The organism is Bacteroides sp. 1001302B_160321_D4 (assembly GCF_015667765.1).
Lineage (GTDB): Bacteria > Bacteroidota > Bacteroidia > Bacteroidales > Bacteroidaceae > Bacteroides > Bacteroides xylanisolvens.
This window is the reverse complement of sequence record NZ_JADPLO010000038.1, coordinates 1-57,671: the sequence shown is the minus strand read 5'-3', so window position 1 is coordinate 57,671 and position 57,671 is coordinate 1. Positions and strand designations below refer to the sequence as shown.

Here is a 57,671-nt window from a genome sequence, read left to right as displayed (position 1 = left end):
GCGGAATGCGTCGTGTGTCCAGATGAATTTCACCGGTTGTTCCATCAAAGCAGCCATACGTACGGCAGGTTTCATGTAATCGGAGAATACGAAGAATGTACCGCAAGCAGCGATCACACCACCGTGGAGAGACATACCGATACAGATACAAGCCATTGACAATTCAGATACACCTGCCTGGAAGAATGCTCCGCTGAAATCACCTTTCTTGAAAGAATGAGTCTTTTTCAGGAAACCGTCAGTCTTGTCAGAGTTAGAAAGGTCGGCCGAAGCAACGATCATGTTTTCTACCTGTGTAGCAAGTGCGCCCAATACGGTTGCAGATGCAGCACGAGTAGCGCTACCTGCTTTCTGTTCGATAGCAGCCCAGTCCACTTTCGGAGCTTTGCCCGAGAAGAAGAGTTCCAGTTTTGCAGCCAGTTCCGGGTTTGCTTTCGCCCATGCAGCTTTCTTTGCATACTTTTCAGCAACGATCTTTTTCAGTTCTTCTGCTCTTTTTGCATACAATTCGGCTACTTCCGGGAATATAACGAACGGGTTAGTAGGATCACCACCCAGATTCTTGATTGTATTTACGTATGCGTCGCCACCGAGAGGAGCACCGTGTGTAGCGCAGTTAGCTTCATAGCTGCTGCCGTCTGCCTTGCGTGCACCTTTACCCATTACGGTTTTACCGATAATTAGTGTCGGACGTTCTTTTTCAGCCTGTGCTTCTTTGATTGCCGCACGGATTTCGTCAGGATCATTACCGTTGATATTAAGTACGTTCCATCCCCATGCTTCATATTTCATGGCAGTATCTTCAACGGTTACGTCTTTCGTTTCTGTAGAAAGCTGAATATCGTTGGAGTCATAGAACATAATCAGGTTGTCCAGTCCCAGTGCACCGGCAATACGTCCGGAACCTTGAGAGATTTCTTCCTGAATACCACCGTCAGAGATGTAAGCGTAAATGGTCTGATTCATCACCTCGTCGAAACGGGCTTTCAAGAATTTGGCAGCGATAGCAGCACCTACTGCAAAAGTGTGTCCCTGTCCCAGCGGACCGGAAGTATTTTCGATGCTACGCATGATATCCACTTCAGGGTGTCCCGGAGTAGGGCTTCCCCATTGACGGAATTCTTTCAGCTCGTCCAGCGTGAATTTTCCTGTCAATGCCAACGTAGAATAAAGCATCGGAGACATGTGGCCCGGGTCGAGGAAGAAGCGGTCACGTCCTTCCCAACGGGGATTTTCAGGATCGTATACTAGAAACTCAGAGAAGAGTACATTTACAAAATCAGCACCACCCATGGCGCCACCCGGGTGACCGGAATTGGCTTTCTCAACCATTGAAGCAGCAAGAATACGGATGTTATCCGCTGCACGATTCATAAGTTTGTTATCGTTCATATCATTAAAATTTAATTGATTTCTGTCAGATTGTTCGCAAAGATAACTCTTTATGTGGATTTAACAATCCAAAAGAGCTATCTTTTTTATCGACAATTTTACGGTCTTCTTGTTTATGATACAATAAGTAATTGCTCTAAAATTACTGTAACTCTAAAGTAACAATGGACTTAGCAGGAAGTTTTACCTTCATTGTACCTTTATTGATTTTTACCTCTTTGAAAGGTGCCGGTTTTACAATATTAGGTTTTTCAAAAGAATTGTAATCGGTCAGTTTGGAAGCGGTCAGAATCTCTCCGATAGCTTTCTTGGCTTTCGTATCACCCAGATTGATGGTGATTTCCTGCGCTTCATCAGCATCTACATTGGAAAGGGAAATATGGATCACCCCATCTTTATTTTTGGAAGCTGTGGCGCTCACCATCGGTACAGTGCGGTTATCACGTACATTTATCTTTTCGCAAGTCAGGTCGATAGGAAGATAAGTGGCATCCTGGTGTACTTTATACATCTTGAAGACATAATAAGTAGGCGTCAACACCATTTCTTTGTCTTTCGTCAGAATCATCGATTGAAGTACATTGACAATCTGTGCGATATTTGCCATCTTCAGGCGGTCTGTATATTTGTGGAATACATCAAGACTTAAAGAAGCCACGAAAGCATCACGCAATGTGTTCTGCTGATACAGATGTCCTTTGATGGTTCCCGGTTCTTCATCCCACCAGGTTCCCCATTCGTCCAGTAAGAGAGCGATTTTCTTGTCCTTGTCATATTTGTCCATGATGGTACAATGTTTCTTGAGTACATCTTCCACTTCCAGACATTTGCCCATCGTCCAGTAATAATCATCCTTGTTGAATTGAGTGGCTGATCCTTTGCTGCCACTCCATCCGGTTACGGTATAATAGTGTAGAGAAAGACCGTCCATCCGGTGCCCTACACGATTCATCAATACATCTGTCCATTTGTAATCATAGTCACTTGCGCCACTGGCAATCTTGAACAGACGGTTGCCGTCATAATTGCGGCAATAAGTAGAATAACGACGATATAAGTCTGCGTAATATTCCGGACGCATACTTCCACCGCATCCCCAGCTTTCATTTCCTACGCCGAGATATTTCAATTTCCATGCTTTGTCGCGACCATTCTTACGGCGAAGGTTGGCCATAGGCGAGTCTCCGTCAGAAGTCATATATTCCACCCATTTGGCAAGCTCTTCCACTGTGCCGCTACCTACATTTCCACTCACGTATGGTTCGCAACCCAGCATTTCGCAAAGATTCAAAAACTCGTGCGTTCCGAAACTGTTATCTTCAATGGTACCGCCCCAGTTGTTGTTCACCATCTTCGGACGGTTCTCTTTCGGACCAATGCCGTCCATCCAGTGGTATTCATCGGCAAAGCATCCGCCCGGCCAGCGAAGAACGGGAACAGACAAGTCTTTCAGTGCATTGAATACGTCTGTGCGATATCCCTTGATATTAGGAATATCCGAGTTTTCGCCTACCCAAAGACCGCCGTAGATACATGAACCCAGGTGTTCGGCAAACTGGCCGTAAATTTCCTTCGGTATGATTTCTTTGCCTTGGTCGGCATGTACGGTTATGGTAGCACTCTTTTGTGCAGAAAGAGATACAGATGCTGCCAGAAAAGCCGTGCTGACTAATAGTTTTGCTTTCATAAATGGTATTTGTTTAATGATTATTTTTTACCACAGATTACGCAGATTATCACAGATTGATTTTATTCTGACTGCTATCATGTTATAACCCATAAATAATCTGTGTTAATCTGTGTAATCTGTGGTGACTTCTATTTTAGTAAACGAACTTCATAAACGGCAGAGGTCCATTCCGTCCCGTCAGGGATAAAACGTATCGGACAACTACCCGTATTCAGTTTTTGAGGCAGAACGTATGAAAGGGTTATGAAACCGTCTTGGTCTGCTTCACTGACAGTCGGATGAACAGCCAACTTTTCGTTATTCAAAAGAATAACCACTTTATTGCGGTCATCTTTCCGTACCGTAATCAGGAGGCGGCTTGCTTCTTCTTTCACTTTCAACTGATAGCCGAACCAACCTTTAGCACGTCGGAAATGCCGGTCTTTATTCGTCCCTGTTTCTGCCTGCTCATACTGGATGCCATGGTCAGACTCCGGCTGCTGTTCGCCGGGGAAGATCAGGTCAATGGTTTGATTAGCCAACTCCGTTGCTTTTCGTTCAGCCGTTGCCATCTCTTCCTGAATCGCTTTAAACTGCTCTTCGCTTGCCTGCCGGAAATAAACGGCATAACGGGAATTATGCAGGCGGAAGAACGGGACGAGTTCCAATGCTTTGCCTTGTGCAGGATAAACCTCTCCGTTATAGCTGAAAGTAATCCGGCTATTCTGTTCTTTCTGAAGAGACTTGCAGATTGAATCTGGATTTCCTATCAGCATCGGAACTTCTTGCAGAGGAATTTGTTTGCCATGAGCGATATGTCCGCCACGGCTGTCATCGGCATATAAACCGTCAAGATGTTCTGTGCCTGTGGAAGCTGCAAGAACGATCGGACCATATAAGAAAGCATAATAATCTTTCTTGTCGGGAATCTGTTCCACACTGACTTTCATAGGCAAGTAGAAAGTAATGACATCCCCTTTTTTCCATTTGCGGGAGAGAGGAAGATACTGGTTACCTTTTGCCATAACGAACATTTTTCTTTTTCCATTGATGCTGACGCTATATCCTTTGGATTGGTTCGCCCATTCCGGAATACGTATCATTAAAGTACGTTTTTTCTTAGGCGCTTCATCTATTCGCAAAGTTACCTTGCCGTCATCGGGGAAACGGGTTTCCTGTGTCAAAATAATGCCTTGCTCTTTCCAGGTCAGTTGTGAAGGAATGAAGAGATTGACATAAAGAGTGTCTTTCCGATACGCATAGATAAATTCACCGTATTTGGTATGATTCTCCAAGCCTGAACCTACACAGCACCACATTGATGTTTCCGGTTGTGAGTACACGCGATAATGTCCCGGACGCATGGGAGTGAAGTAGACAAATCCACCTTTATCCGGCTCTTGTGACGCTAGAATATGATTGTAAAGCGCACGTTCGTAATAGTTTACGTAGTTGGGATCAGGTTCGTTTGTTTGATTCGGATTGTGAGAATTCTGATAAAGCATTTTAGTAAGCCGGAGCATGTTGTAAGTATTGCAGGTCTCCGGTCCTTGAACGTCGTTCAGCATGGACGTGAAGTTATCCGACGGATGGAAATGTTCGCGGACGCTATTTCCTCCGATGCAGACAGAACGGTGATTGACTACCGTGTTCCAGAAAAAACGGGCGGCATGATCCCATTCTGCAGCATGATTCCAAGTCTTGTCGTCTTGTGACACTTCGGCTATTCGCTTGTAGCCGATCACTTTTGGAATCTGTGTGTTGGCATGCATTCCCGTCAATTTGTCTTCCTCTTTGATAAGTGGGTCAAGGATAAGGTTGTGAGAGAAACGGCGTGCCAGTTCCAGATACTTCTTGTCGCCTGTGATTTCGGCCACGTCAGCGAACGTTTCGTTTAATCCGCCATGTTCGCTACGAAGCATATCCTGCATTTGTTCGTCGCTCAAGCCGGAAGTGATATCGATCATCCAGTCTGTAAAAGCGATAAGCATTTGGCGTGCAAGGTCGCTTCCTGCATAGAGATATGCATCCCGCAATCCGGCGTAAGTCTTATGTATGTTGTATAGAGGCACCCATTTGCCGTTAAGGTCGAAACCTCCGGCACGGATCTTTCCTGCTTTTATATCTTTCCAAAGTTGAAGGCTTCCCGGAGTTCCTCCGATGAATCCTGTGCCGACAGTTTGTTGTGCCCGGTTCAACTCATTCAGCATGTAGTTGAGGCGATTATAGACTGCGGTATCTCCGGTGGCGGCATACATCATGGAAAGTGCGGATAAATAATGTCCGCCGATATGTCCGTCCAATCCGGTATTTTCCCAATTGGTGTAGCTGGGGGCTTTAGGCTGTAACCCTGCTTCGCGGAGAAAAGGAGCGAGCAGACGGTCGGGGTCTAATGCAAGTATGTAATGTAAATCAGTCTGTTGAGCTTGCAGAAACGGACTATCCAATAGTTTCACATTCTGTAAAGGGAAGTAAGACACTTGTGGGGCGTTTTGAGCTTTGCCCAGTGAGGTGGACAGGACAAGTGCAAGTATGAACGAGGTGGTTTTCATGATAATAGTCTCCCCATCTCCCTCTCCAAAAGAGGAGAGGGGTGGAGATAATTAATGTTAATACTTAGTTAGAATTGACTCTTGATAAACAGCGATTTATCGGCAATCTTTGATGAACAACAATGGATTGCCGACTGTCAATTATTTAAATTTGACTGCTGCCTCTTCGATAGGCAATCCTGCCTTATAGTTTTCGATGTATGTATTGAAGCCGGCTACATCTTCGGGTGTAGGTGATACCTCGATACCCGCGTCACCGACAAATACGCTTTCATCCAGAAAATCGGCAAGAGATTGTTTCTTTTCATTGTTCACGAGGTAAGAACTTAACAGGGCAATACCCCAGGCACCACCTTCGCCGGCTGTTTCCATCACAGAAATAGGCGAGTTGATAGCTGCAGCAAGTATTCTTTGACCTACTCCTTTGGTTCTGAATAATCCTCCGTGACCAGTAATTCTGTCCACTTTGATTTTTTCTTCGTTGAACAGGATATCGTTGCCAATCTTGAGCACTCCTACTGAAGCATACAAGTGAGTCCGCATAAAGTTTGCCAGGTTGAACTTGTCATTTGCCGAACGTACAAACAACGGTCTTCCGTCAGCAAATCCAGTTACAGGTTCGCCTGAAATATAATTGTATGAAAGCAAACCTCCGCAATCGGTATCACCGGTGAGCGCAATATTGTAAAGTTTGCTATAGATTTTATCCATATTTACAGGTATGCCCAGAAGCTCCTGATATTCCTTGAACAGGTTAACCCATGCGTTGAGATCAGAAGTACAGTTGTTGCAATGCACCATGGCTACCAGACTTCCGTCAGGAGTGGTCACCATGTCAATCATTTCGTATGGCTTCGACAAATCTTTCTCCAATACAATCATAGAGAATGAAGAAGTACCTGCCGATACATTTCCGGTGCGTTGTTTGACTGCATTGGTTGCCACCATTCCGGTACCTGCGTCTCCTTCTGGCGGACAAACCGGTATTCCTGCCTTCAAATGACCCGATGCATCGAGCTTTTTACTTCCTTCCGAAGTGAGGACACCGGCATTTTCACCTGCCGACAATACTTTAGGCAGAATATCTTCCAGTTTCCAGCTATATTCTTTCGGAGCAATCAGTTTATCGAATTTAGCCACCATTTCAGCCGAATAGTTGTGGGTTGTCGGATCGATAGGGAGCATACCCGATGCGTCACCGATACCCAATACCTTTTCGCCAGTTATCTGCCAATGCACATAACCTGCCAGAGTAGTCAGGAAATCAATGTCATTCACATGCGCTTCATTGTCCAGGATAGCCTGGTACAAATGAGAAATGCTCCATCGCAGCGGAATGTTGTAGACAAACAGCTCTGATAAAACTGCTGCTGCCCGACCTGTATTCGTATTTCTCCAGGTGCGGAAAGGCACGAGGATTTCTTCTTTTTTGTTGAACGGCATATAACCATGCATCATGGCGCTGACACCGATAGCAGCCAGCGTCTCAATCTCTATGCCATATAAGTTCTTTACGTTAGCGCGAAGGTCAGCATAGCAATCTTGCAGTCCTGACCAGATAGCTTCAATATTATAAGTCCAAAGTCCGTCAACTAACTGGTTTTCCCAAGTGTGGCTACCTTGGGCAATCGGCTTGTTTTCTTGGTCAATCAACACAGCTTTAATTCGTGTTGACCCCAGTTCTATACCAAGAATGGCTTTGCCTGCTTCGATGGTTGATTTTGCATCTAATTTCATGTTGAAATCAATATTTTATTTAGCAAAGTGCTTTATTCAACATGTAATAAACTTCGTTCATGCGCAGTTCTTTTTTGAAGCAGCTGATCGTAGTATCCTTGTTGATATGTACCATTTCGATACCTGCGATTTCAGCATAATCTTCCCAATATTCTGCTGTCAGGTCGTAAGAGAAGCAAGAGTGGTGAGTTCCACCAGCCAGGATCCATGCACCTGCACCCACTTCGAGGTTAGGCATCGGAATCCAGAGAGCAGAAGCAACCGGCAATTTAGGCAGTGGTTTCGGTTCGATACATTCCACATCGTTCACAATCAGGCGGAAGCGGTTACCCATATCTACTACTGTAGCAGTGCATCCTGCGCCTGTCTTTGAAGTAAATACCAATCTTGCAGTCTGGCTCTTGCGGATACCTATACCGAGGAAGTGTACTTCCAGGCGCGGTTTGTTGGCTGCGATAAGCGGGCAGATTTCCAACATGTGTGACTGCAGGATAGAGCTGTTGGCACCGTCGAAGTTCAGCGTGTAGTCTTCCAGGAATGAACAACCTCTGGGAAGTCCCTGATTCATTACCCATACTGTACGGTAAAGAGCAGCCGATTTCCAGTCACCTTCAGCACCGAATCCGTAACCTTCCGCCATCAGACGTTGTGAAGCAAGACCCGGGATCTGATCGAAACCATTGTATTCGATGTCGCCCAAATCGTCGAAGTTGGTTGTAAATCCTTTAGCGCCTTTAGCTTTCAGGATAGCACGCATGGCAAGTTCTGCTTTAGCGGCATTCCATACTTTCTGATAAGCTTCAGTCGATTTGTCTTCCAAAGAAGCATCGTGGTCGTATTCTTTGAAGTAGGTAGCTACCAATGCATCTACATCTTCATTCTTGATTTCTTTATGATATTCCATCAATTCGCTTACCGGACAATAATCTACGTGGTAACCCATACGTTGTTCAGCTTCCACTTTATCACCGTCGGTTACAGCTACATTGTTCATCTGGTCGCCGAAACGGATAATCAGCATATCCTGTGAGTCTGCCCAACCGGCACAAACACGCATCCAGACAGCGATCTTGTGCAAAGTGTCTTCCTCTTTCCAGTAACCTACCACTACTTTACGACGGATGCGCATACGGGTACAGATATGTCCGAATTCGCGGTCACCGTGAGCTGACTGGTTCAGGTTCATGAAGTCCATGTCCATTGTATCCCAAGGAATTTCCTTGTTGAACTGTGTGTGCAGGTGCAACAACGGTTTCTTCAACTGTTGCAGGCCATGAATCCACATCTTAGCAGGAGAGAAAGTATGCATCCAAGTAATTACACCGATGCATTTTTCATCGTTATTGGCAGCTTTGAATACAGTTTCCACTTCTTTAGAAGAGTTGGCAGTACCTTTGTATACCACCTTGACAGGAAGTTTACCGGATTCATTCAGTCCGTTTACCATTTCATTAGAGTGTGCGTCTACTGCGATTACTGCGTCACCTCCGTACAGAAGCTGTGCTCCTGTTACGAACCATACTTCATATTGATCAAATACGTTATTCATAATGTTATTGCTTTAATTTTTAATATCTGTTTTTTTAATTGTTATTGTCCATAATAAGCATTCGGACCATGCTTGCGGCTGAAATGTTTTTCTACCAGCAATGGGTTCATTGTTAAATTCGGGTTTACCGCATAAGCGATACTTGCCATTTTGGCTACCTGTTCCATTACCACGGCGTTGTGTACAGCATCGTGCGCATCTTTTCCCCAAGAGAAAGGACCGTGATTCTTCACCAATACTCCCGGTGTATGTACAGGATTCAATCCTTCAAAACGTTTCACTATCACATTACCGGTTTCCAGTTCGTAAGCGCCTTTCACTTCCGCTTCCGTCATATCTGCCGTGCAGGGAATGGCGTCATGGAAATAATCCGCGTGAGTCGTTCCGATGTTCGGAATGTCGCATCCCGCCTGTGCCCAGGCAGTCGCATAAGTAGAGTGGGTGTGTACCACTCCGCCAATCTCCGGAAATGCTTTGTAAAGTACTACGTGAGTAGGAGTATCCGAGGATGGCTTCAGTCGTCCTTCAACGACCTTGCCATCCAAATCCACTACTACCATATCTTCGGCTTTCATATCATCATAACTTACACCACTGGGTTTGATTACTACCAATCCGCTTTCACGGTCGATAGCAGAGACATTGCCCCAGGTAAAGATGACTAATCCATGCTTTACCAATTCAAGATTGGCATGAAATACTTTTTCTTTTAGTTCTTCCAGCATAATGATTATATTTTAAATTTCGGGTCTTTGCGGTAAGCCTTGCCGTTGAACTTATACAAGGCAGCGCCCCGTTTGGAACCCAGTTTATCAATTTTATCAGTCTTTTCTATATAATCCATTTCAGCCACTCTTTTACGGAAGTTCCGTTTATCCATTGTTTCACCGTAAATGGCCTCATATAAACTTTGTAATTGGGATAATGTAAAGAGTTTCGGAAGCAGATTGAATCCGATAGGTTCTACGGATGCTTTCTGTTTCATCAGTTCCCGTGCTTTTTCTACCATTTCAGGATGGTCGAAGATAAGCGGGGGAAGTTCGTTCATATTCACCCAGTAAGCATTGTGCTTCTGAACCAGTTTTCGGTCATACTCATTGATGTTAATCAATGCATAGTAAGCCACGGAGATAACCCGTTCACCCGGATCGCGGTCGATTGCTCCGAAAGTTCCTACCTGTTCCATGTAAACGTTTTCCAGTCCGGTAAGCTCATGCAATACACGTTTGGCGGCATCATCCACACTTTCATTGTTTTGCACAAATCCTCCCATCAGTGACCATTCACCCATTGCCGGCTCGAAGTTTCTCTTCAACAATAGCAAGCTGATTTCCCCTTCGTTGAAACCAAAGATGATACAGTCGATGCCGACATAAAAGGTGGGATTCGAGCTATAATAAGCCTCCCCCCGGTTCTTTCCAAAAGAGAGGGAGTTTGAGCTTATCATTGACTCTTGTGAATTATCTTTATCCATTTAGATTGTGATTTTAGTTATAATAAACCAGTCTTTCCGTTGGCAAGACTATTTTTAGCTTCCTTCAACCTTTCCCAAAGAGAAGATTGAAGGAAGGGCTTATTTTTTACCAGAAATACCAGTAGAAAGCACCTGTAATAGCCAGGATAATTACAGTATGAATAATATCCCAGTGATTCCAGCTAGCACGTGTAGCAGCTTTTTGTTCTTTGGTAGCCGTACCGAATACCAGTCCCTGAATCTTTTCTGCAGTCGGAGCTTTGGTTGCCAGGCTGACTACGATTACTACAATAATGCAGAACAAGAACATCCATCCACAGAAGAATAACCAATTCATATCATAGAACAAATATTTGAATGTAGAATCTGCTACTTCACCTGCATTGCTATAATATACTTTTGCACCGAGGCGAGTTAAACCAATTACCATACCAGCAATCAATCCCCACATACCACCCTGGGCGGAAGTACGTTTCCAACAGATACCCAGTAAGAAAGCCGCAGCGATACCTGGTGCCAGTACGGATTGAACGTCCTGCAAATAAGTATAAAGTACATCGCCTACACTACGCATGATAGGAATCCAGAGAATACCTAAAATAACGATTACAACCGTTGCAACCTGACCGATACCTACCAGTTTCTTCTCCGGAGTTTCCGGTCTGAAACGTTTGTAGAAGTCGATAGTAAACAGCATGGCTGACGAGTTAAACAGAGATGCAAGAGAACTCATCAAGGCGGCAAGAATACCACATACTACCAAACCTTTCACACCGACAGGAAGTAATTTGGCTACTAATGTCGGGAAAGCGGCATCAGCATTTGCTGTTCCGTTGGCCAGCATCGGCAAGAAACCTTCGCCACCGGCACCGATATATTTTTGATGTAATGCAAATGCGATCATACCAGGAATCAAGAAAAGGAATACAGGCAACAATTTCAGATAAGCACCGAAAATAGTACCACGACGAGCTTCCATTTCATTTTTACCTGAAAGTACACGTTGAACGATGAACTGGTCGGTACACCAGTACCAGAAACCGATAATAGCCGAACCGATCAAAGCGCCCAACCAAGGGAAGTTTGCATCATCATTGCTACGGATCAGGTTAGTCATTGTATCACCGTAATCATTTACGGTAACAGCCCCACAGACTCTCATCATTTCGTCCCATCCACCTAATTCTTTGAAGCCGAGTACCAGAATTATTAATGATCCTAGCAGTAGGATAGGGGTTTGAAGAACAGAAGTGTAAAGAACTGATTTCATACCACCGAAGATCGTATAAAGTGCAGTTAACACTACCAGACCGATAGCTGCAATCCAGAAGAAATCAATTCCCCAAAGCTCTTTGATACCGAATACTTGTTGGAATACAAGACCACCGGCATATACAGTCACAGCTACTTTGGTTAACACATAACTTACCAAAGAGATGACCGACAGGATGGTACGTGATTGAGGATTATAGCGGCGTTCCAGAAATTCCGGCATTGTATATACCATGCTTCGTGTGTAGAAGGGTACAAACACCCATCCCAGAATCAAGATCATCCATCCCTGAATTTCCCAGTGTGCCATAGCCATACCACTGGATGCACCGGCTCCTGCCAGTCCGATCAAGTGTTCCGAACCGATGTTGGATGCGAAAATAGAGGCACCGATCGCAAGCCATGTTGCGTCGCGTCCGCCCAAGAAATAATCTGCCGAGTCATTTTGTTTTTGTCTGACTACCCAAACAATAATACCGATCAGAGCCAGAAAAAAGACTCCGATTACTAGCCAATCTAATGCTTCCACAATAAATATGATTTATGAGTTAATATTATTTCTCTACAGAAAATTTGAAAATACATTCACTATTATAAGTTTGTCCCGGTTCCAGTACAACAGAAGGCCAGTCTGCCTTGTTAGGACTGTCAGGATAATGTTGTGTCTCCAGACACACAGAAGCACGTTGGTTGTAAACGATGCCTTTCTTTCCGGTTACGGTTCCGTCGAGGAAGTTTCCTGTGTAAACCTGTACACCCGGTTCGTTGGTATATACTTCCAGAGTAATACCGCTTTCAGGTGAGGTGAGTTTTGCAGCAACTTGCGAAAGATCTCCCTTTGTGTTGAGTACCCAGTTGTGGTCATATCCTTTTCCGTTCTTCAGTTGAACGAAATCGTAGTTGTCGATCTCTTTGCCTACAGCTTTCGGAGTGGTGAAGTCCATCGGAGTGTCTTTCACCGGAGCGATTTCGCCTGTAGTCATAAAGGTGCTGTCTACTGGGGTATAGTAGTCTGCGTTCACATACAATATATTGTCGGTTGAAGCTTTTGACGGATCACCAGCCAGGTTGAAGTAAGAGTGGTTGGTCATATTGATGATCGTCTTTTTATCGGTAGTTGCGCTATATTTGATGTCGATAGCGTTGTCTTCAGTCAGTTTGTAAGTCACTTTAGCTGTCACATTACCCGGGAAGTTTTCGTCTCCGTCCGGTGAGACAAGTGTCAGTTCCAGCGTTGTCGGATCAATCAGATTAGCTTCATAAACTTTGTATTGCCAACCTTTCGGACCTCCGTGCAGGCAGTGGCCGAAATTGTTTTGCGGCAGTTGGATCGTGTCACCGTCCAATGCGAAACGTCCTTGGTTGATACGGTTTGCATAGCGTCCGATAGAAGCACCGAAGTCGCTGGGTACATTAATATAGTCAGCAATGCTGTCAAAACCTAAAACTACATCTTGCATCTTACCGTTCTTGTCGGGTACCATGACAGACACGATACGTCCTCCGAAGTTAGTGATGCATACTTCCATGCCTGCCTTGTTCTTTAAGGTGTAAAGAGCTGTTTTGGCATTGTTCACTTCTGTTTGAAATTTTACCGGATCAAGACCGGACAAGGTCAGCTCGGAAGCCGGCTTGTTATTGCACGCAACCAGCATCAGCGCGGCAAATCCTGCAAGTAGAAAATGTTTTTTCATGGCTTTATTTTTAATGTAAATGAGATATTTATCTTATTTTGGGTGTAAAAGTAACACTTTTGTTTGGTGTATCAAATACACTCTTGTATGTTATGCAGCATAAACGGTATATTTTATGATTTCCCATACACCTTATTATATATATAAATGTACGCTTTCCATCCGTTTATTTTTCATATAATAGAGCGGGTTAATAGGTATTTTTTGATCTGGTTTCGTATTATAAATATCAGATACGGATGGAAAATTGTGCAAATGAATGGAATTTGATCCTTTTTGACCGATATACACCTGTTAATGATAAAATCGGGTACGGGGAAAATAGAGAATCTGATTATCTTTGCATTTTAACTATATATAATTTTTTATTGAGAACCATGAGAAGATACGCAAATTTATTGGCAGTATTAGCCTTGTCTACTAACCTTGCGCTTCATGCGCAAACTAATGAGTTGGTGATACAGACGAAGAAGCTGGGTGCAGAAATCCAACCTACTATGTACGGACTCTTTTTTGAGGACATCAACTATGCTGCCGACGGCGGACTTTATGCCGAACTGGTGAAGAATCGTTCCTTTGAATTTCCACAACACCTGATGGGATGGAAAACGTATGGAAAAGTATCCTTAATGAATGATGGCCCTTTTGAACGCAATCCGCATTACGTGCGCCTTTCTAACCCCGGACATGCACATAAACATACCGGATTGGATAACGAAGGTTTCTTTGGTATCGGTGTCAAGAAGGGGGAGGAGTATCGCTTCTCCGTTTGGGCGCGTTTGCCGCAAGGAAGTACGAAAGAAACATTGAGAATCGAACTTGTAGATACCCAATCAATGGGCGAACGTCAGGCGCTTGTCGCAGGGAATCTTACGATTGATTCTAAGGACTGGAAAAAATACCAGATAATCTTGAAGCCCGGCAGTACTCATCCGAAATCCGTACTTCGTATTTTCCTTACTTCCAAAGGAACAGTAGATTTGGAGCACGTCTCTCTTTTCCCGGTTGATACTTGGAAGGGACACGAAAATGGTCTTCGTAAAGATTTGGCACAAGCATTGGCGGATATTCATCCCGGAGTCTTTCGCTTTCCCGGTGGTTGCATTGTAGAAGGTACCGACCTGGAGACTCGTTACGACTGGAAAAAATCAGTTGGCCCGGTAGAGAACCGTCCCTTAAATGAAAATCGTTGGCAGTATACTTTTACTCACCGATTCTTCCCTGATTATTATCAAAGCTATGGATTGGGATTCTACGAATATTTCCTGCTGTCTGAAGAAATGGGTGCGGCACCTCTGCCGATTCTGAATTGCGGACTTTCCTGCCAATATCAGAATAATGATCCGAAAGCTCACGTAGCCGTTTGTGATTTGGATAACTATATTCAGGATGCACTCGATCTGATTGAGTTTGCTAATGGAGACGTGAATACCAAATGGGGAAAGGTACGTGCCGATATGGGACATCCTGCACCGTTTAACCTGAAGTTTGTCGGTATCGGTAACGAACAATGGGGAAAAGAATATCCCGAACGTCTCGAACCGTTTATCAAAGCCATTCGTAAAGCTCACCCGGAAATTAAAATAGTAGGTAGCTCCGGTCCGAATTCCGAAGGAAAAGAATTTGATTACTTGTGGCCTGAAATGAAACGTCTGAAAGCCGATTTGGTGGACGAACATTTTTATCGTCCCGAAAGTTGGTTCCTGGCACAAGGTGCCCGCTATGATAACTACGATCGTAAAGGTCCGAAAGTCTTTGCCGGCGAATATGCCTGCCATGGAAAAGGAAAGAAATGGAACCATTATCATGCTGCTTTGCTCGAAGCTGCTTTCATGACCGGATTGGAACGTAATGCTGACATCGTTCACATGGCTACCTATGCTCCGCTTTTCGCTCATGTGGAAGGATGGCAATGGCGTCCTGATATGATTTGGTTCGATAACCTGAACTCTGTGCGTACCACTAGCTATTATGTACAACAACTGTATGCACAAAACAAAGGAACAAATGTACTTCCCCTTACCATGAACAAGAAAAATGTAACGGGAGCCGAAGGACAGAACGGACTCTTTGCCAGTGCTGTTTTCGATAAGGATAAGAATGAACTGATTGTAAAGGTTGCCAATACTTCCGCCACAATACAGCCAATTACCTTGAATTTTGAAGGATTAAAAAAACAAGATGTATTGTCTAATGGCCGTTGTATCAAACTTCGTTCGATTGATTTGGATAAGGATAATACACTTGAGCAACCTTTTGCCATCGTTCCGCAGGAAACTCCGGTATCTATTGAAGGCAACGTGTTTACTACCGAACTGGAACCCACTACGTTCGCGGTATATAAGTTCACGAAGAAATAAGTAGAACTAATTAGATGTTATTAGACCAATAGGTTCTAGATTTTTGTTAATTGTAAAAAGTAAGGGCGGCTCCCATCACGGAAGCCGCCCTTCTTGATGTATAGTTATGTTATGATCATAATAACTTTTCAGGATGAGTTAGTTCTTCTACTAGCTCATATACAGTAGTACAAGGCTTGTGAGCCGCATAATCTGTTCCCGAAAATGATTCTCTTAAGCGTTGAGCGTGTTTGATAGCTAATGATTCATCTCCTATACGTTGTAATATGTCGAAAGTTTCCGGTGATTTCTTTTTATATCGGTAGTTTGAATCATTTGTTCTATTTTGTATTTCCCTTTCTATTTTCTCAATGTATTGAGAACGGGATATGCCGGTATCCAAATATTGAAAATGTAGATAATACCAAAGTTCGAATGACTCATTAGACCATGCGCAAAGAATATGATTCTTTTTTGCAAGCTGTATGGCGTCATTGAAATCATTAAAGTCATCCTTATCAAAAACAGCCCATACCCTGTCAAACTCTTTATTTGATTTATCACGAATAGCTATGGTTTCTTTGATAAGACTGACTGTACCTTGTCCCTTACCTTCAATTGTAACCTCACGGATATCCGAATAACGGTCTTTTATTAAAGCCTTGAAATAGTTAGGTTAAGTTCTTTCACCTTCACATACGATAAGGAAACTAACAGATACATTGCGTACTGCTACTTTTCTTCTTTTATCCAGTTTTGCCTGTCTTTGTTCTCTTTTTATTTCCTCAAACCGATGTTTCGGCAGCAGTCTACTCATTGTGTATTAATCTTTAATATATGGAATTGCGCCGTAACGTCCGTTGATATAATCTTTTTCAAAACTACGGTCTTTCCGAATCTTGTTTCCTTCCGGTTCTCTGAATTCTGCTAATGAATAGAGGTCGGTAGCTTCCGAATGATCTTTTTCCGTAAACCAAATCTGATCCCTACGGAATGTTTTTACATTCAGTAAATTGGTGTCGTGGGTAGCAAATATTAGTTGAGCTCCCTTGGGATTTGTTTTTGGATTGTTGAAAAGTTTAATAATATGTTGAGTCAGTAATGGATGGAGCTTGGAATCGAGTTCGTCTATAACTAGTAGACCTCCCAACGCCAATTGACCAATAACTAAGGCGGCCAAATCGAATAGTTTGTTAGTACCCGATGACTCATGCTCTTTCATGGAAAAGCGGGTTTCTCCAATGACTTCTTCCTGTTCATTATACAAATTATGTATGGTGTATGCTTTTACTTCTTTTGCCAACTTTTCATCTTCGGGAAGTTCAAATCTGTTAAACCCTACATTCATAGATTTCAAGAAATCTTGAATCTCTTGTTGAAAGCTAAGTTCTGGATTTTTATTATTACACATATCATTTGTAAATACAGACCAAGATTCATGGTCGATACCTGATATTACCCAGATACAGTCAATTTTATGAATAATTTTTTTGGCAATTTCACCGTTAAAAGAATCAATTGTAGATAAAAATAGTCCATTGTCACGTACCTTTTCTTCCAAACCTTTGCCTTCATTATACTCGTCAGCTATTCCGATTCCTTCTTCTGTACGAACAAATAAGCATTTTTCCTTTTTTGCTTTTCCCTCTTTTATATATAACCACTCTTCATAAACCTTCAGATTGTCTGCGGTAAAGCCATACGTATATGTTTGGTTATCTATCAGTATTTCTATTTCAAAAAATGATGGTTCTTGAGTTGATTTTTGGTTTAATAAGAAAGGAGTAATATTTAATTTATCTGTAGAACTCATTTTAGAAGAATAGTTGACTATCTCTCCAAATTTGCCAATCGCTTTTAAAAAGTTACTTTTTCCACTTGAGTTAGCTCCATAAATAACAGCTGATGGAAGTAGTCTATATCCTTCTTTTTCTATAACAGATTCATTCAATTCTTTAATAGCGGTAGCTTCCATGCTCAAAACCTTTTTGTCTTTGAACGAACGATAGTTGCCTACTGTAAAATTGATTATCATATTGTTTTTATATTAAGTTGTCTATTCTATAGAACATGGCAAAGATACGAATAGTTTTAGATAATTCTCTTAAAATGAGAATTTTTCTCATTTTAAGAGAATAGAGTTGAGATTGTGTGTTATTATGCCGTGTAAAAAATAAGGGCGGCTCCCATCACGGAAGCCGCCCTTCTTACTTATTTAATAACGAATAAATTCTTATTCCAGTCTACGAGAACCGTCGCCGATTACTACGTCATACACTTTCGGGCTTCTGCCGAATTTAGCTTTGAAAGCAGCTTTTGTTTTTTCAACGAAGTTATCATACAACTCATCCTTAACAAGGTTGATCGTACAACCACCGAAGCCACCACCCATTACGCGTGAACCAGTCACACCGTATTCTTTAGCGCAGTCATTCAGGAAGTCGAGTTCTTCGCAGCTTACTTCGTACAGCTTGCTCATGCCGTGATGAGTTTCGTACATCTTCTTACCTACAGTTTCGTAATCATCCTTTTCCAATGCCTCGCAAACATCGAGTACACGTTGGATTTCTTCGATTACATATTCTGCACGCATATAGTCTTCAGCGCTGATATCAGCTTTCGCTTCTTCCAGCATAGCCATCGTACAGTCGCGCAGGAATTCTACGTGCGGATGTTTTTTCTGGATAGCGGCAACAGCAGCTTCACAGCTTTGACGACGCTTGTTGTAAGCAGAAGAAGCCAATTCGTGTTTAACCACTGAATCCATCAGAACCAGACGATAGCCTTCCGGATGGAATGGGAAATACTGATATTCCAGTGAACGGCAATCCAGACGGATCAAGCTGCCTGCTTTACCGAACACAGAAGCAAACTGGTCCATGATACCGCAGTTAACACCGCAGTAGTTATGTTCTGTTGCCTGGCCCACTTTAGCCAATTCAAATTTATCTATTTTGTTTTCACCGAACAGTTCGTTCAATGCGAAAGCATACGTACTTTCCAAAGCAGCAGAAGAAGACATACCTGCACCCAGAGGCACATCACCTGCAAAAGCAGTATTGAATCCCTTCACGTCAACGCCACGTTTAATCATTTCACGGCATACACCGAAAATATATCTTGCCCAGCTGGCACGTGGAGCATCCTCTTCGTTCAGACCAAATTCTACATAGTCTTTCAAGTCGATAGAGTAAGCTTTAACCTTATCAGTGCCGTTTGGTTTGATTTCAGCAATCATGCCTTTGTCTACGGCTCCCGGAAATACGAATCCACCGTTGTAGTCAGTGTGTTCACCGATCAGGTTGATACGGCCCGGAGAAGCATATAAAAATCCAGTAGTTCCGTCAAAGTGTTTAATGAAGCGACTTCTTACGTATTCTGTATCCATGATATTTATATTTTAAAGGTGAATAATAATAATAATAATAATATAGAGATTTCTGATTTATGATTTCTGAATTATGAGCAATTCAGAAATCATAAATCAGAAATCGAAAATTATTCCACAGGAATATCCTTGTTTACATTTTTGCAACCTACTAGGCCGTAGAACAGCAGGTAAGCAAGTGCGGCGATGATAACCCAGTAGCTAGGCATGAAACCGGCGATGTCAGCCACCCAACCTTGGATAACAGGCAGGATACCTCCACCACAAACCAGTACCATAAACAGACCGGAAGCAGCAGCCAGATATTTTCCTAGTCCTTCTACTGCAAGGTTGAAAATACCACCCCACATGATAGAAGTACAAAGACCTACTAATACCAAATACATAGCGTTGATAGGTACTTCAGCAAAACCGAATGACAAACCGCCGGTAGCACTCTGTTGAAGTACAGGCAGGTTAACCAATGTTCCGGTAGAAGAGAAGATAGCAAGGAATACTAAAATCAAACCCAGTGCAGATGTAAACGTAAGCATCGCTTTACTGGAAATTTTAGCACCGAGTGATGCGCCTGCCAGACGGCCGATCAACATTAAGAACCAATAAGTTCCTACCACGAAACCTGAAATAGTAGAAGCGATACCTGCTCCGCCTTTTTCTACAGGGTCTGTCAGGAATAGATTCAAAGTACCCGGTACACCAACTTCAATACCTACATATACAAAGATTGCAATAGCTCCCAAGATGAAATGACGGAACTTTAAAGCACCCTTCATCAATTTGCCGATAGGCTCTGTTGCAGCATTGGCATTAGGTTCGGGGATTTGTACAAACAGAAGTACGAAGAATGCGAAAGCGAACACAGCCATAGCAGTGTACATCACAGGGAATATTTGAGAAATAGTAGCTTTTTCGATAGATCCGGCGATCAGGATACCTACAAACATCGGAGTAATGGTAGCCATTACAGAGTTGAAAGATCCACCTACCTGGATAAGCTGGTTACCTTTGTTACCTTCGCCACCCAGTTTGTTCAACATCGGGTTTACAACAGTGTTAAGCAAACACATAGAGAAACCTGCTACGAATGCACCAATCAAATAAACGGCAAATGCCATTTCCGGGCTTGAATGACCGGATAAGAATTGGATACCTACGCCAATGAAACCGATAGCTACTGCGATCAGTGCTGTTTTCTTATAACCCACGCGTTGCAACAGGATACCGCTCGGAATACCCATTACTGCGTATGCAATAAAGTTTCCGAAGTTTCCCAGCATACCTAATGCGTTTGATACGTCAAACTGGTTTTTCAACACGATACCCATAGGAGCAGCGAGGTTGGTAACAAATGAAATCATACCAAAAAGGAAAATCATCGTAATGATTGCAATGATTTTACCGTTCTTTTTTTCTTGTGTCATGGTTCAAAAAAAATGTTAGTTTATAAAATTAGGTTAGTTGTTTTTTCAAATCTTATTCTTCCACAGCAAACTTGTAGACAGTGATCTGTTGGTATTCATCACCCGGCAGCAAAGTAGCCGATGGGAAATGCGGTTTGTTCGGGGTATCCGGGAAACACTGTGCTTCAAAGCAGATAGCGCTTCTTGCAGGGAATGTAGCTCCGTGTGCGCCTTCAAATCCATTCAGCCAGTTGCCTGTATAGAGTTGCACGCTGGCTTCGGTGGTATACACTTCCATGATACGGCCGCTTTTTGGGTCTTTGCAAGTAGCAGCCAGGTCGAGTGAGCCGCTCTCTATCTTGTTCAGTACATAGCAGTGGTCGTAACCGGCACCGAAAATCAGTTGCTGGAATTTGTCATTGATACGTTCGCCTACGGTATGCGGAGTGCGGAAATCCATCGGAGTACCCTCTACTTTGGCAATTTCGCCTGTTGGGATAGAAACTTCGTCGATAGGCGTATAGAAATCAGCGTTAATAGTAACGATGTGGTCGTTGACGGTAGGAGTAGGAGTGGAGATACCGGCGAGGTTGAAGAAACCGTGGTTAGTCAGATTAACGACTGTGGCTTTGTCGGTTGTTGCGCGGTATTCGATAGTCAGTGCGTTTACTTCGTTTTCCAGGCGGTAGGTCATTTCTACTTCCAGGTTGCCGGGGAATCCTTCTTCGCCATCGGCAGAAACATAGTTGAATTGCACTGTGCTCTCGTCAAGTTGTATAGCGTCCCATACACGAGCGTGGAAACCGGTAGGTCCTCCGTGCAGGGAGTTAGGTCCGTTGTTGATTGTGAGTTCATGTTCTTCGCCGAACAGAGTGAATTTTCCTTTGGCGATGCGGTTGCCGTAGCGTCCGATAGTAGTGCTTAGGAAAGGTTCCGGGCTGTTGATGACGTGGTCGATGCTGTCGTGTCCGAGGATTACATTGGCATACTTACCGTTTTTGTCCGGTACCATGATAGAAAGAATGGCGCATCCGTAATTTGTTACAGCTACTTCCATTCCCTTTGTGTTTTTGAGGATAAATAAATCAGTTTTCTTATCATTTATATCCTTTTGGAAATCTTTCCGGCTGAGCCCTGATAGATTCCCTTCTGTTGGGAATGTGTTATTCATGTCTGGTATTATTAAAAATTTCCTGCAAATAAAGGGAAATTCTTTCTTACTCACAAATTATTCCGACTAAATATAACAGGTACTTTAGGAAAGTTTAGCTTTATTACTTCATGTTTTTTTCGGAAATGACAAAAGTCTTGCCGTTAATACAGAATTGGAATTGAAAAATATTCGATATAAAAACGAAAGAATCTTTCTTAAATGAATTTTCATCCTCCTTTTCTTAAAAACTGAACAATTTTTTGTATGTTTGTTCCCGGATTGTAACAATCCGAGCGAATTTAATCTAGGTTTATAACAAGAAAAACAAAAATGTATCCATTAAAATTCGAACCAATTCTGAAGCAGACGCTTTGGGGGGGCGACAAAATTATTCCGTTCAAGCATTTGAACTCTGACTTGAAAGGAGTAGGAGAAAGCTGGGAGATTTCTGGCGTTGAGGACAATGAATCCGTAGTGGCTAATGGCCCGGATAAAGGTTTAACCTTAGCCGATATGGTAAGAAAGTATCGTGAGGAACTGGTTGGTGAAGCGAATTATGCCCGTTTCGGCAACAAATTTCCGTTGCTCATTAAGTTCATCGACGCCAAACAGGATTTGTCAATCCAGGTACACCCAACAGATGAGTTGGCGAAGAAACGCCATAATTCGATGGGAAAAACCGAGATGTGGTATGTGGTAGATGCCGACAAAGGAGCTAAATTGCGTTCAGGATTCTCTGAACAGATTACCCCGAAAGAATATAAAGAACGCGTGTTGAACAATACGATTACCGACGTATTGCAGGAATATGAGATCCATCCGGGTGATGTGTTTTTCCTTCCTGCCGGACGCGTACACAGCATCGGGGCAGGTTCTTTCATCGCCGAGATTCAGCAAACCTCTGATATTACTTACCGTATCTACGACTTTAACCGTAAAGATGCGAATGGTAAAACCCGCGAACTTCACACCGACTTAGCCCGTGAAGCCATCAACTACGAAGTGTTGGATGACTATCGCACTAAATACGAACCGTTGAAGGACGAACCGGTAGAACTGGTTGCCTGCACCTACTTTACGACTTCTCTGTATGACATGACTGAAGAAATCAGTTGCGACTATTCCGAACTCGATTCATTCGTGATCTTTATCTGTATGGAAGGATCCTGCAAGATGAGAGACAATGAAGGCAATGAACTGACTGTTAGTGCTGGAGAATCTATTTTGTTGCCTGCAACTACACAAGACATCACAATCACTCCTGAAGGAGGAAATGTGAAATTGTTGGAAACATACGTATAAGAGATTATTATACAGAATTAAAGTCATCCGACTTTGCTCCATTCTAGTGATGGACAAAGCCGGATGACTTTTTTTATTACCAATAGAGTAAAAACGGCAGGAAAGTCTTTAACTATATTTATCAAAAACTTTGCGTTGAAGACACAAAAAGATTCGTTCTTTTGCCACTTGCCAAGTGGCATAATATATAAAATAACTAGTGATGCAAATGATGAACAAAAATGGATTTAGCCGGTGTGCGGAATTCTACATCGGTCGTTTGCGAAAGGAGGGACGGCATTCTACGGCGCATGTCTACAAGAATGCCCTCTTCTCTTTCAGCAAATTTTGCGGCACGTCTAACGTGTCGTTCAGACTGGTCACCCGTGAGCGTTTACGGCGTTACGGTCAGTATCTTTATGAGTGTGGCTTGAAGCCCAATACGATTTCTACGTATATGCGTATGCTTCGTAGTATCTATAACCGTGGAGTGGAAGCGGGCAGTGCGCCATACGTGCCGAGACTGTTTCATGATGTTTATACAGGTGTGGATGTCCGCCAGAAAAAGGCTCTGCCTGCTACGGAATTGCATAAGCTTCTGTATGAAGATCCCAAAACGGAGCGTTTACGTCGTACGCAAGCTATCGCTGCTCTGATGTTTCAGTTTTGTGGAATGTCATTTGCCGATTTAGCCCATTTGGAGAAGTCGGCTTTGAATCAGAATGTATTGCGATACAATCGTATCAAAACCAAAACTCCAATGAGCGTGGAAGTGCTGAATACAGCAAAGGAAATGATTAACCAGCTCCGTAGTAAGGAAAGTTCTCACCCCGATTGTCCGGATTATCTGTTTGACATTCTTCGTGGGGATAAGAAACGGAAAGATGAAAGAGGTTATCGGGAATATCAGTCCGCTCTTCGTCGATTTAATAATAATCTGAAAGACCTGGCAAGAACCTTGCATTTGCAATCTCCTGTCACTTCCTATACGCTTCGTCATTCCTGGGCAACAACTGCGAAGTATCGGGGAGTCTCCATTGAAATGATTAGTGAATCATTGGGCCATAAATCTATAAAAACCACACAAATCTATTTGAAAGGCTTTGAGCTTAAAGAACGTACGGAGGTAAATAAAGGGAATTTATCTTACGTAAGAAACTGCTGTGTAGGCAGAAGTAAAAGTGTAAAGTTCTAATAATCAGAACTGATATATGTGTGTTACTTCTTAGGTAACGGAACTTAAATTTGACGCAAAGATAGACAAAAACATAAATAGTAAGCAAATATTCTTCCATTTTTTTTCGTTTTATCTAAAATATAGGAAAAAAACTATCCGAACATGAAATAAGATTATTTTCATGCCCTATACTTTTTATTGCCTAATCTCTGGATTCTTCCCGTTGAGTATTAGGTTGTTTCCTTCTTATGCCCTATTTCTATATGTGATTTCCATTTTTTGTTGAGATGTGTGCCTTGTGTATGTATTGTCCGTTACCTAAGAAGTAACGGAAGAACATGAGGTAAAAAAACATGATTTTAACAAAGCCGAAATCAATTAGTGCTGGGCCTAGCGATGGGACAGGGGAAGGCGTAGCACACTCTAAACGCTGGTATGTTGCTCTGGTTCGTATGCATCATGAGAAGAAAGTAGCCGAACGTTTAGATAAAATAGGGATTGAGAATTTTGTTCCTGTTCAGCAGGAAATTCATCAGTGGAGTGACCGGCGCAAGATGGTTGAGTCTGTCCTTCTTCCAATGATGGTGTTTGTACACGTTAATCCGAAAGAACGCAAAGAAGTTCTAAGTTTTTCTACAGTGAGCCGTTATATGGTGATGCGTGGTGAGAGCTCTCCAGCGGTGATTCCAGATGAGCAGATGGCTCGTTTTCGTTTCATGCTCGACTATTCAGAGGAAGCTATTTGCATGAACAGCTCTCCTTTGGCACGTGGTGAGAAGGTTCGTGTTGTGAAAGGACCTCTGACCGGGCTGGTTGGTGAACTGGTTAATGTAGATGGCAAAAGCAAGATTGCCGTCCGGCTGAATATGCTGGGGTGCGCTTGCGTGAATATGCCTATTGGTTATGTCGAAGCTATCTGCGAGAAAAACTAGTACTCGTCATCATTTATCCACAAATTACATGAATATGAAGTTTTCTTGTGCTTTTGCACTGATATTCTCTTTCTTCTTCTTTTCAGCTTGTCAATCCTATAAGAAAGTACCTTATTTGCAGGATGCGGAGGTTTTGAAACAGGTGAATACGCAAGTTTCCCCTGTTCAGGACGCCAGGTTGATACCGGGAGATGAGGTTTCCATTCTTGTTTCTACTTCCGATCCGGTTGTTTCGCAGCCATTCAATGCACAAGGCAGTACCTTTTTGTTGGATGACCAGGGAAATATCAATTATCCGGTTTTAGGTAAACTCCCTTTAAACGGATTAACGAGCCGAGAAGCTGAAAACCTGATAACGGAGCGACTGAAATCTTACGTGAAAGAAAGACCTACGGTAGTAGTCCGCATGTCCGGTTTTAAAGTTTCGGTTTTGGGAGAAGTGGCCTCTCCGGGTGTTTATCCGGTGGTGAATGAGCAGATCAATGTACTCGAAGCCCTTGCTATGGCAGGAGATTTGACCATTTATGGTGTTCGTGATAATGTGAAACTAATCCGCGAAGACAAGAACGGGCATAAACAGTTTGTTACACTCAATCTGAACGACGCGGATTTGTTATTATCTCCTTACTATCAGTTGCAACAGAATGACATCCTGTATGTCACTCCCAATAAAACCAAAGCACAGAGCGCGGACATCGGAACAAGTACCACGATGTGGATTTCGGGATTTTCCATCTTAGTGTCTATTGCCAGTCTGCTGGTCAATATACTTAGATGATCCTTACAACTCTCCATATTCTTTGATACAGTTAAAACACGGACATTCCTTCATCGGATTTAAATCATGATGGCCTACAATCAATGCTTTGGGGAATCTTTTCTTCAATTCGCGGAGCAAAGCGAGCAAAGAACCTCGTTGCGCCAATGTACGTGTGTCTTGGGGACGTCCGGCAATATCCAGCCCTCCTTCGTAACAAATACCTATCGAATGGGTGTTATGGTCACGGCAGTGTGCCCCGACCTTTTCCAGAGGACGGCCCTGGCAAATTTCTCCATCGCGGGTGATGTAGAAATGGTAACCAATGTCACGGAACCCACGGTGTTGGATATGATCTTGTCGGCAAGCCTCCGCCGAAAGGAATTTTCCTTCCGGCGTGGCACTGCAATGAATGATAATCAGCGTAATGGTGCGCATGAGCTACATACAACTTTGTACTCCGATCAGGCCTCCGATAGCGGTGGCAACGGTGATAATCACTTTGATAATGAAGCTCCATACGGAGCGGGGAGAAGATGAATTACTCATAAAGAAGAGGTTTTAAATAAATTAATAATATTCCCTTAGGCAGCCGGGTCAGGTGCTTCACCGCTTCCGCCCGGATTTGGATTCGGCGTATTGCCTGAATCGGAATCTCCACCAGGAGTAGTTGGTTTCTGATACTCCGCTTGCTGCTTCAGTTGACTGTCGAGTTTCAGGTTGGTAGTCGACAAATTACCGGTGGCACGAGCTTTAAGACGCATACCTGTGATGTTTTTCTCTAACGAAAAATCTTCCAGCGTATCAGCCGCCTTACTGCGAATACCTACCCCAAAGATGGCAAGGTCGTCGATTTTCACGCATTTGCCGTCGAGCAGCAATTCTTTGATGCAGTCTACCATGTCAGAAAGTACACCTTTGATGACACCACCGGAATACGGTGAATTGTGTTTCGACATGTGTTCGGCAAGCTTGGCTAAATCAAACGTCTCGTCGCTTACCGCACGGGCGAACCACTTGCCTGCATTCAGGCCTTTCTGCTGTTGGTTTTGATAAATTTTGTAACGAATCATAAAACAATAAATTAAAGGGTTAAACATATTGTCCGGGGATTCTTTTCCCCTTCCGACAATACAAAGATACTACCCTGAAATATCGATAAATCAATTGTTTGCGATTGCACACGATTGTTGTCAATTATATGTCGTAATGGTCGTTTATTCAATGGAAAAACGTTGGTTATGTGGTGCTATTTTGTTATTTTTGTAACTGTAAATCAAAATTTTATCCATTATGACCGAATTCAAAATACGTGCCTATGGGCGCATGGAACTGGCGCAACTTTATTCTCCGACACTTACCGACATTGCTGCTTATCGAAAAATGAAGAAATGGATCTCTTTATGTCCCGGACTTCTGCAACGTCTGTACGACTTGGGGTACGAATCAAAGCGTCGCTCATTCACACCGTTGGAGGTGAGAGTGATTGTGGACGCTTTGGGAGAACCTTGAAGAAGTTGAGAGTTGAGAATTGAGAGTTGAGAGTTGAAAAATGAAAGTGGGAGATGGAGAGAGGAATAGAGGCGGTTTGTGTGGGATAAAGCGGTGCTTTATGGTTGCTAAACCTATGCTTTACGAACGCTAAAGCGATGCTTTATTAAAATACAAGAAATACACTTTTACCCCCGTCTCCCTAACACACGCACACGTGCGTGCGCGTATAGATGCCTTTATCGTCTGCGTTGGTAAACAATCCTTTTTTAATCAGACGGTTCAACCAGCCGAAAGCAGTGTTAGGTTTGATTTTCATGGTTGTAGCCTGTTCCGACAGCTGTGCACGGGTGAATTGGTTGCCCATTGCTTCGAAAAGTGCATCCCGGTCGGCATTGGCTCTATGCTTGACTTCTGTGGAGGGAAGAAAAGACAAGATATGCGTGGCATGACGATAAAGCGGAGTTACAAGCTCCAGAACCGCTTTAAAATCTTCAGCGGTGATCGTTACATCCCAACGGGTGATAATGCCGTCTTTGATATTATCAGTGGCAATCTCCTTATCAGGAGTAAGCAGATGGATAGAAGAATTCTTGAATTGGTAAGGTTGATTACATTCCAATGCACGTATCATAGCTACTTCTGCCATGATACGGCACGTGTTGACAGCCAGTCGGGCGATGGAACTGCTCATTTCGTTGTCGTTGGCAAGTCCCGAACGGAAGAACAAATCGGAAAAGAGAGCGTTGAACTCTTGCTTTTGCTCGTCGGTGAGCCGGAGCGTATGGACTCCATGTGTTTTCATCAGGTCGAGTTGCTTTTTCCATTCCAGGCCTATGTCTGTGAAGATAGCTTCCAGATCGGCTTCGCCACTTTCGAACTGATTGATCCATGCCCATATACCATGCATGTAATAAAACAGTTGGCGCGAGAACAAGCCGTTCTCTGTCGAGGGAATAAGTGGTTTCACTTGTGCGGGCGTACCGGAAAGCAGGACGGACAGATAGCTTTTCTTTACTTCCCGGTATTCCTGGTCGGTACGCCGGTTGTACGACAAACGGTCATGGTCGAACGCTTTGCGGAGCGTGTCGCTCCAGTGTCCGTATTCCGAGCCGATGGCAGCAGAAATAGTATCTGCTTCCGTTTCGCAGATAAGTCCTGTGCCGTTGGCATCCATGATATTTTGCAGAATACCTGTTCCGGTGTTATTGCCAGAGATGAGAAACATTCTGTTTTTGGGCATTTGGGGAGCTTCCACTTTGCTACGCTCTTTTCCCATGACGTCGTAGGCGGCTTTCTCTTTTTTGTAAGCCTTGACCTCTGTCGCTACTTGTTGGCGGATCTCGTCATGGATAGGTTCGACGAGCAGACGGATAAGCGAAAGAATTCCCTTACCCGAGGCAGAAGGAGCCACGATGAAACTTTGCAGGCAAGGAGACTGGAGTTTGCCGGCGTATGGACATCTCACATATCGTTCCATGCTGGCACCTATGGCAGTCAATGCTCCAATTAGCATGACGTCACGCTGGGTAGGGCTGGTGGCATAGCTCATGATGAGCAAGAGGATTTTCGGCCAGTCCGCTTCGGGGAAAGTGGGCAATGGCTGGTTCGGGTCACTACCGTTCAGCAGCTCTTCGGATTCGTCCGGTTCGTCATTCTCCACCTTATTATATACGTGTGCGTGTGTGAGAGCTTTGGACGGTGTATTTTCCGTATTTTCTGTATTTCTACGGTTGTTCATAACTTCCGTATTACAGAGTTTCACATTGGCCATCTCGGCAAGATGGAAAGCCGTACCCAGGTGCACTTCCCCATGCCGGGTAGTGAGAGCATTGGAGAATATCCGTTCGGCATGTTCACGTTGGTACTTGGCGGACGTCCGGCACAAACGGTGGAAAAACTCGCGTCCCGCTTCTCCGCAATCCGTTGCGATGGCAAACGCCAGTTGTACATATTCAGCATAGGTAGGAGCAATATCCGCTCCTGCAGTTTCAACCGCTTCAGTGAGGCGGCGTAAAGATTCAATATCAGTCATTATTTTGATTTATGATTTATAATTTATGATTTATGGTTATTCGTTGGTGGTTCTAAATAATGCTCCCGGGTCATGGCAAAGGAAGCAGGATCTCACAATGTCTTTACCGGAAAAGTCCACGCCTTTTTTCTTTTCTCCGAAAGGAGGAGGTGTTCCTGTACCATAGATCATCACAGTGTATAACATTGCTAACTTCATTTTTTCCGTAATACAGTTTGCGTCATCGGCCATGGGTAAATGATTATAGGGTATGAAGGCTTTTACGCCCCGTCCGCTAGGACTGATAAACGTGAGCACAGGGTGGAGAAGAGGATCATTGAACAACGTCTTACGCATCTCCACTGCTTCCTGATAGGAGGTGAGATAGTCTATATCTACTACTGTTAGGAGGGAAGGATCTATGAGGTATTTGCTGCTGCGACGCGAGAATGTACCACAGGGAGTCACGTATGGTAATAGTGATGCTTTTGCCGTCCGTATATCTTCGGAGTTGCGTACTTGTTCGGTCAGAACTTTGAGATTCTCGTTGCAGGTAATCATTTGAAAGACTTGCTCTACGGAGACTTCGCAGCAGGGAATAAGCGTAGGAGGAGTAACTAGTTGTCCGTGTTCGTCTTTAATGGGCGCAATGGGAGGCATGAAATAAGACATTCTAAAATCGTTTGTCATAACGTATCTAATTATTTGATTATCGCCTTGAATTTTCAAAACGCGGGGCGAAGGTAGGAATAGCTTTTAAATCAACTGTTCTGACATATCAGAACAGTTATAGGTAGAATCATGTATTATTTAATAACTTTAACAATTAACAGAATTACAAAAATGAAAAAGTACTCTCATGTAGCACTCGGCCTTTTCATCGCCGAGCAGTTTAAGAAAGCAGGTGTGAAGATAGCTCCCATGTGCGCTGAAATAGGTTTGGGCAAAGCTGTCTACTATGCAAAGGTTATAAAAGGGGAGACGTTCGTTTAAGCCATTTCACCCGTCTTTTGGCTTACTTCTATGACTGTCATACCAAAGAGGAATTTCGAGCCAAAGCAATTGAATGGGTCGACCGTTATATTGATTATCGTGAGAAACACGGGTGATGGGAAAGAAATTTAATCAATTGATAATAAAATAATGCAGGAAGTCCAACGTTTCAATAAAGTCCTAAAATCGTTTGTCCTTCTAGGGGACATCATCTTATTGAACTTGCTGTTATGGATGTTTACTTCGATCTGGGAAAACCGGTCTCTATTTGAGTATTCAATGCCTCTTCTCCAGAACATGGCTCTGATGACTTTATGTTATCTGGTTTGCAACATCCGTTCAGGAGTGATCCTTCATCGTCCGGTGGTCCGCCCGGAACAAATTATGCTTCGGGTGGCCCGGAATATGATTCCTTTTGTATTGATAGTCTTTGGGCTTTCATATATATTCCATTTTGAATGTGTCAATCTGCGTCAGTTTGGGATATTTTATATAGTTCTCATTATCGTGATCATTTCCTATCGTCTGACGTTCCGATCTATTCTGGAGCTTTATCGCAAAAGTGGGGAAAATGTCCGAAAGGTAGTGTTGGTGGGTAGCCATGAAAATATGCAGGAACTTTATCATTCCATGACGGATGATCCGACATCCGGGTATCGTGTATTGGGATATTTTGAAGATTTTCCGTCAGACCGCTATCCTATGAACATAGCTTATTTGGGACAGCCGTGTGAAGCTGTTGATTATTTGACTCGTAATGCGGGAAAGGTGGATCAGCTTTATTGTAGCCTTCCTTCCGCCCGTAGTGCTGAAATTGTGCCGATTATCAACTATTGTGAGAACCATCTGATTCGTTTCTTTAGCGTTCCCAATGTCCGGAACTATTTGAAACGGAGAATGTATTTTGAAATGTTAGGTAATGTCCCGGTACTTTCTATCCGTCGTGAGCCACTTGAGTTATTGGAAAATCGTATGATGAAACGTGGCTTTGATATTATTTGCTCGCTACTGTTCCTTTGTACTTTTTTCCCGATTATATACATCATTGTGGGACTGGCTATAAAGATTAGTTCGCCTGGGCCTGTTTTTTTCAAGCAGAAACGAAGCGGGGAGGATGGTCGTGAATTCTGGTGTTATAAGTTTCGCTCAATGCGGGTAAATGCTCAATGTGATACATTACAAGCTACAGAACATGATCCTCGTAAAACCCGAATCGGTGATCTGATTCGTAAGACGAATGTGGATGAACTTCCTCAATTTATTAATGTCCTGAAAGGGGATATGTCTTTAGTGGGTCCCCGTCCGCACATGTTGAAGCACACAGAAGAATATTCTCATTTAATAAATAAATATATGGTTCGTCATTTTGTAAAGCCTGGTATTACAGGTTGGGCACAAGTGACAGGTTTCCGTGGAGAAACGAAGGAGCTTTGGCAGATGGAAGGACGTGTGCAACGTGACATCTGGTATATTGAGCATTGGACGTTTCTTTTGGATTTATATATCATGTATAAGACTGTGTATAACGTAATCCGTGGGGATAAAGAGGCTTATTAGGCGAAGAGTTGGAATTTGAATAAAAATTAAATCAATAGTTGTAATTTACATGAGTAGGTGGTTATGAGAAAATTGAAACGATTGACTTTGGGTGCGTTACTTGCTTTTTTGCTGGTATCCTGCCAATCATATAAGAAAGTGCCTTATTTGCAGGATACGGCTTTTGTGAATGATACAGAACAGAGTGTTCGTCAGACAGGTGTGAAGGTTATGCCCAAGGATTTGTTGACGATTGCCGTATCTTGTTCTACTCCGGAACTGGCTGCACCTTTCAATCTGGTAAATTCAGGTACTGCTAGTGGAACGGAGGGAAAGACGGTAGGACAAGGAAACGCGTCATCTGCTCTACAGCAATATCTGGTGGATAATCAGGGGAATATCAACTTTCCTGTGTTAGGCGAGATTCATGTAGGTGGATTGACTAAACTTGAAATAGAAAATCTGATTATAGATAAGTTGAAGGTTTATTTGAAAGAAGCGCCACTTGTAACTGTGCGTATTGTTAATTATCGGATTTCGGTATTGGGAGAGGTTACTAAGCCAGGAAGCTTTGTAGTCTCTAACGAGAAGATTAATTTGCTGGAAGCGCTCGCTATGGCAGGTGATTTGACTATTTATGGTATGCGTGATAATGTGAAATTGATCCGGACAGGACAAGATAACAAGCAGGAAATTATTACTATAGACTTGAATAAGGCTGAAACGGTATTGTCTCCTTATTATCAGTTACAGCAGAATGATATAATTTATGTGACACCTAATAAGACTAAGGCTAAGAATTCGGATGTTGGAACTAGTACGGGATTGTGGTTCTCCGGTGTTTCAGTTTTGTTGTCAATAGCAAGTCTATTGTTAAATATAGTAAAATAAAGTCATAAAATAAATTAATCAAAAATGAAAGAAAACTCGTACGAAAATAATATGAATGAATTGGATGAAGAGAAAGTTAATTATCAGGAACTTCTTTTCAGATATATAATCCATTGGCCTTGGTTTGTCGCTTCTGTTTTGATTTGTTTGATAGGTGCTTGGGGATATTTATATTTCCAGATCCCTGTGTATCAGGTTTCTGCTTCTATCATAATAAAGGATGATAAGAAAGGAGGAAATTCGGGATCGGCAGATTTAGAAAACTTGGGATTAGGAGGAGTCATTACTTCAGCACAGAGCATTGATAATGAAATAGAAGTACTCCGTTCAAAGACTATACTCAAGGAGGTCGTCAATAGCTTGGAACTTTATATTACTTATTATGATGAGGATGAATTTCCTAGGCAAGAGATGTATAAGACCTCTCCTGTCGTGGTGAATTTGACTGCCCAAGAAGCGGACAAACTTTCAAATGCGGCTTTGATTGACATGAAACTGGCTTCCGATGGTGGGCTGGATGTGAATCTAAAAGTGGGTTTGAATGAATATAATAAGCGTTTTGATAAGTTACCGGCAGTATTTCCTACCAATGTAGGAACCTTTGGGTTCACATTGAGAGATTCGTTGTCAAACGGTCAGGTCGAAGGCCAGAAGGAGGTTCGACATATCAGTGCGGTAGTTAGCCAGCCGTTTGGAGTTGCAAAGGGGTATCAGTGGGCATTAACGATTGCGCCAACCTCTAAAGCAACTTCCGTTGCTACAGTCTCATTAATTAATACGAATATACAGCGTGGACAGGACTTTATCAATAAACTGATGGAAATGTATAACCGGAATACGAACAATGATAAAAATGAAGTGGCTGAAAAGACGAGAGAGTTTATTAATGAGCGTATTAAGATTATAGACGAGGAATTGGGCAATACGGAAGAAAAGCTGGAGACATTTAAGCGGAATGCCGGTTTGACGGATATTAGCAGTGATGCTCAATTAGCTGTATCAGGAAATGCTGAATATGAAAAGAAAAGGGTTGAGAATGGTACACAGATTAATTTGGTTCGTGACCTTGCGAAATATATCAATAATCCATTGAATGAATATGAGGTGCTTCCTAGTAACATTGGTTTAACAGACAATGGACTGACTACTCAATTAGAACGTTATAATGAACTGGTTGTCGAACGTAAACGTTTGTTGCGTACTTCAACTGAAAACAATCCGATGATTATAAATCTGGATATGAGTATTCGTGCAATGAAGGCGAATGTTAAAGCTGCTATTGACGGAACGTTACAGGGGTTGCTTATAGTCAAGGCTGATTTGGATCGTGAAGCTAGTCGTTTTTCCCGCCGTATCAGTGATGCTCCGGGACAGGAAAGACAGTATGTAAGTATTGCCCGTCAGCAAGAGATTAAGGCGGGACTTTATCTGATGCTTTTGCAGAAACGTGAAGAAAATGCTATTATGTTAGCTGCTACGGCAAATAATGCAAAGATTATAGATGAACCAGTAGCTGAAGGCGGCCCGGTATCCCCGAAACCTAAAATGATTTATATGATTGCTTTAGTGTTGGGAGTAGGTTTGCCTGTCGGCATCATTTTCTTGACTAGTTTTACTAAATTCAAGATTGAAGGTCGTGGTGATGTGGAGAAATTGACTCGTCTACCTATTGTAGGAGATGTGCCTTTAACAGGGGAGAAGAACGGCTCCATAGCCGTATTTGAGAATCAGAATAATCTGATGAGTGAGACTTTTCGTAATGTACGTACGAATTTGCAGTTTATGTTGGGGAACGGTCAGAAGGTAATATTAGTGACATCAACGGTCAGTGGTGAAGGTAAATCATTTATATCAGTAAATCTTGCTATCAGTCTTTCTTTATTAGGAAAGAAAGTGGTTATTGTCGGTCTTGATATTCGTAAACCTGGTTTGAATAAAGTTTTTAATATTTCTCGAAAAGAACAGGGTATAACTCAATATCTGTCGAATCCTGAAAAGAATCTGATGGATCTCGTTCAGGCTTCTGATGTCAGCAAGAGTTTGTATATTCTTCCCGGTGGTACGGTTCCTCCTAATCCGACAGAATTATTGGCTCGTGATGGCTTGGATAAGGCGATTGAAACGTTGAAAAAGAATTTTGATTATGTGATATTGGATACCGCACCTGTTGGTATGGTGACTGATACTTTGCTTATAGGACGTGTGGCTGACTTATCTGTTTATGTCTGCCGTGCTGATTATACTCGTAAAGCAGAGTTTACGCTGATTAACGAACTGGCTGAAAATAACAAACTTCCCAATCTTTGTACGGTGATTAACGGGTTGGATTTTCAGAAGAAGAAATATGGTTATTATTATGGTTACGGTAAGTATGGCAAGTATTATGGTTATGGTAAGCGTTATGGTTATGGATACGGGTATGGCGAGCATAAAATAGATTTATAATCGTGTGGTAATGGATAATTCACAAAACAACAAAAGAATAATTAAGAATACATTGATGTTGTATGTGCGCATGTTATTTAGCATGTTCGTATCTTTCTATACTAGTCGTGTTATTCTTGATGTTCTAGGTATTACAGATTTTGGTATAAACAATGTAGTAGCCGGTGTGGCGGGTATGTTTACCTTTATCAATACCTCTTTGGCGGGTGCCACTTCGCGTTTTTTGACTTTCGATTTAGGGTTGAATGATATAGAGAAACTAAAGAAGACCTTTAGTGCGGCACTTACTATTCATGTCATATTGGCTCTGCTTATTTTCGTTCTTTGTGAAACGGTTGGTGTTTGGATTTTGGAAACCAAATTGGTGATACCGGAGGATAGAATGTTTGCGGCACGTGTCATTTTTCAATTCTCTGTTTTGAGCTGTATGTTGATGATTACACAGGTTCCCTATAATGCAGCACTTATAGCGCATGAACGCATGGACATTTTCGCCTATTTAGGCATAGCGGATGTGACATTGAAATTGGGTATTGTGTTTTTGCTTGAATGGATAAACTTTGATAAACTTATTCTTTATGGTTTTCTCTTTTTTGTTCTTTCGTTTGTCATCATGATGGCTTACAGATTTTATGGTACAAAACATTTTGAAGAGTGCAGATGGAAGTTTACGAAAGATAAAACCCTCTTAAAGCCGCTGTTGATTTTTTCCGGTTGTGATGTTTATGGCAATATGAGTATAATGTTTCGTAATCAGGGAGTCAATATTCTGCAAAATATGTTTTGGGGACCCGTTATCAATGCTGCTACCGGTGTTGCCAATCAGATTTTGAATGCGATTATGGGATTTTCTCGCAATTTTACAACGGCTATTCAGCCGCAGATCATCAAGTTTTATGCTCAAGAAGACTATCAGCAAGTGCAGGTGTTGGCCACACGATGTGCAAAGTTCTCTTTCTTTTTGCTCTTTCTTTTTTCTTTTCCGGCACTGTTGAAAGTCAATTTTGTAATGGACTTATGGCTGAAAGAGGTTCCGGATTATGCATTTCTTTTTTGTCAATTGGCCATTGTGTATAACTGGTTTGATACAATGATTGCACCTCTCAATATGATTATTCATGCAACCGGGCGAATGAAACGAATCAGTTTCGTTACGGGAAGTATCTACCTATTAACTGTTCCACTGACCTATCTGTTTTTGAAAATGGGTTATTCTCCTACCACGCCATTTGTAGTCAATATATTTATAACAATTGCTGCGGGACTTCATAATTTGTATTTAGTTAAACTTTATATTCCAGAATTTAAAGCAATGTCATTCTTGTGGAATGGGGTTGTATATCCTCTTTTGGTTACTGGATTGGGTGCAGTGATACCACTGATAGCTAATAATTTGATAGGAGACAGATTTTGGAATTTTATAATGATATGCAGTTTGTGCGTAATTTGTGAATTATTTGCCATTTTCTATTTAGGATTTAATGTGCATGAAAGAATACAAATAAAAGAAATGGTTAAACATAAATTTCAAAAAGAGTAATGACGGTTCCTCAATTTATAATTAGCCTAATAGAAAACTAAAAAAATGAATATTCTCTTTATTGAATTACATAATAATAATCCTTTTAGTGTGACGTGTGGTTCTATACAACGTTCCAATCTTCTTATACAAGCATGCGCTCAGATTGCCCATGTCGATGTTGTTGTTTTCAATAATGATGATGTAAATCTCAATATTAAGAATTGCGATGTGATATATTGTAATGATTGCAATAAAGATAGACGAAGCAAACTCTTAGAGTTTTGGAGAAAAATATATTGCCTGTTTGGTTCAGGTGAATTATATTTTGAAATGAAGAATAAAGAAATAGAGCAAGCATTAGACAATATTATATTGAAAGGTAGATACGATAGAATAGTGATTAGATACATTCCAGATGCAGTTCGATGTGGATTGGTAAAATATTCAGATAGGCTCGTTGTTGATGTGGATGACAGTCCTGTTTCAATACGTCGTAATCGTGTTAAACATAGCAAGACGATCATACACAAATGGTATAATCATATTATTTATCATCATTCTACAAAGAATCTTGCTTTGTTATTGGAGAAATTAAAACATTCTTTCTTTTCTAATAAAGATGAAATTATAGGTTATAAGTCCTCCTATTTACCCAATGTACCTTTCTATGATGAAAGGCATGCGGATTTTTGTGATTTTGAGAATAGTAATAATAAGATTCTATTTGTGGGCTATTTAACTTTTGGAGCTAACATAAATGGTTTGAATAGATTTTTCAATTGCGTATATCCGCTTATTATAAAAAAAATCCCCAATGTTGTAGTAACCATTGTAGGAAAGTGTAATTTGAGTCAATTGGGAGAATGGAAGCATTATCGAAATGTAGTGATAAAGGGGTTTGTTGAAGATTTAAGCGCTGAGTATGCCAATGCGCGCGTGGTTGTTGCACCTATATACGAAGGTGCGGGAACAAATATAAAAATATTAGAAGCTATGCAAATGCTCAGACCTTGTGTTACAACATTTGAAGGTTCAAGAGGCTTTACAGACGTTTTTACGTCTAATGTAGATTATTTAGTTAGTATGACTGACCAAGAATTTGCAGAAAATGTGGTCAGTTTGCTACAAAACAAGGAAAAAAATCATATGATTGCCCAAAATGCAGATTTAAAATTGAAAGCAAATTTCTCTAAACAAGCATTTTTTGAAAAACTAAAAAGAAATATTTGAATGATAGACGTTTCAATTATCATTCCTATTTACAATAGGGAAAGCACATTAGGATATTGTTTGGATAGTGTGGCCAATATAAGATATAAAAATTATGAAATCATATTGATTGATGATGGTAGTACAGATGGAAGTGCTACCTTATGCAAGGAATTTTGTAAAACTCATCTTGAAGCTCAATATTATTATAAAAAAAATGGCGGTGTATCGTCGGCACGTAATTTGGGTATAGAAAAAGCGAAAGGAAAGTGGATAACCTTTGTTGATTCTGATGACGCAGTACGACCTGAACATTTGGATATAGTATCTTTCAAAGCGAATTATGATAAGGATTGGCTAATAGAATCGTTTAGTCCGATACACGAAAATGACATAAGCAAAGGTAATATAGAGTTGCGGCCATTAAGCGATTTGCGAGAAGAATCCTTTGCACCCGCAGTATATTATTTTAAGGACCTGCTACAGACTGATACACAAATGTTTAGTGTGTGTGGAAAATTTTTCAGGTCTGAAATATGCTATCAGCATCATATATCATTCCGCAAAGATGTTAATTTTGGAGAAGATCAAATTTTCATTTTAGACTATCTCCGATATATTAAGAATATGGTACACTACCCTAAGATGTATACTTATGTACAAGTAGATAGGCTTATTGTAGGAAAAGGACAACGGCTCACTTCTAAAGTATTGCCTTTGGAGGAATATTATAATGCAATATATCAAAATTATGAAGCATTTCGTACGCTTGACAGTTTGGCTGAAAATTATAATATCTCTTATTGTGTCAATAATCTAGTATATGGTATGACTACATTTGCTTTGATTAACTATTGCCGACGGAAACATGCTTGCTTGTTAAAGACTGGTGAGTTGATTGCCTTTATGCGAAATTCGGTGAGGCCATTGTTTATAAGTGTACTTCCTTATAAAAGATACATAAAGGAACAGCAAAAATATTATATCTATGTCATTTATTCTTTAATTGCATTCGACCATTGCTGGATAGCCTTGGCTCTCTGTTACTCATATTGCTGGTATAGGTCGTTGAAATCAAAAATAAGGTTTTAGAATTCGTAAATAGTAAGATTCATTCATTTAAATAATATGCCATTAGTATCTATTATCGTTCCTGTTTATAATCGAGAATGTTCTATATTGTTTTGCCTCAGTAGTTTGGCAAATATGAATTGTCAAGATTTCGAGGTTATCGTTGTAGATGATGGTAGTACTGACCATTCGGCTACACTTTGTGACAATTTTTGTTCATCTCATAGCAATTTTCGTTGTATTCACCAATCCAATGGTGGCGTATCTAATGCCCGTAATCATGCATTGCAGGAGGCAAAAGGAAAGTGGGTTACTTTCGTTGACTCAGACGATGCCGTGCGTCCAGAGCATTTAGATGCTTTAGTATGTGAGTCCTTGTCTGGAGCAGACTTGATTGTTACAGCATTTACAATGGTAGGTACTGTTAGTGGCGAATTCACTATTGATACTCTGCCCGAATGGGCAGAGCACCGCAGCGAATCGGTTCAAGTGGTTCGATATATGTTCACGGATTTTGCCCCATGTCGAAATCCTTTATTTTCGACATGGGGCAAGTTTTTCAAACTTGCCCTGTGTCATAAACACAATATAAAGTTTAATGAATCTTTGTCACTTGATGAAGATCTACTTTTTGTAAGTTCTTATCTGTTGTATGCCACACATGTTGTGCATTATCCAGAGGCTCGTACCTATTTATTCCTTGATTGGGGAGGGGAACATATGAGTGGTCTCGTTCGTCATCCAGAGGTTTATTTAACAGGTTTGGATGCCAATTTTGCTGCATTTGGTGAATTATATGATAAGGGAGGGGATGATGTGAAGAACTATGCACAGCATTATTATGTAGGAAATATAGTGCGCCGTATTGTGATGAACTACACAAGTCCACGACATTCGAGAAAACTGAAAAAGCATGAGTTGAGAAATTTTGTTGCTAATCAACTTGTCAAACGCTTTGCCTCTATTGAGCAGGATGAAATTGTGGTCACTACAGATATTAGTCAACCTATGGTACGCTTGTTCAGGCTTATCAAAGCAGGACATATCTCAAGGGCTTTATTTTATGCTAAATGGCTGAATGTAAAGAAAGCGATAGGATTCAAATTGAATAAAATGTACCAATTCAATTAATAATCAGGTGTAATGAGGAATTATTCTTTTGATGTACTCAAACTGTTTTTAGCACTTTTGGTGGTATTTATTCATATACATGTACCTTGGAGAGAGGTTATTTTACCTCTTACAAGATGTGCTGTGCCGTGCTTCTTTATGATTTCCGGTTATTTTCTGTATAATTTGGATATGGAGAATATGAAAAAAAAACTTCGAAAAGGTATTATGCGTATGCTATATATAATTTCCCTCTCCAATATGCTTTATATTATACCATGGTTGAATCATTATATGAAAATGTCTGATTCTTTTCAACTAGGGTGGGGAGATGTCGCCCATTTTCTCATATTAGGGATTCCGTTATTCAATCCTGAAGGTGTACACTTATGGTATTTGCAAGCATACTTGTATGTATTGATAGCGTTATATGTCTTGTTGCATAAATCATATTTCAATCGTATATTGAGCATTGCAGTACCGTTATTGTTTATATCTCATCTCTTATGGAAGCATATTGTGCCGATGTTTGTTACAGACGATACACTGACATTTGCCTTTCTTGGATACTTCCCTGCATATCTATCTATCGCCTTTCCTGCTGTGGGGCTGGGAATACTTATTAAAAAGTATCAGGCTAAAATTAATTGCTATCTTGATGATAAAGATTGCTGGATTCTATTGATTGTCTCTGTAATAATGTGTTATATAGAGAGCTTTATACTTAGAACATTAGGTATTGTTAATGCGGGCGATATATTGGTTTTCACTCCTTTTGTGGCTTTTGCATTAGTGATGATTACTTTATTTACTCCTATGAGAAGTTCTAATGTAATGTCGAAATGGGGTGAGAAATACTCGTTATATGTGTATATCTATCATCCGTTCGTGGGGTTTGTCATAGGGTCGATACGAGAGGATATGCCTCCTTTTATGGGTAGTGTATATCATTGGTTTTCTCCTATAATAATATTCTTTATCTGCATAATAGTTTCAATGATCACATTAAGTATACAAAACTATTTAAACACACACAGGGTATTATGAAGAATTGTCGCTTATTATATATTGATATCTTGAAAAGTCTAGCTATCTTGATGGTTATAATGGGACATTTTGCAATCTATGTCTTTGGCATTACACCTTCGGAACTCGTTTGGAGTATTATATACTCCTGCCATGTTCCTTTGTTTATGTTCTTGTCAGGGTATGTCCTTTCGAAAACACCAAATTTTCACAAGGCACTGAAATCAATTGGTTACTATATTTGATTGGTAAGTGTTCCGGTAAACTAAGCTTTAAATACTTGGATTTTGCTTTAAGAGTGGGTATGTGGTTGATAATAAAAGGTTTGTGCCTTGCGTTGGGAGAACCTAACTCCAAAATGTCCTTATTATCACTTTATCCATTATACTGGCTATATCTTATAAAAGGTTATTTACTGAGAAAATATAATGTACTGGAAAAGACTGCTACTTACCATGGCACAATTATGATAGTCTGCGTGGTAGTCTATGTGTTGTTGATGTTTATGGTAAATAAAGGGTTATACTTCCCTTTTCAAGGAATGATAAAAGGATTCGTAGCAATAGTGGGCTTGCTTCTGTTTACAATGAGTATAGATTTTTCATTCAATGAAAAGAAGTTGTGTATGGTATCATTGGGTACATGGACATTAGATATTTATATATACCATTACTTTTTCCTAATATAATTAACCGATAAAATGACAGATGGGGGGGTTGTTGATTGGTTCAATGAGTTTCATAGTCCTTTTCTTTAGACCTCTATATATGTAGTTTTATTACTCTTTATTGCTTTGTTATGTCATGCTGTGGGAATGATGATAAGCAGAATAACTCTTTTTAATAAAATCGTGTATGGGCAGTTCTGATATAAATAGATTACCGAAAATATCAATAGTAGTTCCTGTTTACAAAGCGGAATGTTTTGTAGGGAAGCTGATAGAGTCAATACAAGCGCAAACTTTTTGTGATTGGGAACTTCTGCTTATCATTGACGGCAGTCCGGACTACTCTGCAGAAATATGTAAGCAATATGCAGCTACCGACAAGCGCATAAGAAGTATTGAACAAGAAAATCGGGGGGCACATGGAGCAAGGCTGCGTGGTTGTCAAGAAACAAGAGCTCCTTATATAACTTTTGTTGATGCGGATGATACACTGCCGCCTTATAGCCTCCAGTTGATGTACGACGAGATCATTAAGGGGTATGATATAGTGAAGGCTAAGCCTTGCGACAAGATGAACATTGTTCAATCTGTTTTTGAAAGGCAAGAGTTGGATAGCGATCAATTTGTACAAGGTGTTTATTTGGGTGATTTAGCTCCCTATCTTTGGGGGACTCTCTATCGTCGGGAACTCTTTGATGATTATATATTCCAACTTTGCATTGAGAATAAACTATTGATAGGAGAAGATTGGATAACAAATCTATATGTCGGTAAAAGAGTAAATAAAGTCCTTAGTTTAAATATAGGTGTCTATTATTACAATGACAACCCGAACAGTATGATGCATACTGTTGCAATGTCAGATGAGTATGGAAAGCGCATCCATAATGTGAATCTAAGTATTATCGGGAATGACCCCAAATGGGATTATATGAAACAACTAAAGGCTGCGGCTTGCATTTCAGATTTTTTTAGTCCTACTCGTTCTTTTTCTCATGAACGTTATGTGCAATTACGCACCTTTATCGATAAATATGGGGTAGAACCATTATGGCCTTATGTCAATAAGCGTTATTTGAAATGTTTCCAGTTGGAATGGATGTACAGACTTTATACATGGTGTTACAGAAAAGTTAAGTCAGTATTGAAGGTGAAAAAAAAATTAATAGATTAGTTATGCCGCAATTTCTAATATCAGTAAATAATTCCTGTATACAATGTTGCTCCATATATTGATAGCGATGACTGGATTGAACCAGATGTTATGTATGATAAAGCAGTCTGTGAGTATGCAGAAGTGGCATGCTATGAAGTTCTATCGACACCATGCTTTATGTAAAGAACATATTGATGAGATTCTTTTTAATGATCTATATTCTTTGTGGTTGACCACCTTAATGAAATAGCTAATAGTAGTTGTTTTGAAAAGATTGTGAACCTTAATTTATTTCAAAAACTTTCGTGGAGAGTAAAACCAAGTGGGGAGCTTTGTACTTATTGTAATAAGTTGGTGAAATTACTTGATTGATAATTGTAATTTGTAAAATGCCTAAAGTTTCTGTAATTATACCAGTTTATGGTGTGGAACCGTTTATAGAACGGTGTGCTCGTTCGCTTTTTGAACAGACGTTGGAGGATATGGAATTCATTTTTGTGGATGATTGTTCGCTGGACAAAAGTGTTGAAATCTTAAATCAGGTAGTAAGTGAATATCCCGATAGAAACGTGTCTGTTTGGAAACAACCGATCAATAGCGGTGTGTCGGCTGTTCGCGAATTGGCACTCTCTAAAGCAACAGGTAAGTATATAGGTTTTTGCGATAGTGACGATTGGGTGGAGCCAAACATGTATGAAAAGTTGGTGGAAGCTGCCGAGGTCCAAGATGCAGATGTGGTGGGGTGTGGGTTCTGGGAACATAGTATTGTCGGTATAACAGAGCACACCTTTTCGCATCGTGATGACAGTAGGGAGATTATATTGTCTCCATACTTTTTTGGGGGCATTTATGGTGCTTTGTGGAACAAATTGATAAGAAAGGATTTCTTTGATTTTGCTTCGCAAGATTTGTGGAAAGGCCTCTCGATGTGGGAGGATAGTTGTATACTGATTCCACTCAGGCTTCGTTCTTCAAAAACGATATTCTTGGATGGTTGTCTCTATCATTATAATGTCAATGCAAACAGTATGACCACGAAATTTTCTATGAAAAAAGTAAATGATGCTATAGAGGCTACTCGAAGATTGGAACGCTATTTTCATACTGAAGGTCTTGCCGGTGAAGCTTCATCTCTTATCAATTATTTGAAAATAGCATCCAAGGAAGTGTTGCTCCGTTTTCCTAAAAGAGAAAATGTAGAGAGATGGAAAGGTGTTTTTCCAGAGGTAAAATGGCAAGTAATGTATTATCCTCATTGGAACTTTTTTCTCAAAATAAGGGCTTTGTTAGTATCCTTTCTTCCTATAAGAATGGGGATGCTGTTGTTGAGATTAAAGAAAAAGTAAAGTGTTGAACAATTCTGTTTTTTCTATAATGAAAGGTGTTGCCATTGTTAGTGTAGTAGCAGGTCATTGTACTCCTATTCCTGCAATAGAAGTTTTTGTTAATCAATATCATTTGGCAGTATTCTTTTTTGTGGCAGGTTTCTTTTTCAAGGAGAAATATACGGTTACACCGATGATTTTTATTCGGAAAAAGTTGAAACGACTCTACGTTCCATTTGTCGTTGCCGGGATAGTTTGTCTATTATTGCACAATCTATTCTATCAATTAAATATTTACGGCACTGAATTGACGATGTCACAATTCAAGAAAGAAGTATTCGATACAACTATAAGGATGGTATCCCATGAACAATTGATGGGGGCTATGTGGTTTTGCCCAGCTATGTTTATGGTATCAATCATTGGGCTGGCGGGATTTAAAGTTGCATCTATATCAAGATGGAAAATTTCTTTATTGGCGAAACAATCTGCGGTATTTGCGCTGATAGTCTTTATTGGTAGTGCATGCTTATATCTGTTTCATCTAAAAAGTCCATATTGTATTTGGCAGTATATGATTATTTCGGGTATATTTTTCGAAGGTTATCTATTTGGTAAGCTATTACCAAGAATCTTAATAAAAGTAAAAAATGCAGTCTTATTCGTGCTGTTTGTTGTACTGATACTTCTCTTAACACAATGGGGTGTTTATGGACGTTTGCAGCCGGATAGAATCAATGAAGAGAATCCTCTTCTTGTTTTGTTTATTGGAATGGCTGGAGCTATAATGGTATATTTATTGGCTAAAATGTTAGAGAATTATAAAATGGGGAAGTGGATAGCTATATGTGGTGAGTATAGTTTTAGTATTATGTTGCTACATTTTTTAAGTTTTAAACTAGTGAATCTGTTTCAATGTTGGTTTTATGGATATCCTTTAAGGAAAATAGCAGACTTCCCTTTCATTTCATTCGATGTTAGTGCGTGGATGATTTTTTATGTATTGTCGGGCACAATTATACCTATAGTTTTGTCTAAGGGCTTGCATTTAGTAATCTCTAAAGTAGGCAGATTTCGTACTTGATTTTTAATCAGTTTATAATGACGTTAAAACAGATTTATAGGTTGTATCCTAAGAAAGTGTGGATGCTAACCTTGATTACTTTTATTTTTATTGCACGCAAAACTCTCTTTAACGTGGCACGTGAAGTAGGTAATTATGCGACAACTGTAGATAGTGGGACTTCTTTGGCTCTTTTAGGCATTTCGATGTCGATGATTATGATTGTTCAGAACTCATCTAAAATAAGTCGGTTCTCATCGAAGGTGTTCCCGTTTTTGGCATATTATATTTTTGCTACTCTTAGCTTTTTATGGGCGGGGAGTGTAAGTACAATTTTATTTAAAGGAGTTGAGGTATTATGCAGTTTTATAATAGTAAGTTTAACCATTTATTATATCCGTAGCCTGAAACAGGCTCTTTTGTATATTGTGTTATTGGCTACTGCAAGTACGGCGATGGAGATGATGAATAAGATCATAAAGTTTGGATTTAGTTACTTTCATACTAATGCCTATACTATGGTTTCTATGATAGCTTTATTGCTATTGTTGAGTGCTGTAAAACATAAGATCTTTTCTTTTAAAGAGATGAAATTTCTTATCTTTTACAATGCCTTTATGTTGGTTATAGGTACCAGTTCGGCTTCTTATATTTCATTTATTATCGGTTTAGTCATTTTGATGTCATCTCAATATAAGAGGGGGATGAATGTAGGTATTGTTGTTTTTATATGTATTATTTTGTATTTTATCTATTCTTACTTTCAGGATTTTATATTTGAACTTCTTTTTCCAGGACGTTCCATGGAAAAAATTGAAAATGGTTCGGGGCGAAAAGCTATTTGGGAGGCTGCTTTTAAATTATGGGACGAAAATCCACTTATGGGTAATGGTCTTATTGTGGGGGAGCGTCGTATTGTAGAGTATATTGGTCTTGCAGTCATTTCTGCTCACAACTCTTTTATATCAGTATTGGTTAATACTGGCATTGTGGGCATGGTGATATTTATGAACTTCTTATTTAGATGGTTTTTAAAGGTTTATCGTTATCTATCTACCAATAGATATGCTCTTATTCTCTTACCTGCTATGGTAGCTACTATCGTTAATTGTAATGCTTTTCCTGCCATAGGTTCTGACTGGAACTATGTAGCACCTACTGTATATGCATTAATCGCTTTTGCTTTTATAAAAATTAAAAAATATGAAGATAACATGGGTTACTAGGAGCTTTCTTGATTATCGCATACCGGTTTTTAAGGCTCTTGATGAAATGTCTGGTCATCAACTCACAGTGATATATTATAAAGATATTCCCCCGCAACGCACACAGGATAAATTAAAGAAGGTGTTGGGAGAACGAGCTATTGCACGTGAAAGGGAACTGCGGATCGGTAATAGACCTAAGGTGGATAATGCTTCAAAAGCTAACTCCAGCATCCGTATTCCTCTTAGTCCAGGTCTTATCAAACAGGTAATGCAAACAAAACCTGATGTGCTGGTGTCTGACGGATTTATGCAATGGACTTATGCTGCTCTTGTTACACGATTTTTAAAGGGAGTACCACATGTGATGTGCTATGAACGTACGAAGCATACAGAACGGAATGCAGGCAAATTACGTACTGCTTATCGTAAGTTTGTGTCTCATTGGATTGATGCTATTGATTGTAATGGTGTGCAGACAGAAGAGTATCTTGCAGAGATTGGTTATCCGAAAAATAGATTGACTCATGGGCATATGGTAGCTGATGTGGTTGGATTGAGTAAAGCTGTGGCTGAAACGTCTGATGATGTTGTTTCAACTCTTCGAGCTATGTTAGGCTGCAAAAACACCATGATATTATTCGTAGGGCAATTGATTCCTCGAAAGGGAGTTAAAGAACTTATAGAGGCTTGGTGCTCTCTCAAGGAGATGGAAGAGAGTGATGTCACATTAGTCTATGTAGGAAAAGGTGCACAAATGGGTGAAATTGAGCAATTGATTACGGTTAAAAATATTCCTGATGTAGTGTTAGTTGGTGCAGTGGATTATGACTTGATAGCTCCTTATTATAAAGCGGCAGACTGTTTTATTATTCCTACCCTAGAGGATAATTGGAGTTTGGTGGTACCAGAGGCTATGGCGTGTAATTTGCCAATAGCTACATCAAAGTATAATGGTTGTCATCCGGAATTGGTGCATCCTGAAAATGGATGGGTATTCGACCCTTTAGATAAAGATAGTATAGTGAGGACATTACAAGAGATAGTGAAGCATTCAGCCGATCTAAAGCAGATGGGTGAAGTGTCACGTGAGATTGTATCGCATTATACACCTGAACGCGCTGCACAAAGTATCATGGATGCTTGCTACATTGCTATTAATCATAGGAAGAAATATGGAAAATAAAATAGGGGTTATCATTGTCTCCTATCATAACCCTAAAGGTACAAGAAATTATATTAAAGAGCAACTCTCTAAATTATCTACATCATATACTGTTGTAGTGGTAAACGTAGCGGCTACTTTGTATGATAGTATAGAGTTAGCGACTCAATGTGAATTAACTTTTGTAGATGATCCATGTAAAAGGCTGGATGAAACAAAACAAAGATATCTTATATGGAGTCAGGAAAACTTGGGATATGCTAAGGGAAATAATTTAGGCGTTAACTTTCTGGAGAGAATTGGAAATTTTGCTTATTATTTGTTCTCTAATGATGATATTGAGATAAGGCAAAGTAACATTTTGGATTATCTAGCACACAAACTTTCAGAAAATAATGAGATGGGATGTATAGGTCCTCGTATCTTAGGACTTGACAAATGTGACCAATCACCACACGATCGCTATGTGTCACCTTATCGTACTATAGGGTGGAACTTATTTCCTTTTCTTCGAAAGAAGAAAAATATAAATATCCCTACTACGTCATTAAGACTTAATGCTCATTATACTTATTGGGTGTGTGGGGCATTTATGATGGTAAAAGCAGAAGCCTTTAAGAAGGCTGGAATGTTTGATAATGTTACTTTTTTATATTTCGAAGAAGTTATATTGGCAGAACGATTAGTAAGTGTAGGTTACAAAGTCTATTTTGACCCTGCTGTAGAGGTACTTCATTATGAAGGTGGTAGTAGTGGTACTTTTTCAAAGCAAAAACGACGATTACTTTTGAATAGCCAAATTTTGTATTATCGTAAATATAAACATATTTCTACACCTATTCTTTGGCTGTACCAATTTTCTTATTTTATCCATAACATACTATATAAAATGTAACTTAAAGTTAGATGAAAATTAATACACTAACGACTTATGATGTTTATAATTATGGAGCATCATTGCAAGCTTATGCTTTGCAGCAATATCTTATAAATTTAGGACATCAGGTGGAAATTATTAACTATCAGCCCGATTACTTAACTCGTAAGTATGATTATAAATGGGTGAACCCGGAATCAAAGTTGAGTAAGCATGCATTGACGCGTTTTGTCTATCGTATTATGAAATATTTGCAAAGAAAAACGACTATGGGGAGAAAAAAAGTATTTGATGAATTTAATCATCAAGTATTGAAGGAAACTGCCACAAAATATACTTCTTGTGACGCTATTTGTCAGAATCCTCCGCAAGCGGATTTGTATTTGGTAGGCAGTGATCAAGTCTGGAATGTGTTTTATGAAGCAGGTCGTGATCCTGTTTTTTATCTTGACTTTGTAAAGAAAGGATATAAGGCTTCGTATGCAGCAAGTTTTTCTTATTTGGATATCGATTCGGAAAACAAAGCTCGTATCAAGACTTCGCTTGATACTTTTGATGCAGTTTCAGTACGTGAGGTACATGGTTTGGCAATACTGAAAGATATGGAGATAGAAGGAACATGGGTGCTAGATCCTGTGTTTTTGCTTTCAGCGGAACAATGGAAGGAAATGATGGCGCCTACTGCTTCTACAGAAGATTATCTATTGATTTATGATTTTGAGGGTAACCAAGAATTGAAGTTGTTTGCAAAAGAGTATGCTCGTAGACATAATCTGAAAATTTACGCAATAGCTGATACATATCCATTGTTGTATGCTGATAAGAATTTAATGAAAGCCGGTCCGAAGGAATTTGTATCAATGATATATCATTGTAAGGCATTTATCTCCAATTCATTTCATGGCACTGCATTTTCAATACTTTTCAATAAGCCGGTATTTGTGTTCAATCGCCACCGACATAAGGTAAATTCGCGCATGCAAAGTTTGATGACACTTTTTGGACTAAACGATTGTATCCTTACTTCACAGAAAGAGTGGGAGGCAGCTTATGATTATCTTTTCAATTTTTCATATATAAATAGTATTAAAGAGACTGAATTGGTGAAGTCTAAGGCTTTCATTGATAATCTATTAATGAAATGTAGCAAGGAGAGTTTATAATGGATATTTCAATTGTAATTCCTGTTTATAATGCTGTACCTTTATTGGAGCGTTGTTTGGACTCTATTTTCAATCAAACTACATTATATTCCTATGAGGTGATATTGGTGGATGATGGCAGTACGGATAATTCGGTAGAGGTTATTAAAGCTAGACCTGAAAAAAATATTGTATTGTATCAACAACAGAATGCGGGACCATCAGCGGCTCGTAACAAAGGGGTGGAATTATCAAAAGGTCGCTATTGTGCTTATTTAGATGCGGATGATTATTGGGAGCAAGGTTTTATAGAGAAGACAGTTGCGTTCCTTGATAAGCATCTTGATTGTGTGGCTGTGAATGTGGCTCAGTGTCACCTAACAGTTTCTGGCTCATCTATAGTTCCTATTTGTTATGCGCAATATAAAAAGCCATTTATATTGGATGACTTTTTCTCGTTTTGGGCGGACAATATGCATGTTTGTACGGGTAGTGTAGTGATTCGCAAGGAAGTTATCGTGGACATTGGTGGTATGCGTAAAGATTTGCGTATTACTGAAGATTTAGAGTTTTGGGGAATGGTGGCGACATATGGTAAATGGGGATTCATTCCTGAAATTCTTTTTGTAAGTGATGGTGTTGATGTGGCTCGTACTCAGGGATGGCTCAATAAGATGATGATACGTTGGAATAATGCTCCGAATATTGTTGATTGGGAGCAACGTATTATAAAGCGTTTGCCTGTTACATTGCCTCTTGGTTTTCTAAGAGCTCGTGGACGTATCTCACGCAATCTTACCTACTGTCAACTATTATCTGGTAGGTTGGGATTAAGCCGCAATGAAGCATTAAAATATGGCATGTATTTCCTAAAAGATCCCATTGGTAGGTTGATGAATCTAGCTAAATATACGCCAATAACATGGTGGATGTTAGCTAAATGCCTACAGTATAGAGAATATAATAGAAAGTAAACTCTAATTTATGCTTTACAATAGTTTTGTGTTTCTACTATTTTTTCCAATAGTAGCAGTGGTCTTTTTTGTCTTGCCGCATAAGGTAAGACGATGGTATTTGCTTATAGTGAGCTATTTCTTCTATATGAATTGGAACCCTACATATGGTCTATTCCTAGCATTTGTAACCTTAGTAAGCTATTTTGGTGCACAGATGATCCATAAGTATGTAAGTTGCCAAGACAATAAGAGAGGAAGAAGCGCCTTGACAAGTACACTACTACTTTGCTTTTCAGGATTATTTGTTTTTAAGTATCTCAATTTTTTTAACGATTCTGTTTGGAGTCTACTCTCACTGATTGGTATCCGCATGGAGGTGGCACATATAGAGTTACTGTTGCCAGTAGGTATTTCATTTTATACTTTCCAGGCATGTGGCTATGTGATAGATGTATACAGGCAGAAGATTGTACCAGAGAATAACTTTGGTACATATGCGTTGTTCATCTCTTTTTTTCCACAGATTGCAGCAGGTCCTATTGGGAGAGCCAAGGAGTTGTTTCCACAGTTCAAAACGGAGCATTATTTTAATAGAGAAGATATAACGAAGGGGCTACGTTGGATGCTGTGGGGGTACTTCATGAAGGTTGTGGTAGCGGATAGATTAGCACTTTATACAGATGCTGTGTTTGGTAATATTGCGCACCACACAGGAATGTCGATATTAGTAGCGGCTATACTCTTCACTTTTCAGATTTATTGTGACTTTGCAGGATATTCCTTTATTGCTCTAGGCTGTGCACGTATCATGGGATTTCGTTTGATAGTAAACTTTGAACGACCTTACATGGCTACTAGTGTACAGGATTTTTGGCGTAGGTGGCACATTTCGCTTTCTACTTGGTTTAGGGACTACCTTTACATACCTTTGGGAGGGAGTCGTTGTAGTAAATGGCGTACAAGGATAAATCTAATGATTACTTTCTTAGTGAGTGGATTGTGGCATGGAGCTAGTTGGACTTTCGTGATTTGGGGTGGATTGAACGGTCTCTTTCAAGTGATAGGGAATGTAATGAAACCTGTCAAAGAACGAGTACGCTTGTATTGTAGATTGGAGAAGGGAAATAGATGGCTAAAGGCTTTCAATATATTGGTAACTTTTGTACTGATGATGCTAGCGTGGATTTTTTTCAAGGCACAGACGTTAGGGGATGCGTTACTGACTATTAGTAAGATAGTGATACCTACAGGAGGATTATATAAACCGGACCTCTCTGTATTGCTCTATAGTTTGATGGGTATAAGTGTACTGATAGTTTGTGATGTGTTTGAAGAAAGAAATGGAAGACACCTACTATTAGAAAATCGTTCGATATTTATCCGCTTTGTTTCGTATGTCGCTTTATCGGTGATGATTTTAAGTATAGGGGTGTTTGATGGTGGACAATTTATCTACTTCCAATTTTAAACGATAATGTATATGGGTAAACTAGGCATGAAATATATGAGTAAAGCATTGTTGCTGTTTGTCCTGTTGCTAATGACGGATAGAGGAGTCGGTTATGGCTTGAAATGGATGTATTTTAATCAAAAAGGAGAGGATTTTTATTATACGACTAAAGCGCTTGATAAACAGACGGCAGATTTGGTTATACTGGGGTCATCTCGTGCTCGTAATCATTATAATCCAGAGATATTACAGGACTCGTTGGGCATAAGTTGCTACAATGCAGGACGTAGCGGTTGTTTCTTGGTGTATCAACGGGCACAGTTGGACCTAATATTGGATAGATATACACCGAAGGCGATTATATTAGAGGTGACACCTTATGACATGACGGTAGGGGAAGGGGATTATGATCGCTTATCAGGATTGTTGCCTTATCAACATCATGCTTCATGGCAGAAGGTGATTAGTATAAAAAGTCCTTGGGAAAAATACAAATGTTGGTCAGCCATCTATCCTTATAACTCAAAATTCTTCAAAATGGTGAAGAATTTGAAGGATCGCGGAGTTTTTCATACAAATGGTTTTCAGCCTTTAGAGGGATTTTTGAAAGAAGAGAAAAAGGAATATACAAATAGTGTGACAATTGATAGCCGTAAGGTGGAAGCGATGGAGTATATTATAGAGGTGTGTAAAACAAAGCAAATAATGTTAACCATGGTGACTTCACCTATGTATGCCGATGTGGTGGAGACGAAGTCATTAGTTATTACTGACTCGCTATGCAAGCGAAATAATATACCTTATTATTCTTTCTTGAATCAAGCTGTTTATGATAATCAGAAATTGTTTCATACCATAGACCATTTAAATTCTACAGGTGCAGATAAATTCAGTCGTGAGATAGCACATCTACTCAAAAATAATTTCAATTAATAATGAAACCATCCATTCTTTTTATTCTCCACATGCCACCGCCTGTACATGGTGCGGCCATGATGGGGAAATATATTCATGATAGTAAAATGATAAATGAGACTTTCGATTGTCATTATATCAATCTGGCCACAGCCAAGGATATTAAGGATATCGGCAAAGTGGGACTGAAGAAGCTGATTTCGTTTTTGGAAATGCTGAAATCTATACGTAAAATGGTGAAACAGATAAAAACACAGTTGGTATATGTTACGCCAAATTCGCACGGAATTGCACTCTATAAAGAATTTGTTATTGTACAAATGTTGAAGGGAATGGGGTGTAAGGTGGTGATCCATTTTCATAATCAGGGAGTGAGGACATTTCAAGACCACTGGCCTAATAAGTGGATATACCCACGGCTTTTTAAAGGGGTGAAGGTGATATTACTATCCGAAGCACTTTATGAGGATGTGAGGAAATATGTGGATAGGCAGAATGTACTGATTTGTCCGAATGGTATTCCTGATATAAACTAATGATGATGGATAGCAGGTTTAATATTTTCTTTCTCTCGAACATGATGTTGGAGAAAGGAGTGTGGACGCTACTAGATGCGTGCCATATCTTGAAAGATAGAGGATATGACTTTGTGTGCAATTTCGTAGGAAAATGGAGTGATATTGGCGAGGAGGAGTTTGCCGCCTATTTGCAGAAGCATAGATTAGAGGATGTAGTGGTAGCACATGGTGCGAAGTATGGCAATGATAAGGAGATGTACTGGATGCAGGCAGACCTTTTTATACTTCCTACTTACAATGAGTGTTTCCCTTTGGTTTTGCTGGAAGCAATGCAACATGGTGTGGCTTGCATTGCTAGTCATGAAGGGGGAATAGTGGATATTATTGATGAAGGTGAGACAGGATATATTGTTCCCATGAAGGATGCATTGGCTTTGGCCGAGAAAGTGGCTTATTGTATGGAACATCGTGATCTGTGTCGTGAGATGGGGCGCAAAGGTAGGATGAAATTTGAATGTGAGTTCACGCTGCAACGTTTTGAGGAACGTATGTGTGACATTCTTAAGAAATTGGTATAATATTTTAGAGTAGATATTCATATGATCAAGTTGAAAGAACTTCCTATTGTAGAGAGTGTAGACCAATTAAAAACATTGCCGCAGGGTAAGCTCTTAATAAATACCATAAATGCGCACTCATACAACACTGCACTAAAGGATTCGCTTTTTGCCGAGGCGCTAATAAAAGGAGATGTACTTATCCCTGACGGAGCAAGTATTGTAAAAGTTTGTAAATGGCTAAAGATGCAAAGCCAACCGCGGGAACGAATAGCAGGTTGGGATCTCTTTGTTCTTGAGATGAATCGCCTTAATGAAAAAGGAGGGCGATGTATGTTTATGGGTAGCTCGGAGAATGTTTTGGCATTGATTAAACAACGGGCAGCAGTGGATTATCCGAACTTGGAAGTGGTGACTTATTCACCTCCTTATAAACCAGAATTTTCACAGGAAGATAATGTAGCTATTGTGGCGGCTGTTAATGAGGCAAATCCAGATCTGTTGTGGATTGGTATGACAGCTCCTAAGCAGGAGAAATGGATTTACAGCAATTGGCAAAAATTGAATATTCATTGTCATGTGGGTACCGTAGGGGCGGTGTTTGACTTTTACGCAGGTACTACTGAACGGGCTCCATTATGGTGGCAACAACATTCGTTGGAATGGCTCTACCGATTGATAAAAGAACCTAAGCGAATGTGGCGTAGGTACTTGATTGGTAATGTGTTGTTCTTGTGGAATATTTGTAAAGAGATATAGATTATACAATGACATGAAAGGTATTGTTTTAGCTGGTGGTAGCGGTACGCGTTTGTATCCTATTACCAAAGGCATTAGCAAACAGCTGATTCCTATTTTTGATAAACCGATGATTTATTATCCAATTTCGGTTTTGATGTTGGCGGGTATTCGTGAGATATTGATTATCTCTACTCCACATGACTTGCCGGGATTTAAGCGCTTGCTGGGTGATGGTAGTGATTATGGCGTGAGGTTTGAATATGCAGAACAACCGTCACCTGATGGATTGGCACAGGCCTTTATCATTGGTGAGAATTTTATTGGCAGTGATTCGGTCTGTTTGGTATTAGGTGATAATATCTTTCATGGTAATGGCTTTAGTACCATGTTGAAAGAGGCGGTGTACATGGCAGAAAAGGAGCGGAAAGCTACTGTGTTTGGTTATTGGGTAAGTGAGCCGGAACGCTATGGTGTGGCGGAGTTTGATGACGAGGGTAATTGCCTAAGCATTGAGGAAAAACCTGTACAGCCAAAATCGAATTATGCGGTAGTGGGGCTTTATTTCTATCCTAATAAGGTGGTAGATGTAGCGAAGCACATTAAACCGTCAGCTCGTGGGGAATTGGAGATTACCACTGTGAACCAGCGATTTCTGGAGGATAATGAGTTGAAAGTACAGACACTGGGACGTGGCTTCGCTTGGTTGGATACGGGGACACACGACTCGTTGAGTGAAGCATCGACCTTTATTGAGGTGATTGAAAAACGACAGGGACTGAAAGTTGCTTGTCTGGAAGGTATAGCGTTTAGACAAGGTTGGATTGATGCTAACAAGATGCGTGAGTTGGCCCAACCGATGCTGAAGAATCAATATGGGCAGTATTTGTTGCAGGTAGTAGAGGAAGTGGAACGTACAGGAAAGAGTAATTTATGAATAAAAGAAATATTATCATTACCGGTGGAGCCGGATTTATAGGCAGCCATGTGGTACGTTTGTTTGTGAACAAGTATCCCGATTACCATATTATCAATCTGGACAAGTTGACTTATGCGGGAAATCTGGCTAACTTAAAAGATGTAGAGAATAAACCAAACTACACTTTTGTAAAAGCGGATATTTGTGACTTTGAGATGATGCTGAAGATTTTTAAACAGTATCATATAGATGGGGTCATTCATTTAGCTGCCGAAAGTCATGTGGATCGTAGTATCAGGGATCCGTTTACTTTTGCTCGTACTAATGTTCTTGGAACTCTCTCTTTATTACAAGCTGCCAGGTTAACTTGGGAGTATCTTCCGGAAGGCTATGAGGGTAAGCGCTTCTATCATATTTCAACTGATGAGGTGTATGGAGCATTGGAATTGACGCACCCGGAAGGCAAGTCTTCGGATATATCTGCACACGAAGTATATGGCGATGAGTTCTTCAAAGAGACAACAAAGTATAATCCACACTCACCCTATTCGGCTTCGAAAGCGGGTAGTGATCACTTTGTACGCGCTTTTCATGATACTTACGGTATGCCGACTATTGTGACAAACTGTTCGAACAACTATGGACCTTATCAGTTTCCCGAAAAGCTGATTCCGCTGTTTATTAACAATATTCGCCACCGCAAACCGTTACCAGTATATGGCAAGGGAGAGAATGTGCGCGACTGGCTCTACGTGGTAGATCATGCAAGGGCCATAGATGTGATTTTTCATAAGGGTAAGGTAGCGGATACATATAACATCGGCGGCTTTAACGAGTGGAAGAACATAGACATTATCCATGTGATTATTAAGACTGTGGACCGATTACTAGGTAACCCTGAAGGCCACAGCGAGGAACTGATTACTTATGTAATGGACCGTATGGGACACGACTTACGCTATGCCATTGACTCTACGAAACTGAAGAATGAATTGGGCTGGGAGCCTAGTCTGCAGTTTGAAGAGGGTATTGAGAAGACGGTGCAGTGGTATCTGGATAATCAAGAGTGGATGGATAATATCACCAGTGGTGCCTATGAGAGCTATTACGAGGATATGTATAAGAATAGATAATCTGTATGGAAGTTGTTAAGACAAATATTGAAGGGGTGGTAATCATTGAACCACGTCTTTTTAAGGATGACAGGGGGTATTTTTTCGAATCGTTCTCGCAAAGGGAGTTTGACGAAAAGGTACGTCCCATTAAGTTTGTACAAGATAATGAAAGTATGTCCTCGTATGGAGTGATGAGGGGACTACATTTTCAAACTATGCCTTACAGCCAAAGTAAGTTAGTACGTTGCGTAAAGGGTGCAGTGCTGGATGTGGCTGTTGATATCCGCAAAGGTTCGCCTACCTATGGTCAGCATGTAGCGGTAGAATTGACAGAGGAGAATCATCGTCAATTCTTTATTCCTCGTGGTTTTGCTCATGGTTTTGCTGTATTGAGTGAAACGGCAGTGTTTCAATATAAATGTGATAACTTTTATGCTCCACAACATGATGGAGGTATCAGTATATTAGATGAATCACTTGGCATTTGTTGGAAAATTCCTACTGGTAAGGCTATCTTAAGTGAGAAGGACACTAAGCATCCACTATTGAAAGATTTTGAATCTCCATTTCTGTATGGAGAGGATTTATATAAATAGCATATAATAATAACGATACATGTAGGTCCCTAACTTCATGCTACACACATGAATCCCCTACATTTTGCAGGTTGGGAAAAATACAGCGGTATATTCCTGAACTGTCCCCCTCATATTAGCAAAATGCTGATATGTATTCTAAATATATCAACTGTCTGTGAAGATCGTTGATATATTGTTTTTTAATAGTATGCTTGTTGATTAAAAATAATATTCAGATTTCTAGTTTTGTA

At 40.5% G+C, this 57,671-nt stretch carries 51 protein-coding genes and 1 pseudogene (1 of these 52 running past the window's edge); 33 read left to right on the top strand and 19 right to left on the bottom strand.

The genetic code is table 11. From position 1 onward, the window contains the following. The 9 genes from KFO40_RS15270 to KFO40_RS15230 all read right to left on the bottom strand — a co-directional run. Window positions 1-1,392 carry the 5' portion of a transketolase family protein gene (locus KFO40_RS15270; protein ID WP_211146538.1) on the bottom strand. It extends 618 nt beyond the left edge of the window, so the window shows 1,392 of its 2,010 coding nt (coding positions 1-1,392); it begins with the start codon at window positions 1,390-1,392; the stop codon falls past the left edge of the window. A 142-nt stretch (window positions 1,393-1,534) separates the two neighbouring features. Beyond that, window positions 1,535-3,079 (bottom strand): alpha-N-arabinofuranosidase, encoded by a 1,545-nt coding sequence (locus KFO40_RS15265; protein ID WP_151923056.1) that lies wholly within the window; start codon window positions 3,077-3,079, stop codon window positions 1,535-1,537. A gap of 131 nt (window positions 3,080-3,210) precedes the next feature. Beyond that, complete coding sequence (locus tag KFO40_RS15260; RefSeq protein WP_211146537.1) at window positions 3,211-5,613, bottom strand: glycoside hydrolase family 127 protein; 2,403 nt, start codon at window positions 5,611-5,613, stop codon at window positions 3,211-3,213. 141 nt (window positions 5,614-5,754) lie between these two features. Beyond that, window positions 5,755-7,350: a xylulokinase gene (locus KFO40_RS15255; protein WP_211146536.1), complete on the bottom strand. Its 1,596-nt coding sequence runs from the start codon at window positions 7,348-7,350 to the stop codon at window positions 5,755-5,757. A 19-nt stretch (window positions 7,351-7,369) separates the two neighbouring features. Next, window positions 7,370-8,899: an L-arabinose isomerase gene (araA, locus tag KFO40_RS15250; protein ID WP_008021904.1), complete on the bottom strand. Its 1,530-nt coding sequence runs from the start codon at window positions 8,897-8,899 to the stop codon at window positions 7,370-7,372. Window positions 8,900-8,940: 41 nt separating this feature from the next. Beyond that, complete coding sequence (locus KFO40_RS15245) at window positions 8,941-9,624, bottom strand: L-ribulose-5-phosphate 4-epimerase (protein WP_004309172.1); 684 nt, start codon at window positions 9,622-9,624, stop codon at window positions 8,941-8,943. A gap of 5 nt (window positions 9,625-9,629) precedes the next feature. Then, complete coding sequence (locus KFO40_RS15240; RefSeq protein WP_008770909.1) at window positions 9,630-10,346, bottom strand: NUDIX hydrolase; 717 nt, start codon at window positions 10,344-10,346, stop codon at window positions 9,630-9,632. Window positions 10,347-10,479: 133 nt separating this feature from the next. Next, window positions 10,480-12,174 carry a sodium:solute symporter gene (locus KFO40_RS15235; RefSeq protein ID WP_211146535.1) on the bottom strand — a complete coding sequence of 565 codons (1,695 nt, stop codon included), beginning with the start codon at window positions 12,172-12,174 and terminating at the stop codon, window positions 10,480-10,482. Window positions 12,175-12,199: 25 nt separating this feature from the next. Continuing rightward, entirely contained in the window at window positions 12,200-13,339 is a 1,140-nt protein-coding gene (locus tag KFO40_RS15230; protein WP_004309169.1) for an aldose epimerase family protein, read from the bottom strand. A gap of 377 nt (window positions 13,340-13,716) precedes the next feature. Between KFO40_RS15230 and KFO40_RS15225 the strand changes: the two genes are divergently transcribed. Then, the gene (locus KFO40_RS15225; protein WP_087322558.1) at window positions 13,717-15,699 is read left to right on the top strand and encodes an alpha-L-arabinofuranosidase C-terminal domain-containing protein; all 1,983 of its coding nucleotides are present in this window, start codon (window positions 13,717-13,719) and stop codon (window positions 15,697-15,699) included. A 115-nt stretch (window positions 15,700-15,814) separates the two neighbouring features. Here the strand turns inward: KFO40_RS15225 and KFO40_RS15220 are convergent. From KFO40_RS15220 to KFO40_RS15200, 5 genes and pseudogenes are all read right to left on the bottom strand, one after another. Then, window positions 15,815-16,495, bottom strand: a pseudogene (locus KFO40_RS15220) (RloB family protein). A 6-nt stretch (window positions 16,496-16,501) separates the two neighbouring features. Further along, window positions 16,502-17,653, bottom strand: a complete 1,152-nt coding sequence (locus KFO40_RS15215) for an AAA family ATPase (RefSeq protein ID WP_225449765.1) — start codon at window positions 17,651-17,653, stop codon at window positions 16,502-16,504. 258 nt (window positions 17,654-17,911) lie between these two features. After that, entirely contained in the window at window positions 17,912-19,066 is a 1,155-nt protein-coding gene (gene galK / locus KFO40_RS15210) for a galactokinase (protein WP_004297463.1), read from the bottom strand. Between the two features lie 110 nt (window positions 19,067-19,176). Then, window positions 19,177-20,487, bottom strand: coding sequence for an MFS transporter (locus tag KFO40_RS15205; RefSeq protein ID WP_004307295.1), 1,311 nt, complete (start codon window positions 20,485-20,487; stop codon window positions 19,177-19,179). A 52-nt stretch (window positions 20,488-20,539) separates the two neighbouring features. Further along, window positions 20,540-21,637 carry an aldose epimerase family protein gene (locus tag KFO40_RS15200; RefSeq protein ID WP_211146534.1) on the bottom strand — a complete coding sequence of 366 codons (1,098 nt, stop codon included), beginning with the start codon at window positions 21,635-21,637 and terminating at the stop codon, window positions 20,540-20,542. A gap of 312 nt (window positions 21,638-21,949) precedes the next feature. Between KFO40_RS15200 and KFO40_RS15195 the strand changes: the two genes are divergently transcribed. The 4 genes from KFO40_RS15195 to KFO40_RS15180 all read left to right on the top strand — a co-directional run bounded on the left by KFO40_RS15195 (window position 21,950) and on the right by KFO40_RS15180 (window position 25,787). Then, a complete protein-coding gene (locus KFO40_RS15195) occupies window positions 21,950-22,921 on the top strand; it encodes a type I phosphomannose isomerase catalytic subunit (RefSeq protein WP_004313588.1) in 972 nt (323 codons plus the stop codon). A gap of 208 nt (window positions 22,922-23,129) precedes the next feature. Further along, window positions 23,130-24,095: a tyrosine-type DNA invertase cluster 3b gene (locus KFO40_RS15190; protein ID WP_050554751.1), complete on the top strand. Its 966-nt coding sequence runs from the start codon at window positions 23,130-23,132 to the stop codon at window positions 24,093-24,095. A 335-nt stretch (window positions 24,096-24,430) separates the two neighbouring features. Then, a complete protein-coding gene (locus tag KFO40_RS15185) occupies window positions 24,431-25,009 on the top strand; it encodes a UpxY family transcription antiterminator (protein ID WP_008018120.1) in 579 nt (192 codons plus the stop codon). Between the two features lie 28 nt (window positions 25,010-25,037). Beyond that, window positions 25,038-25,787 carry a polysaccharide biosynthesis/export family protein gene (locus tag KFO40_RS15180; protein ID WP_015531610.1) on the top strand — a complete coding sequence of 250 codons (750 nt, stop codon included), beginning with the start codon at window positions 25,038-25,040 and terminating at the stop codon, window positions 25,785-25,787. A 3-nt stretch (window positions 25,788-25,790) separates the two neighbouring features. Here the strand turns inward: KFO40_RS15180 and KFO40_RS15175 are convergent, their stop codons facing one another. Genes KFO40_RS15175 through KFO40_RS15165 form a run of 3 tightly spaced genes read right to left on the bottom strand, consistent with a single transcriptional unit; the run spans window position 25,791 to window position 26,839 of the window. Then, window positions 25,791-26,204, bottom strand: coding sequence for an N-acetylmuramoyl-L-alanine amidase (locus tag KFO40_RS15175; RefSeq protein ID WP_087318784.1), 414 nt, complete (start codon window positions 26,202-26,204; stop codon window positions 25,791-25,793). 3 nt (window positions 26,205-26,207) lie between these two features. Continuing rightward, entirely contained in the window at window positions 26,208-26,315 is a 108-nt protein-coding gene (locus KFO40_RS15170) for a smalltalk protein (protein ID WP_004297473.1), read from the bottom strand. Window positions 26,316-26,350: 35 nt separating this feature from the next. Then, complete coding sequence (locus KFO40_RS15165; RefSeq protein ID WP_008021928.1) at window positions 26,351-26,839, bottom strand: DNA-binding protein; 489 nt, start codon at window positions 26,837-26,839, stop codon at window positions 26,351-26,353. A 220-nt stretch (window positions 26,840-27,059) separates the two neighbouring features. Here KFO40_RS15165 and KFO40_RS15160 point away from each other — a divergent pair, with 220 nt between their 5' ends. After that, entirely contained in the window at window positions 27,060-27,278 is a 219-nt protein-coding gene (locus KFO40_RS15160) for a DUF4248 domain-containing protein (protein WP_004313208.1), read from the top strand. A gap of 181 nt (window positions 27,279-27,459) precedes the next feature. Here the strand turns inward: KFO40_RS15160 and KFO40_RS15155 are convergent, their stop codons facing one another. Both KFO40_RS15155 and KFO40_RS15150 read right to left on the bottom strand, forming a co-directional pair. After that, window positions 27,460-29,292 (bottom strand): DUF3987 domain-containing protein, encoded by a 1,833-nt coding sequence (locus tag KFO40_RS15155; protein WP_211146533.1) that lies wholly within the window; start codon window positions 29,290-29,292, stop codon window positions 27,460-27,462. 36 nt (window positions 29,293-29,328) lie between these two features. Beyond that, window positions 29,329-29,961, bottom strand: a complete 633-nt coding sequence (locus KFO40_RS15150) for a BT4734/BF3469 family protein (protein WP_211146532.1) — start codon at window positions 29,959-29,961, stop codon at window positions 29,329-29,331. A gap of 153 nt (window positions 29,962-30,114) precedes the next feature. Here KFO40_RS15150 and KFO40_RS15145 point away from each other — a divergent pair, with 153 nt between their 5' ends. From KFO40_RS15145 to rfbC, 27 genes are all read left to right on the top strand, one after another. Beyond that, window positions 30,115-30,264, top strand: a complete 150-nt coding sequence (locus tag KFO40_RS15145; protein ID WP_008021935.1) for a hypothetical protein — start codon at window positions 30,115-30,117, stop codon at window positions 30,262-30,264. 150 nt (window positions 30,265-30,414) lie between these two features. Then, on the top strand, window positions 30,415-31,821 hold the full coding sequence (locus KFO40_RS15140; RefSeq protein ID WP_211146531.1) for an undecaprenyl-phosphate glucose phosphotransferase: 1,407 nt from the start codon (window positions 30,415-30,417) through the stop codon (window positions 31,819-31,821). Window positions 31,822-31,884: 63 nt separating this feature from the next. Continuing rightward, a complete protein-coding gene (locus KFO40_RS15135) occupies window positions 31,885-32,691 on the top strand; it encodes a polysaccharide biosynthesis/export family protein (RefSeq protein ID WP_211146530.1) in 807 nt (268 codons plus the stop codon). Window positions 32,692-32,715: 24 nt separating this feature from the next. After that, entirely contained in the window at window positions 32,716-35,136 is a 2,421-nt protein-coding gene (locus KFO40_RS15130) for a GumC family protein (RefSeq protein ID WP_118219914.1), read from the top strand. A gap of 10 nt (window positions 35,137-35,146) precedes the next feature. Further along, window positions 35,147-36,676 carry a lipopolysaccharide biosynthesis protein gene (locus KFO40_RS15125; protein WP_211146529.1) on the top strand — a complete coding sequence of 510 codons (1,530 nt, stop codon included), beginning with the start codon at window positions 35,147-35,149 and terminating at the stop codon, window positions 36,674-36,676. Between the two features lie 45 nt (window positions 36,677-36,721). Beyond that, window positions 36,722-37,888 (top strand): glycosyltransferase, encoded by a 1,167-nt coding sequence (locus KFO40_RS15120; RefSeq protein ID WP_118219916.1) that lies wholly within the window; start codon window positions 36,722-36,724, stop codon window positions 37,886-37,888. Further along, window positions 37,889-38,959 (top strand): glycosyltransferase family 2 protein, encoded by a 1,071-nt coding sequence (locus KFO40_RS15115; protein WP_118219917.1) that lies wholly within the window; start codon window positions 37,889-37,891, stop codon window positions 38,957-38,959. It begins immediately after the preceding gene. Window positions 38,960-38,995: 36 nt separating this feature from the next. Continuing rightward, window positions 38,996-40,069: a glycosyltransferase family 2 protein gene (locus tag KFO40_RS15110; protein WP_118219918.1), complete on the top strand. Its 1,074-nt coding sequence runs from the start codon at window positions 38,996-38,998 to the stop codon at window positions 40,067-40,069. Window positions 40,070-40,081: 12 nt separating this feature from the next. Beyond that, entirely contained in the window at window positions 40,082-41,095 is a 1,014-nt protein-coding gene (locus tag KFO40_RS15105; RefSeq protein WP_118219919.1) for an acyltransferase family protein, read from the top strand. Then, on the top strand, window positions 41,092-41,319 hold the full coding sequence (locus tag KFO40_RS25955; RefSeq protein WP_118219920.1) for an acyltransferase family protein: 228 nt from the start codon (window positions 41,092-41,094) through the stop codon (window positions 41,317-41,319). Before KFO40_RS15105 ends, KFO40_RS25955 begins: the two co-directional genes overlap by 4 nt. A 59-nt stretch (window positions 41,320-41,378) precedes the next feature. Continuing rightward, on the top strand, window positions 41,379-41,762 hold the full coding sequence (locus KFO40_RS15095) for a hypothetical protein (protein WP_211146528.1): 384 nt from the start codon (window positions 41,379-41,381) through the stop codon (window positions 41,760-41,762). Between the two features lie 166 nt (window positions 41,763-41,928). Beyond that, window positions 41,929-42,915, top strand: coding sequence for a glycosyltransferase family 2 protein (locus KFO40_RS15090; protein WP_211146527.1), 987 nt, complete (start codon window positions 41,929-41,931; stop codon window positions 42,913-42,915). A gap of 371 nt (window positions 42,916-43,286) precedes the next feature. Further along, a complete protein-coding gene (locus KFO40_RS15085) occupies window positions 43,287-44,243 on the top strand; it encodes a glycosyltransferase family 2 protein (protein ID WP_118219923.1) in 957 nt (318 codons plus the stop codon). A gap of 1 nt (window position 44,244) precedes the next feature. Then, complete coding sequence (locus tag KFO40_RS15080) at window positions 44,245-45,306, top strand: acyltransferase family protein (RefSeq protein WP_147393840.1); 1,062 nt, start codon at window positions 44,245-44,247, stop codon at window positions 45,304-45,306. Between the two features lie 62 nt (window positions 45,307-45,368). After that, window positions 45,369-46,511 (top strand): O-antigen ligase family protein, encoded by a 1,143-nt coding sequence (locus tag KFO40_RS15075; protein WP_211146526.1) that lies wholly within the window; start codon window positions 45,369-45,371, stop codon window positions 46,509-46,511. Continuing rightward, window positions 46,489-47,676 (top strand): glycosyltransferase family 4 protein, encoded by a 1,188-nt coding sequence (locus tag KFO40_RS15070; protein ID WP_118219926.1) that lies wholly within the window; start codon window positions 46,489-46,491, stop codon window positions 47,674-47,676. The genes KFO40_RS15075 and KFO40_RS15070 overlap by 23 nt, the downstream gene beginning before the upstream one ends. Continuing rightward, complete coding sequence (locus KFO40_RS15065; RefSeq protein WP_211146525.1) at window positions 47,666-48,550, top strand: glycosyltransferase family 2 protein; 885 nt, start codon at window positions 47,666-47,668, stop codon at window positions 48,548-48,550. Before KFO40_RS15070 ends, KFO40_RS15065 begins: the two co-directional genes overlap by 11 nt. Window positions 48,551-48,561: 11 nt before the next feature. Next, a complete protein-coding gene (locus KFO40_RS15060; RefSeq protein WP_118219928.1) occupies window positions 48,562-49,695 on the top strand; it encodes a polysaccharide pyruvyl transferase family protein in 1,134 nt (377 codons plus the stop codon). Beyond that, a complete protein-coding gene (locus KFO40_RS15055; protein WP_118219929.1) occupies window positions 49,695-50,648 on the top strand; it encodes a glycosyltransferase family 2 protein in 954 nt (317 codons plus the stop codon). Before KFO40_RS15060 ends, KFO40_RS15055 begins: the two co-directional genes overlap by 1 nt. 358 nt (window positions 50,649-51,006) lie before the next feature. Next, the gene (locus KFO40_RS15050) at window positions 51,007-52,098 is read left to right on the top strand and encodes an MBOAT family O-acyltransferase (protein ID WP_259327397.1); all 1,092 of its coding nucleotides are present in this window, start codon (window positions 51,007-51,009) and stop codon (window positions 52,096-52,098) included. Between the two features lie 12 nt (window positions 52,099-52,110). Next, entirely contained in the window at window positions 52,111-53,013 is a 903-nt protein-coding gene (locus KFO40_RS15045; protein ID WP_248005592.1) for a hypothetical protein, read from the top strand. A gap of 2 nt (window positions 53,014-53,015) precedes the next feature. Further along, window positions 53,016-53,531, top strand: a complete 516-nt coding sequence (locus tag KFO40_RS25905; RefSeq protein ID WP_118219931.1) for a hypothetical protein — start codon at window positions 53,016-53,018, stop codon at window positions 53,529-53,531. A gap of 5 nt (window positions 53,532-53,536) precedes the next feature. Further along, complete coding sequence (locus KFO40_RS25900) at window positions 53,537-54,091, top strand: glycosyltransferase family 4 protein (protein ID WP_081015853.1); 555 nt, start codon at window positions 53,537-53,539, stop codon at window positions 54,089-54,091. A gap of 21 nt (window positions 54,092-54,112) precedes the next feature. Beyond that, a complete protein-coding gene (locus tag KFO40_RS15030; RefSeq protein ID WP_118219933.1) occupies window positions 54,113-54,829 on the top strand; it encodes a WecB/TagA/CpsF family glycosyltransferase in 717 nt (238 codons plus the stop codon). Window positions 54,830-54,842: 13 nt separating this feature from the next. Beyond that, window positions 54,843-55,745, top strand: coding sequence for a glucose-1-phosphate thymidylyltransferase RfbA (gene rfbA, locus KFO40_RS15025; protein ID WP_118219934.1), 903 nt, complete (start codon window positions 54,843-54,845; stop codon window positions 55,743-55,745). Then, the gene (locus KFO40_RS15020; protein WP_074637047.1) at window positions 55,742-56,860 is read left to right on the top strand and encodes a dTDP-glucose 4,6-dehydratase; all 1,119 of its coding nucleotides are present in this window, start codon (window positions 55,742-55,744) and stop codon (window positions 56,858-56,860) included. The genes rfbA and KFO40_RS15020 overlap by 4 nt, the downstream gene beginning before the upstream one ends. 5 nt (window positions 56,861-56,865) lie before the next feature. After that, on the top strand, window positions 56,866-57,438 hold the full coding sequence (gene rfbC / locus KFO40_RS15015) for a dTDP-4-dehydrorhamnose 3,5-epimerase (protein WP_061448649.1): 573 nt from the start codon (window positions 56,866-56,868) through the stop codon (window positions 57,436-57,438). The last annotated feature ends 233 nt before the right edge of the window (window positions 57,439-57,671 follow it).

Excerpts from the sequence above, each read along its gene's own strand:
- KFO40_RS15175 (WP_087318784.1), bottom strand. The coding sequence starts at position 26,204 with ATGCGCACCATTACGCTGATTATCATTCATTGCAGTGCCACGCCGGAA.
- KFO40_RS15165 (WP_008021928.1), bottom strand. The coding sequence starts at position 26,839 with ATGATTCGTTACAAAATTTATCAAAACCAACAGCAGAAAGGCCTGAAT.
- KFO40_RS15125 (WP_211146529.1), top strand. The coding sequence starts at position 35,147 with ATGGATAATTCACAAAACAACAAAAGAATAATTAAGAATACATTGATG.
- KFO40_RS15230 (WP_004309169.1), bottom strand. The coding sequence starts at position 13,339 with ATGAAAAAACATTTTCTACTTGCAGGATTTGCCGCGCTGATGCTGGTT.
- KFO40_RS15225 (WP_087322558.1), top strand. The coding sequence starts at position 13,717 with ATGAGAAGATACGCAAATTTATTGGCAGTATTAGCCTTGTCTACTAAC.
- KFO40_RS15045 (WP_248005592.1), top strand. The coding sequence starts at position 52,111 with ATGGGTAAACTAGGCATGAAATATATGAGTAAAGCATTGTTGCTGTTT.
- rfbA (WP_118219934.1), top strand. The coding sequence starts at position 54,843 with ATGAAAGGTATTGTTTTAGCTGGTGGTAGCGGTACGCGTTTGTATCCT.
- KFO40_RS15065 (WP_211146525.1), top strand. The coding sequence starts at position 47,666 with ATGGAAAATAAAATAGGGGTTATCATTGTCTCCTATCATAACCCTAAA.
- araA (WP_008021904.1), bottom strand. The coding sequence starts at position 8,899 with ATGAATAACGTATTTGATCAATATGAAGTATGGTTCGTAACAGGAGCA.
- KFO40_RS15205 (WP_004307295.1), bottom strand. The coding sequence starts at position 20,487 with ATGACACAAGAAAAAAAGAACGGTAAAATCATTGCAATCATTACGATG.
- KFO40_RS15180 (WP_015531610.1), top strand. The coding sequence starts at position 25,038 with ATGAATATGAAGTTTTCTTGTGCTTTTGCACTGATATTCTCTTTCTTC.
- KFO40_RS15105 (WP_118219919.1), top strand. The coding sequence starts at position 40,082 with ATGAGGAATTATTCTTTTGATGTACTCAAACTGTTTTTAGCACTTTTG.
- KFO40_RS15140 (WP_211146531.1), top strand. The coding sequence starts at position 30,415 with ATGCAGGAAGTCCAACGTTTCAATAAAGTCCTAAAATCGTTTGTCCTT.
- KFO40_RS15115 (WP_118219917.1), top strand. The coding sequence starts at position 37,889 with ATGATAGACGTTTCAATTATCATTCCTATTTACAATAGGGAAAGCACA.
- KFO40_RS15135 (WP_211146530.1), top strand. The coding sequence starts at position 31,885 with ATGAGAAAATTGAAACGATTGACTTTGGGTGCGTTACTTGCTTTTTTG.
- KFO40_RS15215 (WP_225449765.1), bottom strand. The coding sequence starts at position 17,653 with ATGGAAGCTACCGCTATTAAAGAATTGAATGAATCTGTTATAGAAAAA.
- KFO40_RS15085 (WP_118219923.1), top strand. The coding sequence starts at position 43,287 with ATGCCTAAAGTTTCTGTAATTATACCAGTTTATGGTGTGGAACCGTTT.
- KFO40_RS15060 (WP_118219928.1), top strand. The coding sequence starts at position 48,562 with ATGAAAATTAATACACTAACGACTTATGATGTTTATAATTATGGAGCA.
- KFO40_RS15090 (WP_211146527.1), top strand. The coding sequence starts at position 41,929 with ATGGGCAGTTCTGATATAAATAGATTACCGAAAATATCAATAGTAGTT.
- KFO40_RS15120 (WP_118219916.1), top strand. The coding sequence starts at position 36,722 with ATGAATATTCTCTTTATTGAATTACATAATAATAATCCTTTTAGTGTG.
- KFO40_RS15190 (WP_050554751.1), top strand. The coding sequence starts at position 23,130 with ATGATGAACAAAAATGGATTTAGCCGGTGTGCGGAATTCTACATCGGT.
- KFO40_RS15055 (WP_118219929.1), top strand. The coding sequence starts at position 49,695 with ATGGATATTTCAATTGTAATTCCTGTTTATAATGCTGTACCTTTATTG.
- KFO40_RS15185 (WP_008018120.1), top strand. The coding sequence starts at position 24,431 with ATGATTTTAACAAAGCCGAAATCAATTAGTGCTGGGCCTAGCGATGGG.
- KFO40_RS15245 (WP_004309172.1), bottom strand. The coding sequence starts at position 9,624 with ATGCTGGAAGAACTAAAAGAAAAAGTATTTCATGCCAATCTTGAATTG.
- KFO40_RS15200 (WP_211146534.1), bottom strand. The coding sequence starts at position 21,637 with ATGAATAACACATTCCCAACAGAAGGGAATCTATCAGGGCTCAGCCGG.
- KFO40_RS15020 (WP_074637047.1), top strand. The coding sequence starts at position 55,742 with ATGAATAAAAGAAATATTATCATTACCGGTGGAGCCGGATTTATAGGC.
- KFO40_RS15240 (WP_008770909.1), bottom strand. The coding sequence starts at position 10,346 with ATGATAAGCTCAAACTCCCTCTCTTTTGGAAAGAACCGGGGGGAGGCT.
- KFO40_RS15145 (WP_008021935.1), top strand. The coding sequence starts at position 30,115 with ATGAAAAAGTACTCTCATGTAGCACTCGGCCTTTTCATCGCCGAGCAG.
- KFO40_RS15070 (WP_118219926.1), top strand. The coding sequence starts at position 46,489 with ATGAAGATAACATGGGTTACTAGGAGCTTTCTTGATTATCGCATACCG.
- KFO40_RS15195 (WP_004313588.1), top strand. The coding sequence starts at position 21,950 with ATGTATCCATTAAAATTCGAACCAATTCTGAAGCAGACGCTTTGGGGG.
- KFO40_RS15030 (WP_118219933.1), top strand. The coding sequence starts at position 54,113 with ATGATCAAGTTGAAAGAACTTCCTATTGTAGAGAGTGTAGACCAATTA.
- KFO40_RS15130 (WP_118219914.1), top strand. The coding sequence starts at position 32,716 with ATGAAAGAAAACTCGTACGAAAATAATATGAATGAATTGGATGAAGAG.
- KFO40_RS15160 (WP_004313208.1), top strand. The coding sequence starts at position 27,060 with ATGACCGAATTCAAAATACGTGCCTATGGGCGCATGGAACTGGCGCAA.
- KFO40_RS25955 (WP_118219920.1), top strand. The coding sequence starts at position 41,092 with ATGAAGAATTGTCGCTTATTATATATTGATATCTTGAAAAGTCTAGCT.
- KFO40_RS15075 (WP_211146526.1), top strand. The coding sequence starts at position 45,369 with ATGCTAACCTTGATTACTTTTATTTTTATTGCACGCAAAACTCTCTTT.
- KFO40_RS15265 (WP_151923056.1), bottom strand. The coding sequence starts at position 3,079 with ATGAAAGCAAAACTATTAGTCAGCACGGCTTTTCTGGCAGCATCTGTA.
- KFO40_RS15155 (WP_211146533.1), bottom strand. The coding sequence starts at position 29,292 with ATGACTGATATTGAATCTTTACGCCGCCTCACTGAAGCGGTTGAAACT.
- KFO40_RS15260 (WP_211146537.1), bottom strand. The coding sequence starts at position 5,613 with ATGAAAACCACCTCGTTCATACTTGCACTTGTCCTGTCCACCTCACTG.
- rfbC (WP_061448649.1), top strand. The coding sequence starts at position 56,866 with ATGGAAGTTGTTAAGACAAATATTGAAGGGGTGGTAATCATTGAACCA.
- KFO40_RS15110 (WP_118219918.1), top strand. The coding sequence starts at position 38,996 with ATGCCATTAGTATCTATTATCGTTCCTGTTTATAATCGAGAATGTTCT.
- KFO40_RS15255 (WP_211146536.1), bottom strand. The coding sequence starts at position 7,350 with ATGAAATTAGATGCAAAATCAACCATCGAAGCAGGCAAAGCCATTCTT.
- KFO40_RS15095 (WP_211146528.1), top strand. The coding sequence starts at position 41,379 with ATGTGGTTGATAATAAAAGGTTTGTGCCTTGCGTTGGGAGAACCTAAC.
- KFO40_RS25900 (WP_081015853.1), top strand. The coding sequence starts at position 53,537 with ATGGATAGCAGGTTTAATATTTTCTTTCTCTCGAACATGATGTTGGAG.
- KFO40_RS25905 (WP_118219931.1), top strand. The coding sequence starts at position 53,016 with ATGAAACCATCCATTCTTTTTATTCTCCACATGCCACCGCCTGTACAT.
- galK (WP_004297463.1), bottom strand. The coding sequence starts at position 19,066 with ATGGATACAGAATACGTAAGAAGTCGCTTCATTAAACACTTTGACGGA.
- KFO40_RS15150 (WP_211146532.1), bottom strand. The coding sequence starts at position 29,961 with ATGACAAACGATTTTAGAATGTCTTATTTCATGCCTCCCATTGCGCCC.
- KFO40_RS15170 (WP_004297473.1), bottom strand. The coding sequence starts at position 26,315 with ATGAGTAATTCATCTTCTCCCCGCTCCGTATGGAGCTTCATTATCAAA.